Annotated in this window: 55 protein-coding genes and 1 pseudogene (2 of these 56 cut by a window edge); 36 read left to right on the plus strand and 20 right to left on the minus strand. The window is 66.0% G+C overall.

Annotated elements, in window-relative coordinates:
* From E2481_RS03485 to E2481_RS03500, 4 genes are all read left to right on the plus strand, one after another.
* Nucleotides 1-1283, plus strand: partial view of a HEAT repeat domain-containing protein gene (locus E2481_RS03485; RefSeq protein ID WP_136715726.1) — the 3' portion only. Its footprint begins 388 nt before the window's first position; only the last 1283 of its 1671 coding nucleotides appear in the window; the start codon falls outside the window, past its left edge; the stop codon is at nt 1281-1283.
* Nucleotides 1284-1330: 47 nt separating this feature from the next.
* Nucleotides 1331-4369 carry an FAD-binding and (Fe-S)-binding domain-containing protein gene (locus E2481_RS03490; RefSeq protein ID WP_136715727.1) on the plus strand — a complete coding sequence of 1013 codons (3039 nt, stop codon included), beginning with the start codon at nt 1331-1333 and terminating at the stop codon, nt 4367-4369.
* A gap of 94 nt (nt 4370-4463) precedes the next feature.
* Complete coding sequence (locus E2481_RS03495; protein ID WP_136715728.1) at nt 4464-5507, plus strand: hypothetical protein; 1044 nt, start codon at nt 4464-4466, stop codon at nt 5505-5507.
* 63 nt (nt 5508-5570) lie between these two features.
* A complete protein-coding gene (locus tag E2481_RS03500) occupies nt 5571-7253 on the plus strand; it encodes a phospholipase D-like domain-containing protein (protein WP_250137711.1) in 1683 nt (560 codons plus the stop codon).
* A 490-nt stretch (nt 7254-7743) separates the two neighbouring features.
* Here E2481_RS03500 and E2481_RS03505 read toward each other — a convergent pair whose 3' ends face one another.
* Nucleotides 7744-9654, minus strand: coding sequence for a DHH family phosphoesterase (locus E2481_RS03505; RefSeq protein ID WP_136715730.1), 1911 nt, complete (start codon nt 9652-9654; stop codon nt 7744-7746).
* A 116-nt stretch (nt 9655-9770) separates the two neighbouring features.
* Between E2481_RS03505 and E2481_RS03510 the strand changes: the two genes are divergently transcribed.
* The 3 genes from E2481_RS03510 (at nt 9771) to E2481_RS03520 (ending at nt 11593) form a co-directional block, all read left to right on the plus strand.
* Complete coding sequence (locus E2481_RS03510; protein WP_136715731.1) at nt 9771-10259, plus strand: Mov34/MPN/PAD-1 family protein; 489 nt, start codon at nt 9771-9773, stop codon at nt 10257-10259.
* Complete coding sequence (locus E2481_RS03515) at nt 10256-10708, plus strand: adenylyltransferase/cytidyltransferase family protein (RefSeq protein ID WP_136715732.1); 453 nt, start codon at nt 10256-10258, stop codon at nt 10706-10708. Before E2481_RS03510 ends, E2481_RS03515 begins: the two co-directional genes overlap by 4 nt.
* 162 nt (nt 10709-10870) lie before the next feature.
* Nucleotides 10871-11593 carry a DUF3784 domain-containing protein gene (locus tag E2481_RS03520; protein ID WP_136715733.1) on the plus strand — a complete coding sequence of 241 codons (723 nt, stop codon included), beginning with the start codon at nt 10871-10873 and terminating at the stop codon, nt 11591-11593.
* Here the strand turns inward: E2481_RS03520 and E2481_RS03525 are convergent.
* From E2481_RS03525 to ribH, 4 genes are all read right to left on the minus strand, one after another.
* Nucleotides 11541-12965, minus strand: a complete 1425-nt coding sequence (locus E2481_RS03525) for a DUF389 domain-containing protein (protein ID WP_136715734.1) — start codon at nt 12963-12965, stop codon at nt 11541-11543. The two genes, E2481_RS03520 and E2481_RS03525, sit on opposite strands and share 53 nt — an antisense overlap.
* 109 nt (nt 12966-13074) lie before the next feature.
* Nucleotides 13075-13572, minus strand: a complete 498-nt coding sequence (locus E2481_RS03530) for a hypothetical protein (protein ID WP_136715735.1) — start codon at nt 13570-13572, stop codon at nt 13075-13077.
* 57 nt (nt 13573-13629) lie between these two features.
* Nucleotides 13630-14781, minus strand: coding sequence for a pyridoxal phosphate-dependent aminotransferase (locus E2481_RS03535; RefSeq protein WP_136715736.1), 1152 nt, complete (start codon nt 14779-14781; stop codon nt 13630-13632).
* The gene (gene ribH, locus E2481_RS03540) at nt 14778-15179 is read right to left on the minus strand and encodes a 6,7-dimethyl-8-ribityllumazine synthase (RefSeq protein WP_136715737.1); all 402 of its coding nucleotides are present in this window, start codon (nt 15177-15179) and stop codon (nt 14778-14780) included. The genes E2481_RS03535 and ribH overlap by 4 nt, the downstream gene beginning before the upstream one ends.
* A 117-nt stretch (nt 15180-15296) precedes the next feature.
* Between ribH and E2481_RS03545 the strand changes: the two genes are divergently transcribed.
* The 17 genes and pseudogenes from E2481_RS03545 (at nt 15297) to E2481_RS03625 (ending at nt 32581) form a co-directional block, all read left to right on the plus strand.
* Nucleotides 15297-17054 (plus strand): flippase activity-associated protein Agl23, encoded by a 1758-nt coding sequence (locus E2481_RS03545; RefSeq protein WP_136715738.1) that lies wholly within the window; start codon nt 15297-15299, stop codon nt 17052-17054.
* Nucleotides 17055-17136: 82 nt separating this feature from the next.
* On the plus strand, nt 17137-18291 hold the full coding sequence (locus E2481_RS03550) for a 5-(carboxyamino)imidazole ribonucleotide synthase (RefSeq protein WP_136715739.1): 1155 nt from the start codon (nt 17137-17139) through the stop codon (nt 18289-18291).
* Nucleotides 18288-18935 (plus strand): AIR carboxylase family protein, encoded by a 648-nt coding sequence (locus tag E2481_RS03555; protein WP_136715740.1) that lies wholly within the window; start codon nt 18288-18290, stop codon nt 18933-18935. Before E2481_RS03550 ends, E2481_RS03555 begins: the two co-directional genes overlap by 4 nt.
* A gap of 220 nt (nt 18936-19155) precedes the next feature.
* Nucleotides 19156-19827, plus strand: a complete 672-nt coding sequence (locus tag E2481_RS03560; RefSeq protein ID WP_136715741.1) for a hypothetical protein — start codon at nt 19156-19158, stop codon at nt 19825-19827.
* Nucleotides 19828-20023: 196 nt separating this feature from the next.
* On the plus strand, nt 20024-20437 hold the full coding sequence (locus E2481_RS03565; protein WP_136715742.1) for an NADH-quinone oxidoreductase subunit A: 414 nt from the start codon (nt 20024-20026) through the stop codon (nt 20435-20437).
* Nucleotides 20434-21120: an NADH-quinone oxidoreductase subunit B gene (locus tag E2481_RS03570; RefSeq protein WP_136715743.1), complete on the plus strand. Its 687-nt coding sequence runs from the start codon at nt 20434-20436 to the stop codon at nt 21118-21120. Before E2481_RS03565 ends, E2481_RS03570 begins: the two co-directional genes overlap by 4 nt.
* Entirely contained in the window at nt 21117-22790 is a 1674-nt protein-coding gene (locus E2481_RS03575; RefSeq protein WP_136715744.1) for an NADH-quinone oxidoreductase subunit D, read from the plus strand. Before E2481_RS03570 ends, E2481_RS03575 begins: the two co-directional genes overlap by 4 nt.
* A complete protein-coding gene (locus E2481_RS03580) occupies nt 22787-23848 on the plus strand; it encodes a complex I subunit 1/NuoH family protein (RefSeq protein WP_136715745.1) in 1062 nt (353 codons plus the stop codon). The genes E2481_RS03575 and E2481_RS03580 overlap by 4 nt, the downstream gene beginning before the upstream one ends.
* 37 nt (nt 23849-23885) lie before the next feature.
* Complete coding sequence (locus E2481_RS03585) at nt 23886-24347, plus strand: NuoI/complex I 23 kDa subunit family protein (protein ID WP_136715746.1); 462 nt, start codon at nt 23886-23888, stop codon at nt 24345-24347.
* A gap of 107 nt (nt 24348-24454) precedes the next feature.
* Nucleotides 24455-24538: pseudogene (locus E2481_RS03590) on the plus strand (NuoI/complex I 23 kDa subunit family protein); the annotation flags it as partial.
* A 693-nt stretch (nt 24539-25231) separates the two neighbouring features.
* Nucleotides 25232-25507 carry an NADH-quinone oxidoreductase subunit J gene (locus E2481_RS03595; RefSeq protein WP_136715747.1) on the plus strand — a complete coding sequence of 92 codons (276 nt, stop codon included), beginning with the start codon at nt 25232-25234 and terminating at the stop codon, nt 25505-25507.
* A complete protein-coding gene (locus tag E2481_RS03600) occupies nt 25504-25869 on the plus strand; it encodes a hypothetical protein (RefSeq protein WP_136715748.1) in 366 nt (121 codons plus the stop codon). Before E2481_RS03595 ends, E2481_RS03600 begins: the two co-directional genes overlap by 4 nt.
* Nucleotide 25870: 1 nt before the next feature.
* Nucleotides 25871-26176: an NADH-quinone oxidoreductase subunit NuoK gene (gene nuoK / locus E2481_RS03605; RefSeq protein ID WP_136715749.1), complete on the plus strand. Its 306-nt coding sequence runs from the start codon at nt 25871-25873 to the stop codon at nt 26174-26176.
* Between the two features lies 1 nt (nt 26177).
* Entirely contained in the window at nt 26178-28283 is a 2106-nt protein-coding gene (nuoL, locus tag E2481_RS03610) for an NADH-quinone oxidoreductase subunit L (RefSeq protein ID WP_136715750.1), read from the plus strand.
* On the plus strand, nt 28283-29824 hold the full coding sequence (locus E2481_RS03615; protein ID WP_136715751.1) for a complex I subunit 4 family protein: 1542 nt from the start codon (nt 28283-28285) through the stop codon (nt 29822-29824). The genes nuoL and E2481_RS03615 overlap by 1 nt, the downstream gene beginning before the upstream one ends.
* Complete coding sequence (locus tag E2481_RS03620) at nt 29825-31342, plus strand: NADH-quinone oxidoreductase subunit N (protein ID WP_136715752.1); 1518 nt, start codon at nt 29825-29827, stop codon at nt 31340-31342.
* Nucleotides 31343-31486: 144 nt separating this feature from the next.
* Nucleotides 31487-32581: a nitrous oxide reductase accessory protein NosL gene (locus E2481_RS03625; protein ID WP_136715753.1), complete on the plus strand. Its 1095-nt coding sequence runs from the start codon at nt 31487-31489 to the stop codon at nt 32579-32581.
* 53 nt (nt 32582-32634) lie between these two features.
* Here E2481_RS03625 and E2481_RS03630 read toward each other — a convergent pair whose 3' ends face one another.
* The 4 genes from E2481_RS03630 to E2481_RS03645 are packed head-to-tail and all read right to left on the minus strand — an operon-like array spanning nt 32635 to nt 36847.
* The gene (locus tag E2481_RS03630) at nt 32635-33315 is read right to left on the minus strand and encodes an SCO family protein (protein WP_136715754.1); all 681 of its coding nucleotides are present in this window, start codon (nt 33313-33315) and stop codon (nt 32635-32637) included.
* Between the two features lie 60 nt (nt 33316-33375).
* The gene (locus tag E2481_RS03635) at nt 33376-34197 is read right to left on the minus strand and encodes an ABC transporter permease (RefSeq protein ID WP_136715755.1); all 822 of its coding nucleotides are present in this window, start codon (nt 34195-34197) and stop codon (nt 33376-33378) included.
* 5 nt (nt 34198-34202) lie between these two features.
* Nucleotides 34203-34961 (minus strand): ABC transporter ATP-binding protein, encoded by a 759-nt coding sequence (locus tag E2481_RS03640; RefSeq protein ID WP_136715756.1) that lies wholly within the window; start codon nt 34959-34961, stop codon nt 34203-34205.
* Nucleotides 34958-36847, minus strand: a complete 1890-nt coding sequence (locus E2481_RS03645; RefSeq protein ID WP_169302361.1) for a NosD domain-containing protein — start codon at nt 36845-36847, stop codon at nt 34958-34960. The genes E2481_RS03640 and E2481_RS03645 overlap by 4 nt, the downstream gene beginning before the upstream one ends.
* Before the next feature lie 226 nt (nt 36848-37073).
* Here E2481_RS03645 and E2481_RS03650 point away from each other — a divergent pair, with 226 nt between their 5' ends.
* Entirely contained in the window at nt 37074-37706 is a 633-nt protein-coding gene (locus tag E2481_RS03650; RefSeq protein WP_136715758.1) for a nitrous oxide reductase accessory protein NosL, read from the plus strand.
* 43 nt (nt 37707-37749) lie between these two features.
* Here the strand turns inward: E2481_RS03650 and E2481_RS03655 are convergent, their stop codons facing one another.
* Nucleotides 37750-37971 carry a hypothetical protein gene (locus E2481_RS03655; protein ID WP_136715759.1) on the minus strand — a complete coding sequence of 74 codons (222 nt, stop codon included), beginning with the start codon at nt 37969-37971 and terminating at the stop codon, nt 37750-37752.
* A 150-nt stretch (nt 37972-38121) separates the two neighbouring features.
* The gene (locus tag E2481_RS03660) at nt 38122-40332 is read right to left on the minus strand and encodes an aryl-sulfate sulfotransferase (RefSeq protein WP_136715760.1); all 2211 of its coding nucleotides are present in this window, start codon (nt 40330-40332) and stop codon (nt 38122-38124) included.
* 98 nt (nt 40333-40430) lie between these two features.
* Here E2481_RS03660 and mvaD point away from each other — a divergent pair, with 98 nt between their 5' ends.
* Both mvaD and E2481_RS03670 read left to right on the plus strand, forming a co-directional pair.
* Entirely contained in the window at nt 40431-41402 is a 972-nt protein-coding gene (gene mvaD, locus E2481_RS03665) for a phosphomevalonate decarboxylase MvaD (protein WP_136715761.1), read from the plus strand.
* 42 nt (nt 41403-41444) lie between these two features.
* Nucleotides 41445-42629: an NAD(P)/FAD-dependent oxidoreductase gene (locus tag E2481_RS03670; RefSeq protein WP_136715762.1), complete on the plus strand. Its 1185-nt coding sequence runs from the start codon at nt 41445-41447 to the stop codon at nt 42627-42629.
* 1 nt (nt 42630) lies between these two features.
* Here the strand turns inward: E2481_RS03670 and E2481_RS03675 are convergent, their stop codons facing one another.
* From E2481_RS03675 to E2481_RS03695, 5 genes are all read right to left on the minus strand, one after another.
* Nucleotides 42631-43071, minus strand: a complete 441-nt coding sequence (locus tag E2481_RS03675; RefSeq protein ID WP_136715763.1) for a universal stress protein — start codon at nt 43069-43071, stop codon at nt 42631-42633.
* Between the two features lie 71 nt (nt 43072-43142).
* Nucleotides 43143-44243 carry a chemotaxis protein CheW gene (locus tag E2481_RS03680; protein ID WP_136715764.1) on the minus strand — a complete coding sequence of 367 codons (1101 nt, stop codon included), beginning with the start codon at nt 44241-44243 and terminating at the stop codon, nt 43143-43145.
* A complete protein-coding gene (locus tag E2481_RS03685) occupies nt 44240-45145 on the minus strand; it encodes a ParA family protein (protein ID WP_136715765.1) in 906 nt (301 codons plus the stop codon). Before E2481_RS03685 ends, E2481_RS03680 begins: the two co-directional genes overlap by 4 nt.
* Before the next feature lie 81 nt (nt 45146-45226).
* Nucleotides 45227-46708, minus strand: a complete 1482-nt coding sequence (gene cysS, locus E2481_RS03690; protein WP_136715766.1) for a cysteine--tRNA ligase — start codon at nt 46706-46708, stop codon at nt 45227-45229.
* Nucleotides 46709-46758: 50 nt separating this feature from the next.
* Nucleotides 46759-47259 carry a DUF7523 family protein gene (locus E2481_RS03695; protein ID WP_136715767.1) on the minus strand — a complete coding sequence of 167 codons (501 nt, stop codon included), beginning with the start codon at nt 47257-47259 and terminating at the stop codon, nt 46759-46761.
* Nucleotides 47260-47426: 167 nt separating this feature from the next.
* Between E2481_RS03695 and E2481_RS18905 the strand changes: the two genes are divergently transcribed.
* From E2481_RS18905 to E2481_RS03710, 4 genes are all read left to right on the plus strand, one after another.
* On the plus strand, nt 47427-47552 hold the full coding sequence (locus tag E2481_RS18905; protein WP_256867880.1) for a hypothetical protein: 126 nt from the start codon (nt 47427-47429) through the stop codon (nt 47550-47552).
* A 51-nt stretch (nt 47553-47603) separates the two neighbouring features.
* A complete protein-coding gene (locus E2481_RS03700; RefSeq protein WP_136715768.1) occupies nt 47604-48485 on the plus strand; it encodes a CbiX/SirB N-terminal domain-containing protein in 882 nt (293 codons plus the stop codon).
* A gap of 98 nt (nt 48486-48583) precedes the next feature.
* Nucleotides 48584-48949 (plus strand): ArsR/SmtB family transcription factor, encoded by a 366-nt coding sequence (locus E2481_RS03705; protein ID WP_136715769.1) that lies wholly within the window; start codon nt 48584-48586, stop codon nt 48947-48949.
* Between the two features lie 2 nt (nt 48950-48951).
* Entirely contained in the window at nt 48952-49263 is a 312-nt protein-coding gene (locus E2481_RS03710; protein WP_136715770.1) for a DUF7521 family protein, read from the plus strand.
* 23 nt (nt 49264-49286) lie between these two features.
* Here the strand turns inward: E2481_RS03710 and E2481_RS03715 are convergent, their stop codons facing one another.
* Together E2481_RS03715 and E2481_RS03720 are read right to left on the minus strand one after the other, a co-directional pair.
* Nucleotides 49287-50507, minus strand: a complete 1221-nt coding sequence (locus E2481_RS03715) for a LolA family protein (protein WP_136715771.1) — start codon at nt 50505-50507, stop codon at nt 49287-49289.
* A gap of 262 nt (nt 50508-50769) precedes the next feature.
* On the minus strand, nt 50770-51933 hold the full coding sequence (locus E2481_RS03720; RefSeq protein WP_169302362.1) for an outer membrane lipoprotein-sorting protein: 1164 nt from the start codon (nt 51931-51933) through the stop codon (nt 50770-50772).
* 154 nt (nt 51934-52087) lie between these two features.
* On the opposite strand from E2481_RS03720, the gene E2481_RS03725 reads away from it, so the two are divergent.
* Nucleotides 52088-53197 carry a DR2241 family protein gene (locus tag E2481_RS03725; RefSeq protein ID WP_136715924.1) on the plus strand — a complete coding sequence of 370 codons (1110 nt, stop codon included), beginning with the start codon at nt 52088-52090 and terminating at the stop codon, nt 53195-53197.
* Nucleotides 53198-53293: 96 nt separating this feature from the next.
* Here the strand turns inward: E2481_RS03725 and E2481_RS03730 are convergent, their stop codons facing one another.
* Nucleotides 53294-53854, minus strand: coding sequence for a DUF7524 family protein (locus tag E2481_RS03730; RefSeq protein ID WP_136715773.1), 561 nt, complete (start codon nt 53852-53854; stop codon nt 53294-53296).
* Between the two features lie 38 nt (nt 53855-53892).
* On the minus strand, nt 53893-54090 hold the full coding sequence (locus E2481_RS03735) for a methytransferase partner Trm112 (protein WP_136715774.1): 198 nt from the start codon (nt 54088-54090) through the stop codon (nt 53893-53895).
* A gap of 105 nt (nt 54091-54195) precedes the next feature.
* Here E2481_RS03735 and E2481_RS03740 point away from each other — a divergent pair, with 105 nt between their 5' ends.
* The 4 genes from E2481_RS03740 to trpA form a co-directional block, all read left to right on the plus strand.
* Nucleotides 54196-54576, plus strand: a complete 381-nt coding sequence (locus E2481_RS03740) for a group I truncated hemoglobin (RefSeq protein ID WP_136715775.1) — start codon at nt 54196-54198, stop codon at nt 54574-54576.
* A 251-nt stretch (nt 54577-54827) separates the two neighbouring features.
* Nucleotides 54828-55604, plus strand: coding sequence for an indole-3-glycerol phosphate synthase (trpC, locus tag E2481_RS03745; protein WP_136715776.1), 777 nt, complete (start codon nt 54828-54830; stop codon nt 55602-55604).
* A complete protein-coding gene (gene trpB / locus E2481_RS03750; protein WP_136715777.1) occupies nt 55601-56896 on the plus strand; it encodes a tryptophan synthase subunit beta in 1296 nt (431 codons plus the stop codon). Before trpC ends, trpB begins: the two co-directional genes overlap by 4 nt.
* Nucleotides 56897-57310: the 5' end (the start) of a tryptophan synthase subunit alpha gene (trpA, locus tag E2481_RS03755; RefSeq protein ID WP_136715778.1), read on the plus strand. The gene runs 435 nt beyond the window's last position; 414 of the gene's 849 nt are visible here — the first part of the coding sequence; its start codon is at nt 56897-56899; its stop codon lies off the right edge, out of view.

Raw genomic sequence — 57310 nt, forward strand, 5'->3', positions numbered from 1 at the left:
ACGCCGACGAGTACGCGACGCTCGAATCCCGCATCAGCGACCTGGAAGGCGAAGTTCCCGAGGAGTACCACCCCACAGTCTGGGACTACGAGGCCGAACTCGACGAGATCGAAGCCGAACTCGACGAGGCGACGCTGGAATCCGAACTCGACGACATCGAGGCCGAACTCGACGACGTCGAGAGCGACATCGAGGCCTCTGAGGTGCCCGAGGACGCCGAGGCTCACGAGGAGTTGCTCGGTCGGATCGAGGACCTCCGCGGCGAGGTCGAAGGAAGGCGCGGTCCGTACGCCGAGGACGTCGCCGAGGAGATCGAAACCGCCGAGGGGACGCTGACCGACGGCGACTGGACGCCCACGGGTACCGATGACGTCGCGATCGCCGTCGAGGAGTTCCTCGACGTGGCGGGCAGCGAGTTCGTCGAGACCTTCGAGGCGGACAGCGACAGTCCGGCGGACCTGGCGGCGGCGCTCGAAGACGTACGAGGGATCGTCGAGGAAACCGATCTGGACGCCGACGAGGACGACGACACCATCGAGACGCTCCTCGCGGCAGCCGAGACGCTCACCGAGGAACTCGACGCCGCCGAGGAGTGGACCGACCTCTCGGTACGGGACCAACTCGACCGGAAGGGGTTCTACGAACCCCTGGAGTCGGAGAACCGCAAGGACTTCCCGGCCGAGTGGAACGCCATCAAGCTCCACGAGAAGGCCTACCGGGCGGGCGACAGCGAGGCCATCGAGATGATCCTGCTCGGCCTGGAGACGTTCGATTCGGACTTCATGGAGGAGAACGTCCTCGACTCGCTGCGGCGGATCGCCCCGCCGGAGGCCTACGAGGACCTGGAGCCGCTGGCGAACAAACGCAACCAGGACGCCATCGAAATCCTGGGCAAGATCGGCGACGAACGCATCTTAGAGACGATCACCGAGTTCGTCGAGGGCGGCGACGTGGCGCTCCGGAAGACGACGCTCCGGGCCATCGGTGCCATCGGCAGCGAGGAGTCGACCCAGACCGTCGCCGACCAGCTCGTCGACGACAACCCCGAGGTCCGCAGCACGGCCGCCCGGGCGCTGGGTCTCATCGGCGACACGCGCGCCATCGAGCCGCTGGCCGACGTCCTCGAGGGCGACGACAGGGACGAAGTGCGTGCCAGCGCCGCGTGGGCGCTCAACACGATCGGAACGGAACGGGCCCGCGAGGTCGTCACGGAGTACACCGACGACGCGGCCTACATCGTGCAGGTCGAAGCCGAGAAGGCGGCGACCGAGCCAGCAGCCTGATCGGGTGACGGCCACGTTTTTCTGCCCCGGCCGCTGATGCACTGAGTATGACAACCGAGCCCGGAGCCGACCCCGCCGTCGACCGGCGTGCGGCGTACGATTACGGCGGCGGCGACGTCTCCCGGTCGGGCATGGTCGACGACCTGGACCAGCTCGTCGCGGGGGAGGTGCGCTTCGACGAGTACTCCCGGGAACTGTACGCGACCGACGCCAGCATCTACGAACAGACGCCGATCGGCGTCGTGTTCCCGGCATCGACGGCCGACGTGGCAGCCGTCGTCGAATACTGCGCGCTGCGGAAGATCCCGGTCCTGCCACGGGGCGGCGGGACGAGCCTGGCCGGCCAGACCGTCAACCGGGCGGTCGTCCTCGACACGAGCCGGCACATGAACGACCTCCTCGAGTTCGATGCCGAGGAGCGACGGGTGCGCGCACAACCCGGGATCACGCTTGGCCACCTCAACGCCGCACTGGCCGACGATGGGCTGAAGTTCGCGCCGGACCCGGCCTGGGGCGACAAGAGCGTCCTCGGCGGCGCGATCGGGAACAACTCGACGGGCGCACACTCGCTGAAGTACGGCAAGACCGACGCCTACGTCGAGGAGGTGGAGGTCGTCCTCGCCGACGGGACGGTGGCGCGGTTCGGGCAACTGCCCTTCGACGAACTCGACGAGCGCGCCGACACCGAGGGCGACCTCGAAGCGCGCATCTACGCCGAAGTCCGGCGGATCATCGAGGAGGACGGCGACACCATCGAGAGCGCGTACCCCGACCTCAAGCGCAACGTCTCGGGGTACAACCTGGATTGGCTTGTTGAGCGCGCACGCGAGGACGGCGTCGTCGACATGCCCGGCCTGATCGCAGGCAGCGAGGGGACCCTGGCCTTCGTCACCGAGGCGACGGTATCGCTGGAGCCGATCCCCGAGACGAAGGCGATGGGACTCCTGCGGTACGACACCGTTCTCGACGCGATGGAAGACGTGGGGGCGATCCTCGACCACGACCCCGCGGCGGTCGAAGTGCTCGACGACGTACTATTGGATCTGGCGCGTGACACCGAGGAGTTCGGGACCCTGGTCACCGAGATGGTCCCCGGCGGAACCGGGGCTGTGTTGCTCGTGGAGTTCTACGCCGACGACGACGAGCAGGGACGCCGCAAGGTGGCGGACCTCCTGGCCGATCGCGCGCCCGGAAGCGACACCGAAGCAGCGCCAACCGACGGCGGCGTGACGACCGGCGAACCGACGCGTGCGACCTCGGCCGACGAGGCCCACGACGCGAGCGAGCGCGAGCAGTTCTGGAAACTCCGCAAATCCGGACTGCCGATCCTGCTGGGACGGACCACCGACGCGAAACACGTCGCGTTCGTCGAGGACACCGCCATCCCGCCAGAACACCTCCCGGCGTTCGTCGAAGACTTCCAGAAACTGCTCGAGGACCACGACACGTACGCGAGTTTCTACGCCCACGCCGGTCCCGGGGTCTTACACATCCGACCGCTCGTCGACACCAAGACCGAACCCGGCGTCGAGCAGATGGAGGCCATCGCGGACGCGGTGACGGACCTCGTCGTCGAGTACGACGGCAGCGTCTCGGGCGAACACGGCGACGGTCGCGCGCGGACGCAGTGGAATCATAAACTGTACGGCGACGACGTGTGGGAGACGTTCAAAGACCTGAAGACGGCGTTCGATCCGGACTGGCTGCTCAACCCCGGCCAGGTCGTCTTCCGTGAGGACGAGCCGACGGACATGACCGAGAACCTGCGGTTTTCCCCGGAGTACGAGTTCGAGGCCGGGTTCGAGCCGACGCTGTCCTGGGAGAACGACAACGGCTTCCAGGGGATGGCGGAACTCTGTCACGGCTGCGGCGGCTGTCGCGGCCATCAGGACACCACCGGCGGCGTCATGTGTCCGACCTTCCGGGCGTCGAACGAGGAGTCGCTCTCGACGCGCGGTCGGGCGAACATGCTCCGGCAGGCCATGTCGGGTGACCTCCCCGACGACGAACCGTTTTCCGACGAGTTCGTCACGGAGGTCCTCGACCTCTGTATCGGCTGTAAGGGCTGTTCGAAAGACTGCCCGAGCGAGGTCGACATGGCGAAGTTGAAAGCCGAGCTTACTCACGAGTACCACCAGCGAGAAGGGACGAACCGTCGGGAGCGACTGTTCGCGAACGTCGACCGGCTCTCGGCGCTCGGGAGTCGGCTGGCCCCGCTCTCGAATTGGCTCCCGAAGGTACCCGGCGTTCGAGGGTTCATGGAGAAGACGCTCGGCATCGCGCGCGAGCGGTCGCTGCCGACGTTCCGACGGTCGACGTTCGTCGACTGGTTCGAGGAACACGACCCCGCGATACCGGCGTCCGACGCCGACCATCGCGTCCTGTTGGTCCCCGACACGTACACCAACTACAGTCGGCCGGAGGCCGGGAAGGCAGCCGTCGCGGTGCTCGAAGCCGCGGGCGTCCACGTCGACGTACCGTCGTCGCTTTCGGACAGCGGCCGAGCGGCCTTCTCGAAGGGGTTCCTCGACCGGGCGCGCGAGACGGCCGCGGCGAACGTCGAGACGCTCGCGCCGAAAGTCCGGGACGGCTGGGACGTCGTCGTCGTCGAACCGTCCGACGCCGTGATGTACCAGTCGGACTACCTCGACTTGCTCGACGGCGACGACGCCGAACACGTCGCCGCGAACAGCTACGGCGTGCTCGAGTACGTCGACACGAAGCGCCTCGACGACGCCGTCGCCTTCGACGCGCCCGACGCCCACCTGACCTACCACGGCCACTGTCATCAGAAAGCGGTCACGAAAGACCACCACGCCGTGGGGGTGCTCCGCCGTGCGGGCTACGCCGTCGACCCGCTGGATTCGGGGTGTTGCGGCATGGCCGGCTCCTTCGGCTACGAAACCGAACACTACTCGATGAGTCAGGCGATCGGGGACGTCCTGTTCGATCAGGTCGATGCGAGTCCGGGCGCGGAAGTCGTCGCACCCGGGGCGTCGTGTCGGACGCAACTCGGCGACAGGCCCGACGCCGAGGGGAAGCCACCGCATCCAATCGAGAAGGTCGCCGAAGCGCTGGCTGCGTGAGCGTCCGTCGGTGACGGTCGTTCGTTCCAGTTGCTCAGGCTTAGTTCACGCTACGGGACGTATAACGAAGCGCTGCGGAATAGAGCGGTAACGCATGGCTAACCGAGACGTCGACGAACTCGAATCGGAACTACCGAAGAAACAACGACTCATCAACGCCTGGATCGCCGTCGGCCCCGAGGGGAAGACGACTGACGTGAGCGAGTTGACTGACTCCTCGCGCGGGTACGCCTCCGACCTCCGACGCGGGCTCGAAGGCGAGGACGAGGAGGAGATCGAACACGACGAGATCGAAGACGCCTACCACCCGGAACTCGTCGAGAAGTACCGGTCGGAACTGGACGAAGACGCGATCGAAGGTGAATGGGAGTTCCTCGAACAACTCGAAGGACAACCGACACCCGAAGCGGAGTCGGAGGCTCCGAGCGAAACCGAACAGTCACCGACGGAGGGCCGCCGGACACCACCGCAACCGGAACCGCGAGAAACCGGTGAGGCTCCCGAACGCGAACGCCGACCGACGGGACCGAACCAGCCGCCGGCACAGGCTTCGCAACCGGGGGGACAACCACGTGAGGGCACGCAACCGGGACGACACCCAGGAGGGACGCCCCAGTCGGGACGGCAGCCGGGTCAGACCCCCCAACAGGGCCGCCAACCCCAGCAGCCGGGGTCTGCGGCACCGACACAGCAGCCGACACGGACGGGACCGCCGGCACAACAGCCCACGCAAACCGGGCCGCCAGCCCAGCCACCGACATCCAGCCCGCATGGCGGTCAACAGGGAGGCGGTTCCGGGTCGTCTACCGGACAGCCGACACGACAGGCCGGCCAGGGGCCGACAGCGGGCGGGCAGCGAACGGGTCAAGCACCTGGCGGGCAGCCAGCGGAGCCAACAGCGGGCGGGCAGCCGACTGGGACACGACAGTCTACACAGGTGAACCAGCAACAGCTCGCCAGTCAACTGCGCGAACTGGACAACTCGCTCACCTACCGGCAACAGCAGGCACAGTCCGAGATCAACTCCGTCCCGCCGCAGTCCGCGGTACAGTCGATGGCGGTCTCGAAGTACAACCTCATCGTGGAGATGCGCCAGTCGGTCCAGCAGTTGCTGAGCACGGTGACGCCCGGTCGATAACGGCCGACCGTATTCGATATCGCGTGCAAGGGTTTATCCAAAAAGGCGGGGCCACCCTCCCGTGTGCTGCCGAAAGCCGCCGCGGTAACGGCGCTCGCCCTCGTTGCGGTCGTCGCAGGCGTGGGTGTCACCCCTGCCAGCGCACAGTCCCCTGCCAGCGCACAGTCGGTGCCCGACAACCGCTCGGTCAATATCACTGCGGTCTATCCGAACCCGGTCGCGCACGGCGACGCCGGGGAGTTCGTCGTCGTCCGCTCGAACCGGGAGGTGTCACTGGCGAACTGGTCGCTCGCCGACGACGACCAGCGGGTCGGCCTCCCGAACGTCACCGTCGGGGGTCGCCTCGTTCTCTCGACAGCCCCGAACCGGACGCGGAACCTGACAACCGGACCGGTGGGGCGACTCCCCGACGGGCTGGCGCTCGCCAACAGCGGCGAACGCCTCGAACTCGCGCGGAACGGGACTGCCGTCGATTCACTGTCCTACACCGACGCGCCCGAGGGGGAGATCGGGCGACCGAACGGGAAGCGTGTCGCATGGCGATCGGTGGGTGCCACGGCGTTCCCCATAGTCGCGGGAACGGACGTTCCGGGTCGTGCGTTCGTTCTCCCCGACGGCGGCGGCGTGCCGAAGGAGATTCTCGGCGCGGCCGACGACCGAATCCTGCTGGCCGGGTACACGCTGACCTCCGAACGCGTCGTCGAACTGCTCTCGAAGGCCGCCCGGCGCGGCGTCGACGTCCGGGTACTCGTCGACGACAGCCCGGTCGGCGGGCTGACCCGACGAGAAGCCGCGGCGCTCGACCGACTCGCCAACAGCGACGTCACCGTCACCGTCGTCGGCGGCGACCGGGCGCGGTACGAGTTCCACCACGCGAAGTACGCCGTCGTCGACGACCGAGCGCTCGTGACGACGGAGAACTGGAAACCGGCCGGAACCGGCGGGCACGGCAGTCGGGGCTGGGGCGTCATCGTCTCCGAGCGGACCGTCGTCAGGGCGTTGGTCGAGACCTTCCGGGCCGACGCCGGATGGCGAGACACCACGGCCTGGTCGAGGTTTCGGGAGAGCAAATCCTTCGAGCCGGCAGAGTCGCCGCCGGCGAACGAGACGTATCCGAGCCGTTTCGAGCCGCGGAGGTTTCGCGCGGAGCGGGTCGAACTCCTCCGCGCGCCCGACAACGCCGAGCGGCGGGTGGTCGCACTCGTCAACAACGCGACCGAATCCGTCCGCGTCGAGCAGGTCTCCGTCGGAAGCCGGCAACAGCCGTTCCTGCAGGCGAGCCTGCGGGCAGCCAGACGGGGGGTCGACGTGCGAATCCTGCTCAGCGGTGCCTGGTACGTCGAGGAGGACAACCGCGAGCTGGCCAGGTGGCTCAACGAGCGAGCGGCCCGTGAGGACCTGCCGCTGGAGGCGAGACTGGCGAATCCCCGGGGCCGCTTCGAGAAGATCCACGCGAAGGGCGTCGTCGTCGACGGGGACCAGGTACTCGTCGGGTCGTTGAACTGGAACAACCATTCGGCGCGCGAGAACCGGGAGGTCGCACTGCTGGTGGAAGGCGAGGAAGTGGGAGCGTACTACGCGCGCGTGTTCCGGTCCGACTGGCGAGGCGGCCAGTGGAAACTGACGGTTGGACTGGCACTCGTAGTGGCACTCGGTGGCCTCCTGGCAGGCCTGATCGGACGGCGGATCGAGTTCGAGGGGAATGGCGCTGACCCAGAGCCCGCAGTGGGTCGAAAGCGGCCGTAATCGGTCGACTCAGTGCTCGACCGTCCGTCGATAAACCGCCTAACGCGATAGCAAATCGGGGAACGAACCGAACGGGCGGCGGGCGACACGTTCGGGAGACGGCTTGTTTGACCGGTACACCGAGCGTCCGACATGGCAGTCTCGCTCGACCGCGAGCGGATCACCGAAATGTCCCGTATCGCCGGCGTCGGTGGCAGGGTCGGCCCCCTGGTCGACACCGCGACGCGACGGCCGATCAGGAGGCCGTCGTGAATCGACGGCTGTCCGCTCGAATGCGCCAGGACCTGTCTGGACAACACGACGTGAACCCACTCAGCACGACGCCCTCTCGACGGAAGGCATCGCCAAGGAGTATCACACCGAGTACGACGACGAGGAGGCCGGGGAAATTCGCGAGCGGATACGCGAGGACGTCGACGGACTGACTGCGGCGTAGGATAGAATCAGAGACGGATCAAACAGCGACGATTGGAGAGTGTTTCAGGAGTGTTCAGTCGTCGGTCTGGAACGTCGCTGCGAGTTCCTCGTCGAGTTCCGCGTCGGCCATCTTCTCGACGAGGGCGTCGATGACTTCCTCGCGCATGCCCTTGACGAACTTGATGGAGCCGACGACGAGGTGGCCGCCGCCGGAGACGCCGCCGCCGTCGATCTCGTCGACAAGCTCCGCGACCATGTTCGGAATGTCCAGTCGGACGCCGTCGGAGCGCAGGACGGCGAAGTCCGGGCCGTACCCGATCGTGATGACGGGGTCGCCCGTCTCCTTGACCTTCCGGTCGTGGATCTCGCCGGTGGTCTTGCCGGGCGCGGGATACGTGAACCGATGTGCGTAGTTCTCGACGTCGATGCGGTAGAGGTGGGCGTCGTTGTCCAGTTCCTCGTGTTCGACGTGGTCCATCGCGGCGTCGAGTTGCTTCTCCACGTCGCGTTCGGCCCGGGAGGCGAGGAACTCGACCAGCTGTTCGTGGCGGTCGCGGTCGTCACAGTTGACGTTCAGCGCGTCGTTGATGAGCTGGCGCCCGTCGTTGTATCGGAGCCAGTGGGTCGCGTAGTCAAGCGCCTCGCCGATGTCGCGGAGGTCCGCCTCGTCGTACCCTTTCTCCTCGGCGAGGTCGATGAAATCGTCCATGGCCTCGGCCTGCGAGCGGTCTGAGAGACCGGCGACGGCCGGGACGTGGGTGAGTTCGTCCGTGAGGGAGGGATCGATCATCCGCGCGAGTTCGACCGAGAGCATCCCGGTCGTGATGCGGTAGTCCTCGTCGTGCAGGTAGGGGTTGACGTGTTCGGTGACCAGGGGGCCGACCGCCTCGGGGTCGGGGTGGTGGTGGTCGACGACGACGATGGGCACGTCGTAGTGTGCGAGGTTGCGGTAGGCCGGCGTGTCCTCCTCGGTCGACCCGTTGTCGAGCATCAACAGCATCGGGAGCTTCTGCCCGTGGCGCTTGCGGTTCTCCAGGGCGAAGTTGAGGTCCCGGGTCACGTCCTCCATCTCGTAGAAGGGGGCTTTGCTGGGCAGTCGCTTGAGGAGGTGTCGCGGGGCCTCGGGGTCGTGGTGGTGTTTTTCGAGGAACCGTTCCAGGGCCAACTGGAGCGGCACGGAGGCACAGAGCCCGTCGCCGTCGGCGTGGTGGCGCATGCGAATCGGGCGGCCGTCCAGGGCGGCGGCCCGGAGCCGCTTCGCGACGCGTTCGAGGTCGGGCCGGAGTTTCTCGAAGGCCGGCCACTCGACGAGGGGCTCGACCTCGTTGGGTTCGGCCTGGTCGTCGAGCGCGTCGTCGAGTCGCTCGCGGATGGGTTTGGCGTCCATCGGGTCGAACCGCTGGATCTCGTCGACCTCGATCTGGACCGCTTCGTCGCGCCGTTCGACCCGTCCGGTCAGCCGGACGACGTCGTCCAGTTCGACCTCGGGGTAGGCACGGACGCCCGCTTCCTCGAAGGCCGCACAGGGGACGACGCCGGACTCCCCGCGCAGGTGGAAGATGGTGGGGCCGCCGGTCTGTTTGATCTGAACGACGATGCCGTCGAGCGTGACGGTGTCACCGACGGCGTCGGTCAGGTCCGTGACGGGAACCTGATCGCCGGCGTCGACGCGTTCGGTCACGGAGTCAGCGAGTTCGACTTCGGTGAAACTGATGTCGCCGTCCTCGCGGATCTCGGTGAGTTCGACGACGAACTCGTCACCGACATCGTAGTCGCCGAGGAGGTTCGATTCGTGGACGAGTCCGGAGACCGAGGCCGAGAGGTCGACGAAAACGCCGTAAGCGACGACGCCGTTGACCGTGGCGTGGTATCGGTCGCCTTCGGACACGTCGTCGAGTGTACAGCCGTCGGCGAGGTCGTAAACGACAGGCTTCCCGTCGGCGGATACGTCCGCCCCGTCGTCGGGAGTCGGCGATGGAGTCATGTGGCCGTGCTTCGTCACTCGCCGGTTTCAAGCTTTGGAAACGGTCGTCTGCGTGGAACGATCCCGACTCGCCAGGGTTCCGGAACGCTTAGAAGGCAACCACCCCGATTTGAGGTATGCGGCTGTTCCGGTCGAGCGAGATCCTCGGCATCGCCGAGGACGCGCTCGATTTCGCCCTCGAAGCTTCGGAGGACGCCCACCCCGACGAGTACATGGGACTGCTCCGCGGCGAAGACGCCCGGAAACTCGGCCTCGACCGAGACGGGACCGTCATCACGGACGTACTGGTCATCCCGGGCACGGAATCGAACCCCGTCAGCGCGACTGTCAAGACGAACATGATTCCGAACGACATGCGCGCCGCCGGATCCATCCACTCACACCCCAACGGCGTCCTCAGACCGAGCAATGCGGACCTCCAGACGTTCCACAAGGGCAAGGTCCACATCATCATCGGCGCGCCATACGGGCCGACCGACTGGCAGGCGTTCGATCAGGAGGGCAATCCCCGGGATGTCGACGTGATCGACGTCGATCTCCCCGAGGACGAGTTCTTCGATTTCACGCAGGCCGACATCGACGAGGAACTACGAGACGACTTATGACGACACCCCCAACGGAGTCACCGACGACGGTCGTCGCACAGGGCACCTTCGACCTCCTGCATCCGGGCCACGTCCACTACCTCTCGGACGCGGCCGCGATGGGCACCGAACTGCACGTCATCATCGCCCGCCGTGAGAACGTCACCCACAAGGACCCGCCGATCCTCTCGAACGAGCAGCGCCGCGACATGGTCGCTGCCCTCGAAGTGGTCGACGAGGCGCGAATCGGCCACCCCGAGGACATCTTCGTCCCCATCCGGGACATCGAACCGGACGTCATCGCGCTGGGGTACGACCAGCATCACAAAGAGGAGTCGATCGCGAGCGCACTCGACGAGCAGGGCATCGACTGCGACGTTCGGCGGGCGTCGGGTCGGGAACCCAACCACGACGACGAGTTACTGTCGACCGGCGACATCATCGACCGGATCTGCGACAAACGGTGTTGAGCGGCTCCACCGTCGCATCGGTTGTTCGTTCGCCCGAGTGGTAGAGATGATCTCATATCGACACTTCTGAAACCGCCAGTACAGAGTGGTAGGATAATTTACGAGATTGTGTCGGTGAAACATTACATTTATGTGACAGTCGAGGGAAAAAGATGTGTCGAAATGGCAGGGTTCTCATATCTAAGACAAGACTTGCGGCGAGGGTCGAATTTCGTCGAATTCGATTACGAACGCATCGATCCACGGACACACCTGCGCAGGATACAGCGGGAGATCCAGGAGGTCCGAACCGAGACCGGATTCAAATACGCGACGGAGGAACCGGCCGGCCAGAATCCGGTCGTGACCTCGGAGAACGTCGGTACGGAGACCGGTCGAGTCGAAGGTCGACTGATCGCCCACACGAACTGGGAGAAGTTCGCCGGCGACGAAACCGAAGAGGAGAGTTCACCGATTCTCCCGCTCATCGCCGGTCTCCTGGGCGTCGTTATCCTCATCGCCGGGCTGACGGCACAGGGTAACGACCAGGCGACCATTCTGGGAGTCGGGATTCTGCTGTTGATCGTCGCAGGACTCATCTACTACTTCCAGGATCCGGCGGTCAACCGGAACGAGTACTACTTCCGGAAACGGGTACGGATACTCATGGAAGGCGAAGTCGCAGAACACGGGACAGGAAGTTCCCCGTCCGATCTCGTCGCCAGCGATCTCTCCGTGATTTACAGCGAGAATCTCGAAATCGAGCGTCGGACCGGCAGTGGGAGCCAGACGCTGATGCGAAACGACCTGCCCGAACGGCTGCAAAACCAGTTGGCCACACAGCAGACCCCGGTTACGACGGAGATCGAAGTCGAGACGGCCGATGCAGTAGCGTGTTCCCGATGAGGGTCTGAGTCGTCGCTCCCGGTTCCAGAGCGACGCTCGAATCCCACGGGTTCGCCCCCGCGGGGTTCGGAGCCGGGGCTGTCCGTGACGACATCGACCGGTTGTACTCGACGTACTGGACTCGAACGATCACGTCGCGGCCGGTCCGCTCGGTGATCGGCTCGTCGAGTCCGTTCGGGAGGCCCGGATACTCGGCAGTCGAGTTCCTGGTGAGTGTGACGGTCACGGTGGGCTGGCTGTCGACAGTCCACGGGGAGACGTACTGGGCGGAGATGGTGACCACGTCGAGGCCGCGGTACGGGTCCTCGCCGATCGTTTCAGTCACCGCGGCAGTCGTCTCCCGCTCGAAACTCGCCTGGTAGAGAAATCCCAGCGTAACGGCGGCGATCACCAGCACCGTCAGGGCCAGCGTGGCCACGACGACGCTCGCTTCGCGGGCGGAGCCGAAGTCGAGGATCCCCCGGTCGACGGCGTCCGGACGATAGCCGAGATACACCAGCGAGAGCAACACGCCGAGGTTCACTGCGAGGGTACTGAGGACGAGCAAGACGAGCGCTCCGGCCGCGACCACGGCGTTGCCCCAGGCAACTCCAATGCCGACGACGGCCGCGGTCGGGATCAACGCGGCGGCGATCATGACGCCGACCAGACTGACCTGGCCCTTCGTCGCCAGCCCGAACGCCCCCGCCGCGCCAGCCGCCAACCCGACGGCGACCGAGAGGATGCTCGGTGCCAGACGGACGCCGATCAGTTCGATAGCCGCGACGTCGAGGGTGGCCGGTGTCGCTCCGATCCACTTGAGACCGTAGCCGAACACTACCGCACCAATAATGGCTGCCCCGAGGCCGAACCCCTGCATCTGGAGGCTCCTGACGAGCATGTCCTGGTCGTTCCTGACTGCACCGATGCCGGCAGTGAGCATCGGCCCGACGACGGGGGCGATGACCATCGACCCGACCACGACCGCAGGCGAGTCCATGAGGAGCCCCGACGTTGCAACGACCGTGCTCAGAAGCATCATCCAGAGGTACGCCCGCGTGTTCGGTCGCATGCTCTTTGCCTTCGAGCGCAGCGACTGCGGGGCGATCCGGTTGGGGGAGTTTTGCCACTGGTTCTGGACCGAGTCGATGCCCTCGAAGTTCGCGAAGTCCGCGTTCAGCGACACCGTGAACTGACTCTCGTCGACCCCCTCGTCGCGGAGGTCGTCGAGGACGGGTCCGACGGCATCGGCAGGCACCAGAAAGCCGACGAGCGACCGGTCGTCCTGTTCGCCCGCGCCCGCGGTGACGGTGTATCCCAGGTCGTACTCCTCGAGCACGTCGACGACGTCGTCTCGCTCGTCGTCGGAGACGGAGAGCTGGACCAGCCGCATGGATTCGGTACGCCGGACTGTCGGAAAAGAATTGGTCCGCCCGCTTGCGGTTTCGGCGTCAGCTACCGACGACGACCGCCGGGTTACTGGCCCGATGCCCACCGGTCAGTTATCCCTCAGCGCGCGTGCGTCGGACGGTGTCGTCGTCGACGTAGTAGACGAACGTCTGGGTGAACCAGTCGGCGTGGATCTCGGTCACTGTCTCGGTCCCACTCGGCTCGCCGCGCGTGTTGGAGTAGCCGGTACAGCTCACGACCCCCCTGTAGCCGTCACCGGCCGATTCCACCGACTCGACGGAACAGTCCAGGGAGACGTTCGTGTACTCGCCGTACCACAGCGAGTTGTACACGTAGCGGTACTCGTGTGTCCGGAGGTACGATCGGACGCTCTCGGTCGTGAGGTCGTCGGGTCGCTCGGGTTGGGCCTTCGGGCCGTCGGGCCACTCGACGGCGGCGTCCGCGCCGGGCGTCTCGAACTCAGTCGTCGGCGCATCGGTCGACGTCGGCGGACTCGAATCCGTGTCGGTCGGTGATCCGCCAGGGCCGCTCACACAGCCGGCAGTCAGGACGATCGCGAGCAACAGGATTGGTATCGTGCGCCGAATCATGTACCCGAACGCTGTGCTGCCGGGAATAAACGTCTTGTAGAGACTGAAAGACGCGTTTCAGTCTAGGTAGCCGTGCTCGGCCAGGCGTTCGACGCCTTCCTGGAGGCGCTCCTTGCTCGCGGCGTAGGAGAGTCGGGCGTAGCCGGGCGTGCCGAAGGCGCTGCCGGGCACCGTCGCGACGTGGGCGTCCTCGATGGCCCCCTCACACCAGGCCTGGTCGTCGTCGTCCACCGGGAGCATCATGTAGAACGCGCCGTCGCCGACGGGCACGTCGACGCCGTGGTCGGCGAACAGATCGGCGAGCATGTCGCGGCGTTCCTCGAAGGCGTCGCGCATCTCGACGACCGACTCGTCGGTGTTCTCGAGGGCTTCGACGCCCGCGTGCTGGACGAAGTTCACGGCACAGGAGACCGAGTGGCTGTGGAGTTTGCCGGCCTGGTCGACCAGTTCCTCGGGGCCGGCAAAGTAGCCCAGCCGCCAGCCGGTCATGGCGTAGGCCTTCGAGAAGCCGTTGAGCGTCAGCGTGCGGTCGGCCATCCCGTCGAGGGTGCCCAGGCTCGTGTGCTCGACGCCGTAGGTGATCTCCTTGTAGATCTCGTCGGAGATCACGGTGATGTCGTGCTCGACGGCCAGATCGCGGACGCCTTCGAGCGCGTCGTCGGAGTAGACCGCGCCGGTGGGGTTCGACGGGGAGTTGACGACGAGCAGTTCGGTGTCGTCCGAGACGGCCTCGGCCAGATCGTCCAGCGCGGGTTCGAGCTGGAAGTCGTAGGGCGAGAGGTCGACGCGCGAGAGCGTGCCGCCAGCCATCTTGACCATCGCCTCGTAGGAGACCCACGCGGGGTCGAGCAGGCAGACCTCGTCGCCGTCGTCGATGAGCGACATGAAGATCTCGAAGAGGGCCTGCTTGCCGCCGGGCGTGACGATGACGTTCTCGGGACCGTAGTCCAGGCCGTCGTCCTGGAGTTTGGTCGCGATGGCCTCACGGAGTTCGGGGATGCCGTTCGAGGTAGTGTAGCCGGTGTGACCGGCCTCCATCGCGTCGATGCCGGCTTGCTTGACGTTCTCGGGGGTGTCGAAGTCCGGTTCGCCGACCGAGAGGTCGACGACGTCGACGCCGTCGGCTTCGAGTTCGGCCGCGAGGTTGCTGATCGCCAGGGTTGCGCTCGGTTCCACTCGTTGTACGCGTGATGCGAAGTCCATAGTCATAGTTCCTCCACGAGGTCGACGGCTCCTTCCAGTGCGCTCGCGCCGTAGCCGGTGCGAGCGTGGGCCTCGTCCATGCTCATGCCGGGGCCGGTGACCCCCAGCGTGACGGGGGTGTCGCGGTCGAGGCTCACCTCGGTCAGGCCCTGTGCCATCGCATTGCCGATGACCTCGTCGTGGTCGGTGTCGCCCGACTTGATCGCGCCGACGACCGTGACCGCGTCGACGTCGTCGCGGCGCGCCAGGCGGTCGGCCGCCAGCGGCGCGTCGTACGCGCCGGGGACGTGGGTCGTCTCGACGACCTCCGCACCCAACTCGTCGGCGGCCTCCAGGGCCTTCCGTTCCATTTCCTCGGTGACGTCGCGGTTGAACTCCGCGACCACCAGTCCGAGCCGTACCATATGCCACGGGTAGCAACGGGGACCTAAAGAAATACCGTTCGGGAACGGGCCGGGCCACGGGGCAAGCGTCGGTCCCAACCAGAAGAATCCTAAACCCCGGGAGCATGACCTCGGGCAATGGCAACGGTCGAGGACGATTCGCCCTCCGATACAGACGCCGCCGCCGGGTCCGAGACCGACCTGCTCGCCCGCTACGGCATCGAGCGCATCACGCTCGTCGTCGTCGGCATCGCCGCGTTCGCACTGGCTCTGCGCTTTTTCGCCCTCGGCGAGCGGATCGCACACTGGGACGAGGCCCGCGTCGGCTGGTGGATTCTCGATTACATGAAGACCGGCGACATGCGCTACCGGCCCATCATCCACGGCCCCTTCTACCACATCGTCAATAAGTTCGTGTTCGACGTGTTCGGCGTCACGGACGCGAACATGCGCCTGGTCACGGCGCTGCTGGGCGGCCTGACGCCGCTGGCGGCGCTCGGTCTCCGCGAGCGACTGGACGACATCGAAGTCGGCGCGCTGGCGCTGTTTTTGGCCGTCAATCCGCTCTTGCTCTACTACTCGCGGTTCATGCGCGGCGATCCCATCGTCGCCTTCTTCATGCTGTTTGCCTTCGTGCTGTTCGTCCGGCTGATCGACACAGGCCAGCGCCGATACCTCTTCGCGGGAATGGCCTGCGTCGCGCTCGCCTTCACCGCGAAGGAGAACGTACTGATCTATCTGGTCACCTGGGTCGGCGCGACGGTCCTGTTGCTAGACCACCGGCTGTTCCTCGCCCGGGAACGCGATCAGGAGTGGACGACGCTGGCGTGGGACTACGTGAAGCGAACGGCGTACGGGGCCTGGGCCTGGCTCCCCTGGCTGCTGTTCGCCATCGTCGAGTTCGTGGTCATCACGGTGTACTTCTACGCGCCCCGCGGGGACGCAGTCGAGGGAACGCCGTCGCTCGGGGAGGCCTTTAGCGACCCGACGCTGTTCCCGGCGGTCGTCAACGAGGCGGTCATCGGGTCCTGGAAGGAGTTCTACGGACTGTGGGTCAACGGCGGCCACCAGGACCACTCGTACATCCCGTATCTCGTCGACCTGCTCGAAACGCTGGGCTACGGTGCCCTGGTGCTGTGTGTGCTCGCAGTCGTCGGGTTCGTCGTCGATCGGTACTCCGGAGACGGGCCCCGCGACGTGGTGGCCTTTTCGTTCTACGCCGGATTCGTCTCGATACTCGGGTACCCGATCATCACGGACATCCAGGCCCCGTGGGCGGCGATGCACGCCGTGGTACCGCTCGCGATCCCCGCCGCGGTCGGCCTGGCGCTGATCGTCCGCTGGGGCCGGTCGGCACTCGCCCGCGACGACGCGCTGACCGTCGGCCTCAGTGCCGTCCTGTTGCTCGTCCTCGTCGGCGTCGTCGCCTTTTCGGCGCTGTCGTGGGTGTACCTGCAGCCACAGTCGAACGACAACAAACTCGTCCAGTACGCACAGCCGGGGGGTGACATCCAGCCCTCGCTGGACCGAATGGCGGCCGCGTCGGCCCGGAACGACAACGGGACCGACGTGCTGTTGTACGGGTCCTTTTTCGTCGACGGCGCGGAAAACGCGACGCGGTCGCCGGCGTGTGCGAAGTGGTTCAACTCCTTACCACTGCCATGGTATTTCGAGATGCACAACTCCACGGTCGACTGTGCACAGAACTCAGTCCAGCTAGACGAGTTCGAGTCCGATCCGCCGCCGGTCATCATCAGCCGGAAATCCGAGCAGGCGACCGTCCGCCAGCGGTTCCCCGACTACTGGATGGCGACCTACGAACTCCGAACCTTCGGCACCGAGACGGTGTTTTTCTTCCACCCGGACTACGCGCGGGAACCGGACGCGACGGGGTAACGACCGCCGTCACGTCGGACCGCCGACCGTTCTCGACCCGGTGTGACAACGCTTAAGCGGGTCGCTCGGGAAGCGCCGGTCGATGACACTCACCTCGCCAGGACCGACGCTCGGCGTCGTCGGCGGCGGCCAACTCGGCCGGATGCTCGGCGAAGCCGCCGGCCCGCTCGGCGTCGAACTCGTCGTCTCGGACCCCACACCGGACGCGCCGGCCGCGCCGGTCGTCCGGGACCAGGTCGTCGGCGACTTCGACGACCCGGAGACGCTCCGAGAACTGGCCGACAGATCCGACTACCTCACCTACGAGATCGAACTGGCCGACCCTGACCTGCTCGAAGCGATCAGCGAGGACACCGGCGTCCCGGTCCACCCGTCACCCGAGACACTCCGGCTCATCGAGGACAAACTCGTCCAGAAGGAGCGACTCCAGGCGGCGGGGATTCCCGTCCCCGAGTTCCGTCAGGTCGACTCCGAGGGGGAACTCCGCGAGGCCCTCGACGAGTTGGGCTATCCCGCAATGTTGAAAGCCAGAACCGGCGGGTACGACGGCCGCGGGAACGTCCTCGTCGAGACGCCCGACGACGTCGAGCAGGCCTTCGAGGACATCGCCGGCCCGGCGATGGTCGAGGCCTTCGTCGACTACGAGCGGGAACTGGCCGTCATGGGCTGTCAGGGGGTCGACGAAACCGCGACCTTCCCCGTGACCGAGACGATCCACCGGGAAGAGATCCTCCGAGAGACAGTTTCGCCCGCGCGTGCGAGCGAAGCGGTTCGGGAGGACGCACAGCGCGTCGCCGAAGACGTCCTCGACGTGATGGACGGACGCGGCGTCTTCGGCATCGAGTTGTTCGACACCGGCGAGGAGATCCTCCTGAACGAGATCGCGCCGCGACCGCACAACTCGGGGCACTGGACCATCGAGGGGTGTCACACCTCCCAGTTCGAACAGCACGTCCGGGCAGTCACCGGTCGTCCGCTCGGGTCGACCGAGCGTCGGGCACCGACCGTCTCCGCCAACATCCTGGGCGACGTCACTGAGCGACAGGAGGCCATCCTCTCCGGCGAGGAGAGCGTGTTCGAGACGCCCCAGGCTCACCTCCACTGGTACGGAAAAAGAGAGGTGTACGAACTGCGGAAGACGGGCCACGTCACCCTGACCGGTGAGCACGGGGCGGACCAGACGGCACTGCTCGAATCGGTACGCGAACTACGCGACGAACTCACTTTCCAGTCATGACCGACTCAGCAAACGTCCAGTCACTCGTCGACGAGTTGGAAGCACAGGCAACACAGGAGAAAGCAGACGCCGAGACGCCCGAAATCGGGATCATCATGGGGTCGGATTCGGACCTCGACGTGATGGCCGGGTCCGAGACCGGTCGGCCCGGAGCCTACGACGTGCTGACCGAGGAGTTGGGCTTCGAGGAGCAGACGGATTACGACGATCCGCCCGAGTCCCGCTTTACCTTCGAGACGTTCGTTGTCTCGGCCCACCGGACGCCCGGCCTGATGTACACGTACGCGGAGACGGCCGCCGACCGCGGTCTCGACGTCATCATCGCCGGCGCGGGCGGAAAATCGGCGGATCTGCCGAACATGACCGCCTCCATCGCGTACCCGCTCCCGGTCATCGGCGTCCCCGTCCAGGAGAAGTCGCTCCCGTCGGTCATCGGGATGCCACAGGGTGCACCCATCGTGGCCGTCGACGCGGGCAAGTCCTTCAACGCGGCGCTGTCGGCGGTCCAGATCCTGGCCCGCCAGCACGACGACCTGCGCGAGCGCCTGGTCGACTATCACGAGGGACTGCAGGACGACGTGGGCACCGTCTCGCGTGACCTCCACGAACTGGGGACGCCCGGTTTCAGATCCCAACAGGACTAACGGACCGATTCACGGCGATCCGTCTTTTGTATCGTCGGTTCCCACGGCTCGACGGGCGGAAACGTCCGACGTTGTATTGTGTGACGAGACTCGGCGGAGCGGAGTCCCCGTCGACGATCGGCAGTGGTAGTCGTTGACACACGACAAACTTTAATAACAGATAGAATGACTGTTCAGTATGTATCGACTTGCAAATCGACGAGTAGCTGGTGTCGTGTTGATGAGCTTGTTGCTCGTGTTGGCCGGCTGTAACGGTGGCGGCCAGACAACCGAAACGACGGCGGAGACGACTGGAACGGCGGCGGAGACGACAGACGGTGAAATGGAGACGGCGGACGGGGACGAGGGTGACGTCCAGGAGCCAGAACTCGGTTCGTACGAGTTCACGGAGGGCGAGTCGTACACGTACACCGAGACGCTTCTGGGGACACCGGTCCAGAAGACGTGGTCCGTCGTTTCGGTGGACGGTGACAACGTGACCGTGACCGTCACCTCGAGCGGGCCGACCGAGAACGCGACGGTTACCGCGAGTCAGGACTCCATCGTCGATCGAATGTCGCAGGAATCGATCGGCGAGAATTTCGGGGCGGCTCGGCTTCCGCTCGCGATCGTCAGCATGGGCGATACGTCCAGCGAGGATTTCACTATCGAAAGCGATGCGCTCGGGGCGAGCGGGTCCCAACTCGAGTGGGAGACTGCTACGGTATCGCCACAGGGAGGCGATAGCGTCGCCGGGGTCGAGTGTTCCGCCTTCGAAGTCGATGCGGACGACACGGACGAGCGATACGACTTCTGTATCGCAGAGGACTACCCGTTTGCAGTGTCGTTTAGCTACGAGCAGGGCGGACAAACGGCACTAGCGATGGAACTCACGAACGCGACCCGGCCCTGACCGTTGCAGGCGAGCGATTAGCGCATTTTTCTCACACCACTGCCGATAGATTCTCGCGTCGGGCAGTCGTCGTCCGCTCACTGTAAGACGAGGGGGAGCCGACACCTGACAGATCGGGGGAATGATAGCTGAAATCCACAAGAATGAACCCTTATATGGCCCCGTTCCTAACCCGCAAAACGATAGGTGCACACGGATGAGCAATCCATGGATAGCCATCGGGGCGCTGGCGCTGGTCGGTATTCTCATCCCCCTGGGGATGATGTCGGTATCGAAACTGCTCCGGCCACGCGTGCCCGAGCAAGGTAAAACATCCACGTACGAGAGCGGTGAGATTCCCACCGGTGACACGCGGATCCGGTTCAACATCCAGTACTACATGGTCGCACTCCTGTTCGTCGTCTTCGACATCGAGACCGTCCTCATCTTCCCCTGGACGGTCATCTACCGGAGCGCGCTGGAGAACGGAGTCTCACTGATGGAGATACTGGCTCCGATGCTGGTGTTCATCGGCGTTCTCGTCGTCGGACTCGGATGGGCATGGCGCAACGGTGCAGTCAAATGGGTCCGCTCCCCGCGGGCCGCGAGTGAACGGAGAACCAAACAATGAGCAGCAACGACAAGACGACCGATACGTTATCGACACAGGACGCCCGGATGGGGCAGGGGGCCGACGATCGCTTCAACTCCCCGCTTCGCGAGGCCTTCGGCTCCACACCCTTCATATTGACCAAGTTCGACAAGTTCATGAACTGGGTCCGGGGGTCCTCGATGTTCATGCTGCAGTTCGGGATCGCCTGTTGCAGCATCGAAATGATCCACACGTACGCGATCAAACACGACCTGGACCGGTTCGGCGCGGGCGTGCCGCGCTCCTCGCCCCGGCAGGCCGACGTGATGATCGTTCCGGGGACCATCGTCTCGAAGTTCGCGCCCCGGATGAAGCGCGTCTACGACCAGATGCCCGAACCGAAGTTCGTCGTCGGCATGGGCTCGTGTACGATTTCGGGCGGCCCGTTCCAGGAAGGGTACAACGTCATCAAGGGCGCAGAGGAGGTCATCCCGGTCGACATCCACGTCCCCGGGTGTCCGCCCCGGCCGGAAGCGCTCATCTACGGCGTCGCCAAACTCCAAGAGCGCGTCGCCAACGGTGAATCCGCGCCCGTGACGGTCAAGCCCTACGAGATGGAGCAGTTCGGTGACCTAGAACAGGACGAGATCGTCCAGAAGTTGGCCGACCAGATCGACGAGGACGACCTCGTCATGCGGTACAACTGGACTGATTCGCCATGAGTTTGGAAGAACCACGCGACGCCAAACCGGAGATCGGCGTCACCGACGACGGCCTCGACTACGACGCCCTGGCGGCCCTGCTGGGCGATACCCTCCTCGATCGCGAGGACCACGTCACGACCGAGGGGTTCGTCGTCCGCCCCGACGACGTACAGGACGCCCTCAGAACTCTGAAACAGGAGGCCGGATTCGACCACTGCTCCTGTGTGACCGCCCAGGAGTACCAGGACCGATACGAGTCGATCTACCACCTCAAGAAGTACGACGACCCGACCCACGAACTGTCGGTCGTCGTCCCTACCAGCAGAGACGACCCGGTCAGCCAGAGCGCGAACGACGTGTATCGGACCGCCGACTGGCACGAACGGGAAGCCTACGACCTCGTCGGTATCGAGTACGAGGACCACCCGGACATGCGGCGGATCCTCCTGCCCGAAACCTGGCAGGGCCATCCCCTCGGACGGGATTACGACCAGACACAGCCCCAGGTCGTCACGCTGCGCGAGCACGCGAACCCGCTGCAGGAAGACCACATGGCGGACGACACGGACACGATGTTCATCAACGTGGGGCCGCACCACCCCGCGACGCACGGCGTGCTCCACCTGAAGACCGTGCTCGACGGCGAGCAGGTGGCCGACGTCGAACCCGACATCGGCTACCTCCACCGCTGTGAGGAGCAACTCTGCCAGCAGTGTACCTACCGCCACCAGATCATGCCGTATCCGGACCGGTGGGACTACACGGCGAACCTCATCAACGAGTGGTCCTACGCCCGTGCAGCAGAGACGCTGGCGGACATCGACGTCCCCGAGTACGCACAGGTCCTGCGGACGATGTCGGCGGAACTGTCGCGGATGGCCGGTCACTTCCTCGCGCTGGGGACGTTCGCGCTGGACGTCTACGGCGAGTTCACGGCCATCTTCCAGTACGCCTTCCGGGATCGGGAGATCGCACAGGACATCCTCGAGGACCTCACCGGTCAGCGGATGATGCACAACTACTTCCGGCTCGGCGGGGTCGTGTGGGACCTTCCGAACCCCCGCGAGGAGTTCTTCGAGAAGACGCGTGACTTCCTCGACGACCTCCCCGCGAAACTGGACGAGTACCACGACATGATCACGAGCAACGAGATCTTCCAGGTCCGGTGTGTCAACACCGGCGTGCTCGAACCGGACGTGGCCAAGGAGTACGGCGCGACGGGACCGGTCGCCCGCGGATCGGGCATCGACTACGACCTGCGCCGCGACGACCCGTACGGCTACTACCCCGAACTCGACTGGGACGTCGTGACCGAGGACGGTTGCGACAACTACGCGCGCGTCCTCGTCCGGATGCAGGAAGTCGAGGAATCGGCGAAGATCGTCGAGCAGTGTCTCGACCTGCTCGAAGACTGGCCCGAAGACGAACGCACGCTCCAGTCGAACGTCCCCCGGACGATCAAGCCCGAACCGGACACCGAGATCTACAGCGCGATCGAGAACGCGAAGGGCGAACTGGGCATCTACATCCGCTCGGACGGGACCGACAAGCCGGCGCGGTTCAAGATCCGGAGTCCGAGCTTCAGCAACCTGCAGGCCCTGCCCGAGATGTCCAACGGCGAGTACGTGGCTGACCTGATCGCGACGCTTGGCAGCCTCGACATCATCCTCGGCGAGGTGGATCGATGACGGGGCCGCTCCAGGCGACGACGCTCCCGGAGACGCTTTCGGGGCTGCTCGGCCTGAACACGAACGATCCGCTCCAGTGGTTCCTCGCGGCGCTGATCGCGTCGGCGCTCGTGGGGACGCTGATGCTGACGAACACGGCGCTGGTCATCTGGGCCAAGCGGAAGATCACCGCCGCCTTCACGGACCGCATCGCGATCAACCGGGTCGGTCCGTTCGGCCTGCTCATCATCGTGGCCGACGCGGTCCGCCTGCTCTCGAAGGAACTCATCGTTCCCGACGAGGTCGACCGGCCCGCGTACGACCTGGCACCGCTGGTGCTGGCCAGTTCCGCGCTGCTCGGCTTCGCGGTGATCCCGATGGGGAACGGCATTCAGATCGCCGACCCCGAGACCGGGCTCGCGTACGTCTTCGCGGTCGCGTCGCTGGCGTCGCTCGGCCTCGTGATGGCGGGCTACGCGTCGAACAACAAGTACTCGTTCCTCGGCAGTCTGCGCGCGGTCGCCCAGAACCTCGCCTACGAGATCCCGCTCGTACTGACCGGTGTGTCCGTCGTCATCTTCGCGGGCACGCTCCGGCTGAGCGAGATCGTCGCGGCCCAAAGCGAGACGCTGTTCACGCTCGGCGGGCTCGCGATCCCGTCGTGGTACGCGTTCGTCAACCCGTTCGCGTTCGTGCTGTTCATGGCCGCGAACCTCGCGGAGGTCGGACGGAACCCGTTCGACATCCCGGAAGCGCCGAACGAGATCGTCGCCGGGTACATGACCGAGTACTCGTCGGTGTACTTCGTCCTGCTGTACCTGGGCGAGTTCATCCACGTGTTCCTCGGCGCGGCGATCGTCACGACGCTGTTCCTCGGTGGTCCGGCCGGGCCGGTCCTGCCGGGGATCGTCTGGTTCCTGATCAAGATCTGGGCGGTGTTCCTGTTCACCCAGTGGACGCGGTCGGCAGTTCCCCGGGTGCGCATCGACCAGCTCATCGAAATCGGCTGGAAGGGCATGCTCGTGCTCTCCATCGCGAACCTGGTCCTGACGGCCGTCATCGTGGGGGTGCTCGTCTGATGCCCACGATTCGCTGCACGACCGGAGGTAGCTACCAATGATCGGAATTCTCAAAGGCATGGCGACGACGATGAAGCACGCGCTGGACGGTGAGACGTTCACTGTCGAGTATCCCGATACCGCACCCGACGTGAGCCCGCGCTTCCGCGGCGTTCACAAGTTCAGCCAGGAGCGGTGTATCTGGTGCCGGCAGTGTGAGAACGTCTGCCCGAACGACACCATCCAGATCGTCACGGACGAACAGCGCAACGGCGAGCAGTACAACCTCCACATCGGCCAGTGTATCTACTGCCGGCTCTGCGAGGAGGTCTGTCCCGTCGACGCCATCCTGCTGACCCAGAACTTCGAGTTCACCGCGGACACCAAAGACGAACTCGCCTACAACAAAGAACAGCTGAAGAACGTTCCCTGGTACAAGGACATCGACCCGCTGGAGTCGCGTGAGCCCGATCGCGGCGCGTGGATCGGCGAAGGCGAAGGCGAAATCGACTATCAATAGCCTGATTTTCCGAACCGAGCGAAGCGAGGTTCGGCTTTTTCGTCCAGCTTTTTCGACGAGTGGTGACGAGCACTGCGAGTCACCCGAGGAGAAAAAGGTGGGGTCGCGAGGACATCGACCCGCTGGAGTCGCGTGAGCCCGATCGCGGCGCGTGGATCGGCGAAGGCGAAGGCGAAATCGACTATCAATAGAGAAGCCGTTTGACCGAAGCCGAGCGAAGCGAGGCTTCGGCCTTTTTCGCCCACGTTTTTGCGACGAGTGGTGACGAGCGTAGCGAGTCACCCGAGGAGGAAAAAGGTGGGATTGCGGCGCGTGGATCGGCGAAGTCGAAGGCGAAATCGACTATCAATAGAGAAGCCGTTTGACCGAAGCCGAGCGAAGCGAGGTTCCGTTTTTGTCCGCTATCAGTAAGACGCGACTCGTACTCACACGTTTTTGCGGGGCTGACGTCTCACTCGAACCGTGAGCCGGTAGCGATAGACTGGCGGATACCCGTGGCCGGCGTCGGCGTGAGCGTGGGGTTCGGCATCTGCTGGGTCGAAACCGGGACAGTCGGCGGCGCCGTCGCCGCCACCGTGTCGTTTCGGGGGCCTTCGTCGTGCGGTGGCTGATCGACAAGCACCTCTACGGCCTCTAGCTCCCACGGCAACTAGTCTCGGCACATCGGGACGAGGGGGCAGGTAGCTTGCGGTCAGCGAAATCGGCCGGCCGGGTGTGTAGATTGGGGCCACTCGGAACCGACCCGGAAGGGTTGCCGCAGGTATTTCACACCCGACCCACAAAACAACCGGGGGTTAGTCGGGGATTACGGTGGGGTCACAGCGCACGCGCGCGAATCCGATAAAGAAATCTTCAAAGGCCCACCGAAAGGAGACTCATGTAAGATGGCACTGTACGAAACCATAGCGTTCGGGCTGTTCGCGTTCGTGACCCTCGCGAGCGCCCTGGGCGTCGTCCTGCTACGGGACGTGTGGCACTCCGCGCTCATGCTCGGTGTCTCGCTTTTGAGCGTGGCAGTTCACTACGTGATGCTCCGAGCGGAGTTCGTCGCCGTAATGCAAATCCTGGTGTACGTGGGCGGCGTGCTCATCCTCATCACCTTCGCCGTGATGCTCACGCGGCGGGAGGACATGGACCAACCCAGCGAGGTGACGACATGACCACCCGTCCGAGACTGTCGTCGGAGGTGAACTGGGTGGCGGGCCTCGCCGCAGTCGCGCTGTTCGGCGTCTTCGCAGCGGTGTTCCTCACCGCGAACTTCGCCAATCCCGCGGGGTTCCCGACCGACCAGAGCATCGTCGCGAACATCGGATACGCGATGTTCGACCTCGACTCGCAACTGGGAATCCCCTCCGAAGGGTTCCTGGTCTCCTTTATCGTGATCGCGATCGTGCTCGACGCCGCGCTGGACAGCTCGATCATGCTCGCCGAACGCGACCAGGAGGAGTCCGGAGCTGTGACCGACGGCGGTCAGCGGCTCGGAACGAACGGGACCGACGAAGAACTCGGAGGTGACGAGTAACATGGCGGTCCCGGCCGAGTACTACCTCGTCCTGTCGGCGGGGCTGTTCTGTGTCGGCCTGTTCGGTATCCTGACCCGACGGAACGCGCTGATCTTCCTGATGTCCGTCGAGTTGATGCTGAACGCAGCGAACATCAATCTCGTCGCGTTCTCGTTCCAGTGGGGCAACCTCACGGGACAGGTCTTTTCCCTGTTCACGATGGCGCTGGCGGCCGCCGAGGTGGCGGTCGGTATCGGCATCATTCTGGTGCTCTACCGGAACTTCGAGGACCTCGACGTAACCAAAGCGACGACGATGAGGTGGTAAGATGGCAGGAGAAACATTCACAGCTTACGCGTTGGTACCCGCGATCGCGGCGCTCCCGTTCGCCGCCTTCCTGGTCTCGCTGCTGTTCGGGCGCTACATGCCCAAGGGCGGCGCACTGGCCGGCATCTTCGCGATGGGCGGCTCGCTCGCGATCTCGATCGCAACGTTGTTGACCGTCGCCGGGATCCTCCCCGGCGATCCCGCGTATCACGAGACGATCTGGCAGTTCGCGACCGGCATCGACACGTTCGACCTGCATCTGGGCGTGTACATCGATCCGCTGTCGGCCCTGATGCTCGTCATCGTCTCGCTGATATCCTTCCTCGTGTTCGTGTTCTCGCTTGGGTACATGAACGACGAAGGCGAGACGGGCCTGGCCCGGTACTACGCCTCGCTGTCGCTGTTTAGCTTCAGCATGCTCGCGTTCGTCTTCGCGGACAACATCCTGATGGCGTTCATGTTCTTCGAGCTGGTGGGCCTGTGTTCGTTCCTGCTCATCGGCTTCTGGTTCCGCGAGGACGCGCCGCCAAGCGCCGCGAAGAAGGCGTTCCTGGTCACCCGCTTCGGTGACTTCTTCTTCCTCATCGGCGTCGTCGGCATCTTCGCGACCTTCGGCACGGGCCTGTTCGCCAACGTCACGCGGGACGGCTCGACGGTCCAGAGTTTCCCGGCCCTCGCCGAACAGATGATGAACGGCCAGACGCCGGCGATGGCGAGCGACATGCTCGACATCGTCGGGATGAGCCCGCAGGCCTGGATCACGGTCCTCGGGCTGCTCGTGCTGGGCGGCGTGGTCGGCAAGTCCGCGCAGTTCCCGCTGCACACCTGGCTGCCCGACGCGATGGAGGGTCCGACGCCCGTCTCCGCGCTCATTCACGCGGCGACGATGGTCGCGGCCGGGGTCTACCTCGTCGCGCGCATGTACGGGTTCTACGCGCTCTCCCCGACGGCACTCGCGATCATCGCGCTGACGGGTGGGTTCACCGCCCTCTTCGCGGCGTCGATGGGCGTCGTCAAACAGGAGATCAAGCAGGTGCTGGCGTACTCGACCATCTCCCAGTACGGGTACATCATGCTCGCACTGGGGTCGGGCGGCTACGTCGCCGGCGTCTTCCACCTGACGACCCACGCCGTGTTCAAGGCGCTCCTGTTCCTGGGCGCGGGGTCGGTCATCATCGCGATGCACCACAACGAGAACATGTGGGACATGGGCGGTCTCAAGGACAAGATGCCCGTGACCTACTACGCGTTCCTCTCGGGGTCGCTCGCGCTCGCGGGCATCGTCCCGTTCTCGGGCTTCTGGTCGAAGGACGAAGTGCTGTTCGAGGCGCTCATCCACGGCGCGGGCGGGAACCCGCTGTTCCTGGTCGCGTGGGCGATGGGCCTGCTGGCCGTGTTCTTCACGGGCTTCTACACCTTCCGGATGGTGCTGCTCACGTTCCACGGTGAGCCACGGACCGAGACCGCAGAAGACCCACACGGCGTCCGCTGGAACGTCAAGTTCCCGCTCGCGGTGCTCGGGATCCTGGCAGCGACGGTCGGCTTCATCAACATGGCGCCGATCGCGAAACTCACGAACCTGCACATCGACTTCCTGCACACGTGGCTGGGCGGCTCGGAACTCGTCGCCGAGGAGTTCGGCACGGGACTGCACCACTACGAGGTCCTGCTCGAAGAGGTCGCAGGAGTCTCGGCCGCCTACCCGATCGGCGGGGAGGTCACGACGATGCTGGCCTCGGCGGCGGTGTCGCTCGGACTGGCGCTGGCCGGCGCGGGGCTGGCCTGGTCGCTGTACAGCGGCCCGGAGCCGGTCGAGCATACGAACAAGCTGGGCGGTGTCAAGACGCTACTCATGCACAACTACTACCAGGACGAGTACCAGGTCTGGCTGGCACGTGACGTGACGCTACCCCTGTCGCGCGCGGCCGACCGGTTCGACCAGGGCATCATCGACGGCATCGTCAACGGCGTCAGCAGCGTGAGCCTGCTCTCGGGCGACCGCGTGCGCCGCATCCAGACCGGTGTCGTCAGCAACTACGCCGCGCTCCTGACGCTGGGACTGACCATCCTCTTGGTCGTCTTCGGCCTCGTCGGGGGGTGGTTCTGATGCTCGTCGAACTCCTCATCGTCACCGCGCTGCTCTCTTCGGTCCTCGTCATGCTGGCGCCCGACGAGTACGCCGGGCAGTTCGCGGCCGCGCTGAGCCTCGTGCCCGTCGCTGCGAGCCTCTGGATGTACAGCGTCTTCGACGGCTCGGGCAACGCGTTGCTCGCGGGCAGCCAACCTGCCTTCGAGACCGTCGCCGAGTGGATCACGCTCGGGGCCTACACCATCAACTGGCACGTCGGTCTCGACGGCGTGAGCATGCCGCTGATCGTGCTGACGACGGTGCTGACCACGCTCGCGATCATCAGCGCGTGGACGCCCATCGACGAGCGCCAGTCCCAGTTCTACGGACTGGTCCTGTTCATGGAAGCGGCTCTCATCGGCGTCTTCGCCGCGCTGGACTTCTTCCTCTGGTTCGTCTTCTGGGAGGCCGTGCTGGTCCCGATGTATCTGCTCATCGGCGTCTGGGGCGGGCCGCGCCGGAAGTACGCCGCCATCAAGTTCTTCGTCTACACGAACGTGGCGAGCCTGGTGATGTTCGTCGGCTTCTTCGCACTGGTCTTCGGACTGGGCGACTCCATCTCGTCGCTCGGCCTGCCGGCCATCGCACAGGCGCTCAACGCGGGTGAACTCGGCTCGCTGGCCGGCATCGACCCGCCGATGTTGAAACTGCTCGCCTTCATCGCCATGTTCGGCGGGTTCGCGGTGAAGGTTCCAGTCGTCCCCTTCCACACCTGGCTGCCCGACGCACACGTCGAGGCACCGACCCCAGTGTCGGTGCTCCTGGCGGGCGTCCTGCTGAAGATGGGGACCTACGCACTGCTGCGATTCAACTTCACGATGCTCGCGGACGTGGCGCGGGCGAACGCCGAGATCATCGCCATCTTCGCGGTCGTGAGCATCATCTACGGGGCGCTGCTGGCGCTGGCCCAGCAGGACCTCAAACGGATCGTCGCGTATTCGTCCATCTCCTCGATGGGCTACGTCATCCTCGGCCTGGTCGCCTTCACGCCGCACGGTCTCGGCGGGGCGACCTTCCAGATGATCAGCCACGGGCTGATCTCGGGGCTGATGTTCATGGCGGTCGGCGTCATCTACAACGAGACGCACACGCGCATGATCGGCGACATGTCGGGCATGGCAGACCGGATGCCCGTCACCGCGGGCGTGTTCGTCGCCGCGGCCTTCGGCTACATGGGACTGCCGCTCATGTCAGGGTTCGCCGCAGAGGTGCTCGTCTTCCTCGGCTCGTTCCAGTCCGAGGTCATCCAGGCCGCGCCGCTGTTCACGTCCATCGCGATGTTCGGGATCGTCATCGTCGCCGGCTACCTGCTGCGGGCGATGCAGAAGACGCTGTTCGGTCCCTTCCGGCTCGAAACCGACTACGAGATCGGGCGCGCGCCGTTCCAGGACATCGCGCCGCTGATCGTCCTGTTGCTGCTGGTCATCGCGCTCGGCGTCGCGCCGGACCTGTTCTACAAGATGATCCAGGACTCGATCGCGCCGATGGTCGAACTCGGCGAACTGGGAGGTGGTGCATAGATGATCCCGCTGCAATCCGCTGACGTGCTCCCGCAGTGGACGGCGCTCGCGCCGGCGCTCGCGCTGGCGACGACCGCGCTCGTCCTGTTCGTCATCGACTCGATCGATCCAGATTCCATGGACTCGGGGCTGCTGGCGGGCGTCTCGACGATCGGCGCGCTGGCGTCGGCCGGGATCAGCGGCTGGTTCCTCGTCGCCGGGACCGGGATGAGCCGGACCGGCGGCGCGATCGAACTGTTCGGCGGCCAGCTCGTCGTCGACGGGATGGCCCTGTTCTTCATGTTCGTGTTCGCGAGCGTGCTCGCGCTCGTGACCGTCGCGAGCTACGACTACCTGGAGGGCCAGCCCCACCAGGCCGAGTACTACTCGCTGATGTTGCTGGCGACGACCGGCATGGCGCTGATGGCCTCGGCCAACAGCCTGGCGACGGCGTTCGTGAGCCTCGAACTCGCGAGCCTGCCGTCCTTTGCCCTCGTCGCGTTCCTGAAGAACAACCGGGGCAGCGTCGAGGCGGGCCTGAAGTACTTCCTCATCGGCGCGCTGTCCTCGTCGGTGTTCGTCTACGGGATCAGCCTGGTGTACGCCGCAACCGGACGACTCCAGCTGGCTGCCATCGCTGACGTCATCGCGAGCGGCGAAGCGCTCGACCCCGGCGTGCTGGGCGTCGGGATCCTGATGATCGTGGGCGGGGTCGCCTACAAGACCGCCTCCGTCCCGTTCCACTTCTGGGCACCGGAGGCCTACGAGGGCGCGCCCGCGCCCGTCTCCGGGTTCCTCTCGTCGGCCTCGAAGGCCGCCGGGTTCGTGCTGGCGTTCCGCATCTTCACCGTCGCGTTCCCGCTGGACGTGATCACCGGCGTCGCCGTCGACTGGGGCGTCGCCTTCACGGCGCTGGCAGTCCTGACCATGACGCTCGGGAACTTCGCGGCTGCGACCCAGGACACGGTCAAGCGGATGCTGGCGTACTCCTCGATCGGACACGCCGGCTACGCACTGATCGGGCTGGCCGTCCTCTCGGGGGCGGCCGACCAGAGCTTCGCGCTCGGGGCGAGCATGATGCACCTGCTCGTCTACGGCTTCATGAACACCGGCGCGTTCCTGTTCGTCGCGCTCGCGGAGTACTGGGGCGTTGGGCGCACCTTCGAGGACTACAACGGCCTCGCGACCCAGGCACCGATCGCCTGTACCGCGATGACCGTCTTCCTCTTTAGCCTCGCGGGGCTGCCGATCGGTGGCGGCTTCTGGTCGAAGTACTTCCTGCTGGTCGCGGCCACGGGCGCGAGTGCGTGGCTGCTGGCGGCCGCGCTCATCGTCAACAGTGCGCTGTCGCTGTTCTACTACTCGCGGGTCGTCAAGGCGATGTGGATCGAAGAGCCCGACGGGAGCTTCGAGGTCTCCTCGTACCCTACGGGGCTGTACGCGGCAGTCATCACCGCCGGCGTGATGACGTTCCTGCTGCTGGTCGGGTTCGGTCCGGTCTCCGCGACGGCGACCGACGCCGCCGCGATGCTGTTCTGACACGCCGGAGTTCGTTTTCCCGCGGTACCCACTGCGAGTCACGACCACTGTCATCGCCACGGCGTGCGCGTCTCGCGGACCGGCGTCTCGCTTTCAAGAATCGTACTACGGGATATTTGTCGCCGAGGGAACGCCTATCTACATATGAGCGACCGAAAACCAGTCGCAGATGGTATCGTCACGCGGCGTCGACTGCTGCGTGCAAGCGCGGCCGCGACCGTCCTCGGCGTCGCCGGCTGTTCACAGCAGGGCGAGACCACGTCGACACCCAGTACGGATACGACCGAGCCAGCGACCGATACGGCAGACCAGACCACACAGGAACCGGCGGCCGATCTCTCCGAGCCGGTCGAGCCGGTGCCCGAGGAATCACGGTGTGCCGTATGTAACATGTACGCTGCCGACTACGCCGAGTGGAACGCACAGGCGACCCACGAGAACGGCGATCGCAAGTACTTCTGCTCGCCCGGCTGTCTCACGGCGTACCACGCGACCCCGGGCCACTTCGACGACGCTCACGAGGGGGCAAAGCCGGCTTACGCGTGGGCCCGGGACTACGACAGCCGCGAGTACGTCGACGCAACGAGCGCCGCGTTCGTCCTGGAAGAGACGGCAGCACACATCGACGCTCCGATGGGTGAGAACCCGGTGCCGTTCGAGTCGGAGCAGGCGGCACAGGGCTACGTCGACCAGTACGAGTCGTTGACCAGGGAAGACGTGGTGGGCCTTTCGGCGTTCGACGTGGCCCTGGCGCGTCGCTTCCGTGCGGATTCCCTCCCCGAAACCGATCAAAAAGACGTTCTCCAGCCGGTATCGGTTCCGTCGGACGCGGAGTGTACGGTCTGTAACATGCTGCCCGCGAACTCTCCCGCGTGGAACGCACAGGCCAGCCACGAGGACGGCGAGCGGGCACACTTCTGTTCGCCCGGCTGTCTGGTGGCCTACTACGCCGACCCCGGACACTTCATCGACGGTCGCGAACAATCCGACATCGTCGGCGTGTGGACCCACGGTCCCGAGCGCGAGGAGTTGCTGGACGCCACGATGGCGTCGTTCGTCCTCGATACGAACGCCGAGCGGACGGGCGGCCCGATGATGGGGAACCCACTGGCCTACGCCGACGAGACCGATGCAGCGTCGTACGTCGATGAGTACGACGATCTCGGTTCCGAGGACGTCGTCCGGTTACAGGAGATCACTCGCGAAGACGCGGCCTCGTACCGCGGTAGTTTCCTCTAACTGCACGGCTGCGCTTCTCGCCGTCCCGTTTGGACTGTCGTCACCGAGTCCCGTCAGGCCGCGTTCCGAATCTCCTCTAGATCCCCAAGCAACGCTTTCGACTTCGGGTCGTCGCCGGAGTACGCGCGCTCGACGACGCCGTGCCGGTTCGCCAACAGTACAAGCCCGAGGTGGTTGAACATGTACTCGCTCTCTCCGGTCGCTTTCGTCCGCTCGAAGGTGACGCCGAACGTATCCTGAACCACGTCCGTGGCCCGATCACGGCCCTCGGGGCGGAGGAAATACCAGTTGTCAGCGTCCGTCTCGACGCGCATCGTGTCGGCGTACTCTCGGAGCCGCTGGGCGTCGTCGCGCTGTGGATCGAACGTGACCGCCAGGAACACGACGTCGTCGGCGTATCCGTCCTGGCTGGCGGTCGCCTGGACGCGCTTGAGCGAGGAGACGAGCACCGGACAGACCGTGTTACAGTGGCTATAGAAAAACGTCATGATCACGTTCCGGTTCCCGAACTCGGTCGTCGTGACCTGGCGGTCGGCCAGTGGCGCGTCGAGCGTCGCTTCGGGGAGGTCCTGCCCGTACGCCGGGTACGGGAGGTCGGCACTCTCGACCTGTCGGCCCTCCGGCTCGTCCAGATAAGTCCGGCCGTCGTCGTCGCCGAGAACCGAGTCGATACAGCCGGCGGTGCCGACGAGGCCTGCCGTCGCGGCCGTACTGAGATAGGTGCGTCGGTGCATTCGAAGTCGGGTAAGGGCCTGCGCACCGAAAACCCCGTAGTACGCTTCTCGAAAACCGACTTACCCGCGCCAGATCGAGCGGGTGGCGACGGCGAATCCGGCGATCAGCCAGCCGAGCAACCCGACGACGCTCGCGAGCGGCGCGGCGGCCCGAATCGACCCCGCCGTGGCGACGTCGACGACGGTCTGTAACACCAGCCCGCGATACGCACCGCTGGGAGAGATGGCGAGCACCGTCAACACGCCGTCCGCGCCGAGATAGCCGGCACCGAGTGCTTCGATCAGACCGAGATCGACGGCCGCGGTGAGCACCAGCCAGAGCCCGACAAGCGTCGCCGCGGCACTGCGAGCCCCGCTCGCGACAGCCGAGACGGCGACGGCGACAGACAGTGCCGCCAGGCCGAACAGCGTCGTCGCCGACAGCAGACGGGCGAACAGCACAATCGAGTCGGCACCGTCGTGGGTGGCGACGAGCTGTGTCGTCGGGCCGCCAAGTGCCCACACGAGCGCCATCGTGGGGAACATGGCGACGGCGACGCCGAGGGCCAGGGCGAGCCCACGGCCGACGAGCACGCTCGCGACGACGGTGGCCCGCGACACCGGAAACGTCGAGAGAACAGCGAGTTCACCGCGCAGGCGGGCGTCGAGCAGCGCGCGGTAGCCCACGGTGAAGGCGAGCAGTGGCACGAGCAGTTCGAGCGCGGGCAGGAGGTCGACGGCCGCCGGGACGTACCCGCTCGCGGCAGCACCGCTGCCCCAGACCAGGCCGGCAAGCAGGACGGCCAGCGCGGCGACGAAGAGCCCGAACGCACGGGTGGTGAGGACCGTCGTCGTCTCGCGCCGGGCGAGCACGCTCACTCGCGCCAGCGGGTGTCGGGACACGGCACTCACACCCCGTGACGGACGGTCGCGCCCGTCTCGTCGGCCACAGCCGTCTCGAACGCGTCGGACAACGACCGCACCTCCAGATCGGCCAGGATGGTCTCGGCCGGCCCGCGAGCCTGCACGCTGCCGCGGTCCAGTAAGACGACCCTGTCGGCCCCGGTGCCGACGGCGTCGAGGTCGTGCGAGGCGACGAGCACGCCCCGGCCGTCGGCCGCGAGGTCGGACAACACGTCGAACACCCGGGCGGTCATCGCCGGGTCGAGACCGCTCGTCGGTTCGTCCAGAACGAGCACCGGCGGATCGCCGACGAGGGCGATAGCGACGCCGAGCAGCCGGCGCATCCCGCCGGAGAGCGTCTCGACTCGCTCGTCGGCCACCACGTCGAGCCCGACCGTCGACAGGACCTCGTCGGGGTCGGTCCCGCCGTCGACGAGTGCGGCGTACGTTTCGACGGTCCCGTGAACGGAGAACCCGTCCCGTGGGCGAAGTGACTGGGGGAGGTAGCCGACGGTTCTGGGGGCGTCGAGGTCGGTCACCGTCACTTTCCCGGCCTGTGTCGCCCGGACGCCGGCGACCAGCCCCAGCAGCGTCGACTTGCCGCTGCCGTTCGGGCCGACCAGTGCCGTCACCGCCTCGCAGGGGACAGACAGCGAGATGTCGTCGAGGACGCACATCCCGTCGTAGCCGTACGTGAGGTCGGAGACTGTCACTACGGGCGTCGATTCCGCTGGGCTGGATCGAGAGTCGTCGGTCGTAGTCATGCGTGTGAATCGTCCTGTATCGCGTCGGTGTAGCCCGCCTGCGCGAGGCGCGCCGTGTTCAGCGGCTCCGGTTCCGGGTGTCGGTCGACGATGCCCCGCGTTCGCATCCCGGGAACGAGTTGCCCGAGCACGCGGCGTGCGACCTGGATCGGCGAGTGAGAGAGCGCGAGCCGCCCCGGCGCGCGCAGGGTCGCGTCGACGGGGTCGAGCGGGGCGTAGGGTGGCATCGAGCCGTCCGAGCCGACGGAGACCGTCTCGTCCCAGTAGTTCCCTCGTCGCGGCGTCGACCAGACGCGGGCCATCCCCGCGGTCGCCTCCGCCGGCCGGTCGTTGTCGAGGAAGTCGTTACCGACGACGCGGTTGGAGGCGACGTAGTTCTCGGCTCGGATGCCCACGTCGTTGCGGGCGACGACGTTGCTTACGTATCGAGTCGTCCGGGTCCCGATGGTCAACCCGACGCCGTTGTCGACGAGGACGTTGTCGGCGACGTAGGACCGTGCACCCGCCGTGACGATGCCGTGGCGACTGTCACGGACGTCGTTGCCGACGAGGGCGTTCCGCGTCGGCCGCGTCATCACGACGAGGCCCGTCTGGGTCTGTCGGGCCGTGTTGTGGGCCAGCAACGCGTCCGACGTGAACATGAGGTGGACGCCGAAGCGACTCTGGGCCATCGTCGAGTTGCGAACGACGATCCCGTCCGCGCGATGAGCGTACACGCCGTCGAGGCCGCCGCGAAACGTCGAGTCCTCGACGACGACCGGACTCCCCATCGCCATCACGCCCATGTACCCCTGGTTCGGCTCGGGGTCGCCCCGGACGGTGACATCGTCGACGACCGCCCGGGAGCTGTTGCGGTAGAGCAGGCCGTTCGACGGCGTCTCGACCGTCACAGAGCGGACGAGCGTTCGATCGCCGCCGACCACGGCGACGGCGGCATCACCGCGGCCGTACGTCTGTTCGACCTTGCTGTCCCAGTCGCGGGTACGGTCGTCGTCATCGCTCAGATTGATGCGCGTCGTCCCGACACCCGAGACGTGGAGGTCGGTGATAGCCACGTCCGAGGCTGCCACGGTGACGACGGTCCCGTTTCCACCGCCTTCGAGGCGCGACGCCGACCCGGCCCCGCTGAGCGAGAGCGGTTTGGAGATTCGTACCCGTTCCTCGTACGTGCCGGGTGGCACGTGGACGGTCGTGTTCGGCGGGGCCTGCCGGACCGCCGCCTGTATCGTCGGGGCGTCTTCCCCGACCACGGTCGATACCGGTCGGTCGACCAGCGGGGAGACGGCGGCGACCGTGTCGTTCGCACGGTCCCCACGTCGGGTCGGCCACTCGGGGCGGGTGTCAGAGCGTCGCTCGTCGAACCGGTCACGGACCGTCTGCCACGAGCGGACCCGGCCGTCGTAGCGGTCGGCGAACGACCGTGCCGTCTCGGTGTCGGTAAAGGGGACGATTGCCGTTCGGGTCGCGGTCGGGACGACCGCGTAGTGGGCGGTGTCGGCGCGAACCCACGCCGGGCGCGTCCCGACGGACGCGTTCACGAACCCGTCGGGCGACACCCGCGGGATCGCGTCGGTGAACGCGGTCACGTAGATGGCGACCGGCGGGCCGAACCGGCGGGCGCGCCCGTCACGCGTGGCCGACCGTGCGAACGACTGCACGCCGTAGTAGCCGACGACGAACTCGGACTGGGCGTAGAACACCTGGACTTTCGGGATGGTGTGGCCGTTGGCCTGTGCGGTCCGCACCGTCTCACTCGACAGTCCCGTCTGGATGGTCTCGCCGAACCGAACCGGCTCGGGCGTCGTCCCGCCGGGGCCGACCACGAACGGAACCAGATACAGTCCCAGGAGGACGACGCCGGCGACGACGAGGGTTCGACTGCGCACGTCACCACCTCCGGGGACTGCCGGTGACAGCCAGACGATGATTGCGGACGACGCCACGGCGCGGGCAAATTCCGGTCACGGTTCGGTTCGTCGTTCGTGACTCGGGCACTGGGTCACCTTCAGTCCTGTAGTACGATGGTCGAACGTGAGAACTGGACGCCGGCTCCGTTGCTCGATTCGAGCAACGTACTACCCATTTCATACGTGGAGACGCCCCAGCGACGATATGGACGAAACGGAGTGTGGGTGTCCGGGCTGTCCAGCACACGGCGGGTCCGACTACCACCTCACGCGACGGCGACTCGTTGCCGGCGCGGCGGCCGGCGTGGGCGCGGTGGCTGGCTGTACCGAGCTATCCTCGGAGTCGACGCCGAGCGAACCGCTGCCGGACCCGGTCACGATGACGACCGACGACGCCTGTGAGGCGTGTGGCATGATCATCCCGAACCATCCCGGGCCGACTACCGAGGTGTTCTACCCCGAGCACACCCCGTCAGGACACGCCAATCCGGCGCGCTTTTGTAGTACCTGGGAGGCGTTCCACTACGACTTCCAGCGCCAGGACCGGGGCTGGGACCGGTCGGTCATGTACGTCACCGATTACTCGGCCGTCGACTACCGGCTCATGTCCGAGCGCGGCGAGACGCTCATCTCGACACACGTTGACGCCGAGGCGTTCGTCGACGCTCGCGAGGTCGTCTTCCTCGCCGGGTCTGCCATCAAGGGCGCGATGGGGCGGGACCTGCTCGCGTTCTCCGACCGGGCCGACGCAGACGACCTCGAATCCGAGTACGGCGGCGAACTCGTCGAACTCGACGAAGTGACACCGCAACTCATCTCACAACTAAGCAACCAGTAACTGACGCGGGGGTTCGACCGGGAACACGTTGCGACCGCCGGCGTCAGGTTTCCGCCGCCCGCTGTTGCTCGACGGACAGCTTCAGGATCTGTGGCGTGACGATCACGTCGAGCAGTGCCATCCCGTACACGAGCAGTTGCATCGTTCCCTCGAGGAAGAAGTAGCCGACGAGGACGAGGACCAGGGCACCGCTGAACCCGAGGCCGTGACGAACGGCCGGGTTCGCGAGCGGGTTCCGTTCAGGGGCGTCGTTCGTCTGGGCCATTGCACGTCAGTATCGAAAGGACGGCCCGATAAAATTCACGCAGCGAAACAGGAACCGGTCGATGGTGGCAGACGGACTGTCGCAAGTCGGTTCGGTGTCGGCCACCCGCCGTCGAGCAGTCGAACCGGCAGCCAATTACACCGATCCGTCTCAGTCGGTCGAGGACGCCGATTCGGCGCGCAGACGCGCCGGAATACCAGCACCGAGTCGAGAGACGACGACCAGAACGACGCCGAGCGTCACCGTGTTGAACAGGTGGATGTCGGCGACGATGTTGGCCATCGCACCAGCACCGAGCGTCTTGGCCACGAGCGCGGCTGCGACGGCGAGCCAGACGGGTCGGAACGAGTACCGCAGGACGGCGAGCACCCGCCCGAGCGACGGTCGAACGACGGTCTCGGTTCGGGCCAGGATCCGGTCGCCGTCGAGCAGGAAGACGAAGCTCAACACGACCGACGAGAGCGGGAAGACGGCAGTCTGGAGGCCCTGTCCGAGGACGAACAGGCTGGTGGCGACGACGCCGAGGCCGGCGGCGTAACGGGCCGGTGCCCATGCGGCGATTGGGTCGAGCGCGTTGGACAGTCGGTCCCCGCGAGGCACCGTCGAGTACTGGACGAAAGATAGCAATCCGAACACCGCGACGCTCCCGAACGCCAGCAGCGTGCCGGCGTTCGACAGCGCGAGCAGGTCGGCCGACGAGAGGACGCCGAACGCCGCCAGGACGATCCCGAGAACGGCAGTCAGGGCGGCCAGGGCGGAGTAGAGCCGCGAGCACGTCTCGGTCCACCGGCCGTCGGGGCCGCTCGCGACGAGCAACCGCCGCATCCCCTCCAGGGACAGAAGCAGGATCACGGCGAAGTGGGGCGGGACCCAGTTCCACCAGAAGTCGCTGCTGATCGGCCCGGCACCCGGGACCAGTCGAAGGAGGATCCCGAGGGGGACGACGAAGACGCCCACCGTCAGCAGCGCGAGTCCCGAGTGGAATCGGCGGGGGACCGACGTGGGGGCGACCCCGGCGGACCAGCGACGACGCCAGGGTGACGTGACACGCCGAGCAGTCCGAGATACGGTGGTCGAAACCCTGCCGGCTATCGCACGCTCGATCTCGACGTTGAGCCAGGCGAGGGTCAGGATCAGCGCCGGAACCAACAGCACGAACCCCAGGGGGCCGAGCCACCACGGGAGCACCCAGTAGACGGTGTTGTAGACGGCCGCGGCAGCGTCTTCGAGTTCGGCGGCCGGACCGCCCACGACCCGGTCGCGGTCGTCGTCGGCCGACGCGAACGAGTCGCTTCGGGTCGCCATCGACGGCCCGCCCGGTTCGTCGCCAAGGGCGATCCGTTCGATGTCGTAGAGGTATCGAGGGATCGAGGACTCCCAGACGATTTCGCGGTCGGGCGTCACCTCGATGGCGCGGTAGCTGTCGACGATCAGCGTGTTCCCGTTCGGGAGCCGATCCGCGTCACGCGGCCAGGCCAGCGACCCCTCGTACTCCCAGACCATCGTCCAGTCGCCGTCCTCGCGGCGGTACTCGACGACGCGGTCGTTCTCGCTGTCGGCGACCAGCACGGTCGGCGGGTCCGTCGAGACCAGCGAGGGGTTGTGTTGCTGGTTGAGGATCGTGTAGTTGTCCTCCTCGCCGAGGGTCCACTCGACCGCCTTGGTCTCCCGGTCGACCAGCATCACGCGGTCGAAGTTCCGGGGACTCAGCAGGAACTTCGAGCCGTTGTCGACGGGGACGACGTCGTTCAAGTGCGTGTAGTCGCCGCTGTAATCGGACTCGGGACCGTTGCCGGCCGAGGGTGGGTAGTGCTCCCGGAAGTCGTACGTCCAGACGACTTCCTGGCGCGTGTGGTTGTAGACGACGGCCGTGTCGTTCCCCCCGTCGAGGTACGCGTACTCGCCGTCGCCCAGGTAGTCGACGTCGTGGCTGTCGAAGGGCAGTCGGAAGAGTCGCTCTTCCTCGCCGGACTGCCAGTCGTGTTCGACTGCATAGGTCCCTCCGTCGGCCGAAATCGCAGCGTAGAGCAGTGTCGAGTTGTCCAGCGGGTCCACGTCGTAGTACGTCTCGTAGTCGTTTGCCTCCCAGACGGCCTCCCCGGTCGAGGGGTCGAAGACGAGGACCCGGGAATCGTCGTCGGAGCCGAGTTCACCACCCTGGGCGGTCACCACCGTCAGGTTCGAATCCGACGACGGCGTGGCGTTCGTGTCCGGTCCGTCGGTCGCGGACATCGGAACCGCCCCCGACAGCGCACCGCTCGCGAGCGCTGGCAGTGCCAGCAGGACGACACAGACGAACACGGCCACGCGAGTCCGTCCCGTTACCAGCGACCGGGCCGATACACCATCCCTTCCAGTCACGGGAACCGTTTATCTCTCCTCCGTGAAATACGCATCCATCGACACGACGCTCCGGGTGGATGGAAACTGCCAAGTCAGGAGTGGCCCCATCGAGAGGTATGAAAGCGACCGCGAAGGCCCATCCGATCCAGGGGTTGGTCAAGTATCACGGGATGCGCGACGAGGAGTTGCGACTCCCCTACCACGATTCCATCAGCGTCTGTACCGCACCGAGCCACTCGCTGACGACCGTCGAGTTCGACTCCGCGCTCGACGACGACCGGTACGTCATCGACGGGGAGGAAGTCACGGGCCGGGGGAAAGAGCGTATCCGCGCGGTCGTCGATCACGTCCGGGACCTCGCGGGGATCGACCACCGCGTTCGCTTCGAGTCCGAGAACAACTTCCCGACGAACATCGGGTTCGGGTCGTCGTCGTCGGGGTTCGCCGCCGCCGCCCGCGCCCTCGTCGAGGCGGCGGGCCTCGACATGACCAAACCGGAGATCTCCGCGGTCGCCCGACGGGGTTCCTCCTCGGCCGCCCGGGCGGTCACGGGCGCGTTCTCCCATCTCCGAACGGGACTGAACGACGAGGACTGTCGCTCCGAGCGCATCGAGACGGACCTCGAAGACGACCTCCGGATCGTCGGCGCGGAGGTGCCGGCCTACAAGGAAACGGAGGAAGCCCACAAGGAGGCGGCCGACAGCCACATGTTCGAGGCGCGGATGGCCCACATCCACGGCCAGATCGCCGAGATGCGCGACGCACTCCGGGCCGGCGACTTCGACCGGACCTTCGAGCTGGCCGAACACGACTCGCTGTCGCTGGCCGCGACGACGATGACCGGGCCGGCCGGGTGGGTCTACTGGCGACCCCGAACCCTCGAAATCTTCGACGCGGTGCGTGACCTCCGCGAGGAGGACGTGCCGGTCTACTTCTCGGTCGACACCGGCGCGAGCGTCTACGTCAACACGACGGCCGACCACGTCGACCGCGTCGAGGACGCCGTCGCCGACTGCGGCGTCGACACCCGCGTCTGGGAGGTCGGCGGCCCCTCGCGGATTCTCGACGACCGGAAAGCGCTGTTCTGATCGGCGGCGGGCTTTACACGCCGGCGGCTCCAATAGTTCGGTATGCGAGTCGCCGTCTTCGGAGCCGGCTACGCCGGCCTCGCCCTCGCGCGTCGCCTTGAAGCGGAGCTTCCACCCGACGTGGAGTTGGTCGTCGTCGACGAGGACGACCACCACCTCGTCCAACACGAGATCCATCGGGCGGTGCGCCGACCCCGGATCGCAGACGACCTGCGGATCCCCCTCGATACGGTGCTGGACCGCGCCGAGGTTCGCCAGTCGCGGGTCGTCGACGTCGAACCCGCGGCCGGCGTCGCGACCCTGGAGCGCGGCGACGAAATCACCTACGACGTGGGCGCGGTCTGTCTCGGTGCCGAAACCGCCTTTTACGGCCTACCCGGACTGGAGACACACGCGACACCGCTGAAACGGCTCGAACACGCAGCGCGGATCCGGCGAGTGTTTTTCGAGACCATCGAGACGACCGAGCAAGCGCGAGTCGTTGTCGGCGGCGCGGGGCTGTCGGGCATCCAGGTCGCCGGCGAACTGGCCGCGCTCGCCCGCGAGGAAGGAGTCTCAGACGCCGTGGAGATCGAACTGCTCGAACAGGAACGGTCCGTCGCACCGACCTTCCCCGAGCGGTTCCAGTCGGCAGTGTGCGAGGCGCTGCTCGCCCGTGGTGTCGCGGTTCACACGGACGCGACCGTCACGGGGGCCACGGAGACGAGCGTGGCACTAGCGGACGAGCCGGCCGTCGACTACGACCAGTTGATCTGGACGGGGGGCATTCGTGGACCGACGGCGCTGGACGGCGAGCGCCCGGTCGTTCGCAGCGGGCTCCGGTTCGAGGGCGACACCCTCCTCGTCGGGGACACGGCCAGGGTGGTCGACAGTGACGGGGAGGCGGTCCCGGCGAGCGCCCAGTCGGCGGTCCGCGAGGCACGCGTCGCGGCCGAGAACATTACCCGATTAATCGAGTACAGACGGAGCGAACAGGCCGGATTCGAGCCGCGGCTGTCGCGGTTCGAGTTCGACTCGCCGGGGTGGCTGGTCTCGGTCGGGGACGGCGCGGTCGCGCAGGTCGGATCGGCCGTCCTCACTGGTCGCGCGGCGGTGGCGCTGAAGACGACCGTCGGCGCGGGCTATCTCTCGTCGGTCGGGTCCGTCCAGCAGACAGTCGACCTGGTGCGCGAGGAGTTGGATCTGACCGACGACGCCACAGACGGGTCGAACGAGCCGCCGGCGTGAGTCAGGAATCGGCGTGCCGGACGATAACGACGTCGTAGGACGTATCCGCAGCCACGCTGCTGCCGACGCTGGACAGCGAGTTGACCAGGTGTCCCGCGTTGTCGCTGCCGACGAACACCATCGTCGCGTCGAGTCGCCTCGCGGCCCGTCGGAGTTCGTTGGCCACCTTGCCGCCGGGAGCGTACTTCCCGACGATTTTGTACCGGAACTCGGCCTCGGGCGCGATACGGTGAACTTGCGATTCGAGCCGTGACGCGACCGTCTCGGGGTCGGGCACCCCCTCGAAGTCGAGCCCGGCACGTTCCGCGGCGAACTCGTAGTTGTGCTTGGGGATGACGCTCACGGCGACGACCGGCCTGTCGAACGCCGCCCGGAACTCCCCGGCGCGTGCGAGTGCTGCTGCCGCGAGGTCCGAGCCGTCGAACGGGACGACGAAGGTCATACGTAAACGTAGGCGCCGTGGAAACACAAAACCCACAGAGAGTTCCCGGGGGCCGAGAACGGGGGAGGAAGCTACGACGAGTTCAACGCGAGTTCGGGCGTCGTCCAGACGACGAAGTCGTCCTCGTCCTCGCGGTTGATGATGCCGTTGATGTACTCGGCGTCCTCGTCGGGGGAGTCGTTGACCTCCTCGTCGGCGACCGGCGTGACCTGTCGGACCTCGTCGACGACCCAACCGAGGTGGCCCTGGTCGCCGACCGCCTCGGAGTCGAAGACGATGATGAGTTCGCCGCTGGTCTCCTGATCGACTTCGAGCGCGTCCTTCGGGTTGATGATCGTCGTCACCTGTCCGCGAAGGTCGACGACGCCCTGGACGTACGACGGGGAGTTGGGGACGCGAGTCACGTTCTCCAGTTCGACGATCTCCTCGATGTAGTCGATGTCCAGACAGAACCGCTCGTCGCCGAGTTCGAACTCCAGCACGCGCGTTCGCGACCCGGCGTGAGAGGAGCCCCGAGACGCCGCCGCACGGGCGGCTGCGACGCTCTGTTCGGCGCTGTCGAGCGTCGTCTCGGCGTCTTCGGCCACCGTCGTCGCCTGATCGGGGATGGCGAACGTGCTCCCCGAGTTCAGGTTCCCGATCGCCGAGGACGCGTCGGTCGAACTCACCGTCTCGGCGACGCCCGACTGTGGCTCCGCCGACGCCACGTCGTCCTCACCGGCCGCGTCGACGGCCTTCTTTTCCGCTTTCTCGTCGTGGGCGGTCGTCTTCTCGCTCGAATCGTCGAACTCGAAGCCGCTCTCCTCGACGGCCTCGTCCTCGTCCCCGTTCCCCGCTCCGGTCGACGGCGACTCGACACCAGTCTCCCGGTCGTCGGCTGCCGGGGGTTCCGGCGTGTTCGACCCGCTGTCAGTGTCGGAGTCGGCAGGGCCGTCGCCGTCCGAAGTCGTCGGTTCGTCGGCCTCACTGTCCGAATCGGTCGTCGACGGGCCCTCGTCCTCGGCGGAATCGGTCGCGGACGACTCCCCGTCGGCCGTGGACTCGTCGTCGGCCTCGGAAGTGTCGTTGTCGTCGGAGTCGCCGCGGCCCTGACGCCGGCCTTCCCGCATCTCTCGCAGTCGGTCGGCCCTGTTCATCCGGTCGTTGTCGTCGTCTGTGTCCTCCTCTGTCATGCTGTCACCTCCTCGACGAAGCCGAACTGCTCGTCGAGATCTGCCGCAATCGCCAGGAACACGTCCGCCATGTCGACGCTCCCGTCGTAGGCGAACACGGACGTCCCCTGGGAGAACGCCCGTTGCAGCGCGACCCGTTTCCGGACCTGCCAGACCGGCACGTCCGAGAACACCGCCTCGAACCACTCCAGCATCTCCTCGTCCTCGTTGGTCGATTCGACCCGGTTGGCGACGACGCCCACCTCGTTGACGGTGATCCCCGTCCGGTCTTCGAGGGCCGCCACCTGGTCGAACAGCAACTCGATGGCTCGCTCGGAGGTCGCTTCGGTCAGTGCCGGGATGAGCACGTTCCGCGTCGAGTAGATGGCGGTGTCGGTCAACTGGCCGTAGAAGGGCGGCGAGTCGACGATGACGTAGTCGTAGTCGTCGGCCACCACATCCAGCGCCTGGTCGAGCAGTTTCATCGGCTCCGAGTCCGGGATGGTCTCCGGCGTGACGACGTTCGTCAGCGCCGACAGCGCCGACGGGTCCACGTCGATGTCGGGGTCGGCCTCGATGGTCGCCATCGCGTTGGCCATCGTCAGTTCGTGTTCGGCTTCGAGCAACTCGAAGTGGCTCGGGAGCACGTCCATCTCCTCGTGGGACACGATGAGGTCCCGGATCACGTCGCGCTGGCCGGCGTCGGTCAGCAGGTCGAACACGGTCGGCGGGTCCGTGTCGTAGGCGTCGACCAGCCCGAGGCCCTCGGTCGCGTTCCCCTGCGGGTCCAGGTCCACGAACAACACGTCGCGACCGCGCTCGTTCAGTGCACCCGCGATGTTGATGGCGATCGTCGTCTTCCCCGTCCCACCCTTCGCGTTCGTCACGCAGATCGACGCAGGACGGTCTTGCTCCCGGCTCATCGATAGCTACCGGTGCTCGGTCCCGCCAGCTTATAAAAATAGGTTCCCGATTCTCAATTGTTGTAGCAGCGGCGAGCGGGGTCAGAACCGCGCGACGGGGCCGTCGTCGGTGTCCTCGACAGTGACGCCCAGCGCGTCGAGTTCGTCCCGGAGTTCGTCCGCCCGGTCGTAGTTGCCGGCCTCACGTTCGGCCTCCCTGACCGAGAGCACGAGGTTCGCCAGTTCCTCGGCGACGCGGACCTCGCCCTCGGTGTCGCCGCCGAAGGAGAGGCCGAGGACGCCCACGCCGAGGTCCTCGAACGTCTCGATGACCCGACGGAGCGCGACGTAATCGTACTCCTCGTTGTCGTCGACGTGGCGGTTGACAGCCGTCGCGAGGTCCGACAGCGCGGTCAGCGCCTCGCGCGTGTTGAAGTCGTCGTTCATCGCCGCCTCGAACTCGGTTCGAGTGCGCTCGACGGCGTCCCGGAGGGCCTCGTCGGTGACTTTCGCGTAGGCGTCGGTGCTGTCGGCGGCCTCGACGGCCCGCTGGTGACCCCGTTCGAGCCCCTCCCAGCGTTCGATAGCCTCTTCCACCGTCTCCTCGCTGTAGACGGCGCTGTTGGCGTAGGCCGTCGACAGCAGGAACGTGCGGGCGACGTTCGCGCCGTGTTCGGCGACAAAGTCCGAGACGGTGAAGAAGTTGCCTAGCGAGGAAGACATCTTCTCGCCTTTCGTCTCCAGTAAGCGGACGTGGAGCCAGTAGCGCGCGAACGTCTCGCCGGTCGCGGCCTCGCTCTGGGCGATCTCGTTTTCGTGATGCGGGAAGACGAGATCCTGGCCGCCGACGTGGATGTCGATGGTGTCGTCTAAGTGAGTCATGCTCATCGCCGAGCACTCGATGTGCCAGCCCGGTCGGCCCTCGCCCCACGGCGAGTCCCAGGTTTGCGCCGTCTCGCAGGCCTCCTCGGGGGGAGCCGCCGCCTCGTGCTGGTGGTCGGCGATGTCGGCCTCGCCCACGCCGCCGGCCTTCCAGAGCGCGAAGTCGGCGGCGTTTCGTTTCTCGGATCGCTCGTCGGGGTCGCCCTGCGCGTCGAGTTCTTCGGGGTCCTGGTTCGAGAGTTTGCCGTAGTCCTCGAAGGACGTCACGTCGAAGTAGACCGAGCCGTCGACCTCGTAGGCGTAGCCCTTCTCGATCAGCGTCTCGACGATGTCGATGATCTCGGGGACGTGCTCGGAGACGCGGGGGTAGACCTCCGTCCGGCGGAGGTTGAGCGAGCGCATGTCCCGGATGGTCTGGGCGATGTAGTGGTCGGCCACGTCGGCCTCGCTCTCGCCGTCCTCCCCGACGCGGGCGACGATCTTCTCGTTGACGTCGGTGAAGTTCTCGACGTGGCGCACGTCGTAGCCCACGTGTTCGAGCCAGCGGTGCATCACGTCGACGTGGACCCACCCGCGGGCGTGGCCGAGATGCGCCGGATCGGAGGTCGTGAGGCCACAGTAGTACAGAAGGACGGAGTCGGGGTCCTGTGGCTCGAACGGCTCGCGCTCGCCGGTGAGCGTGTTCGTCACACGAAGGGTCATTACGACGTACCACACGACGCCGGCGTTTCAACGCTACGATGACGGGGAATCTACGTCCGGGACGGAGCGGTCTCGACTGCTCGCTCGACCGCCCGCACTGCGTCCGGCCCCGCTCGGCGAGAGACGGCGACGGTCAGCGACTCGCCGGCAGTCCCGGCTGCCTCCACGTCGATGTCCTCGGCGATGAGGTTGCTCAGGACGTGTCCGAGCGTCGACGCGTCCACGTCGCCGGTTACGAGAACAGCCGTCAGCGACCCGCCGCCAGAGACGAGCGCCGTGTCGCCGACCGTCAGCAACGCCCTGTCGGGGTCGGCCTCGTCGGCCCGACCGACGCCGCTTTCCATGTTCACTCTCGCGTCCCGCCCGGGACCCTCGTAGTCGGGGAGGTCCTCGGCGTAGCGACGGAGCGCGGCGACGACGGCCTCGCGATCGTCGACGCCCAGGTCGAGAAAGCGGGCGGCGGCGGTGTAGTTGACGACGCCCGCCCGGAGAGCCTCGTAGAGGAACGGGTTCGCCCGGACGGCCTCGCGTGTGCGTTCTGCCAGCGACATACCCGAGTCCGGGGGAGCCGGCGGTAAAAACGCGCCGGGTCGTGGAAAAAAGACCGCAGTATTCGTGCAGTTCTGCAATGTGTGATACTCTCAAACACACTCGTGTGTCAGCGGGACGGCCGGGTGGGGAGACCCGCCAGCAGGTTCGACCCCGACACCAGATAGCCATGACAACGAACGAGTCCTGTACGAACTGTGCCGCCTGTGGCGGCTGTGAACCGAGCGACGAAGACACCGAACCCGAGAACCGAGCCGAATCCGTAATCGACGACGCTGGACCACCCGAACGGTGAGAACAGTCACCAGACGAAGTCCCTAAGAGTAGCCTCTCCCTAGACAGCGGTATGCAAGCACTGGTCATCGCGGCACACGGCTCACACCTCAACGCCGGGTCCGCCTCGCCGACGTTCGACCACGCGGACACCATCCGAGAGTCGGGCGCGTTCGACGAGGTCCGGGAGTGTTTCTGGAAGGAGGAACCGTCCTTCCGGGAAGTGCTCCGGACCGTCGAGAGCGAGGAGGTGTACGTCGTTCCCCTGTTCATCAGCGAGGGCTACTTCACCGAGGAGGTCATTCCCCGGGAGCTGCGCCTGGAGGAGTGGGACGTCGAGCAGTGGGATTCGGACGGGACGTCGGCGACCCACACGACGCTGTCGGCGGCCGACACCGACCAGACGGTCCACTACTGCGGGCCGGTCGGCACCCACGACGCGATGAGCGATGTCATCGTCCAGCGCGCCGACAGCGTCACCGGGTCTCGGAGCGTCGACGACGGGGACTTCGGGCTGGCGGTCGTCGGCCACGGCACCGAGCGCAACGAGAACAGCGCCAAGGCCATCGAGTACCACGCCGACCGCATCCGCGAGCAGGGCCGCTTCGCCCAGGTCGAGGCGCTGTTCATGGACGAGGACCCCGAGGTCGACGACGTGGCCGAGTTCTTCGAGACCGACGACATCGTGGTCGTGCCGCTGTTCATCGCGGACGGCTATCACACCCAGGAGGACATCCCCGAGGACATGGGCCTGACCGACGACTACCGGAACGGCTGGGACACCCCGACCGAGGTCGACGGCCATCGAATCTGGTACTCCGGGGCCGTCGGGACCGAACCGCTGATGGCAGACGTGGTGCTGGAGCGGGCCGCCGACGCCGGCGCGGACGTCTCCGAGGCCATCGAACGGGTCCGCGAGCGGACGCGGGACCCGCGTCCCGCAGCAGGGGACTGAAACCGGCGAACACGGGGCGAGTGTCGGCACGCGTCGGGTTTTTCAGAGTCGGAAAAGGACGCTTGGTTTTTAAACCGCGACCGTTCGTTGGGTGCGGTGTGAGTGAGGATTGGGCCCTGGACGAGGTACTCGATCTGCTTAGCGACGAGTACGCTCGCTCGATCCTCGCGGCAACGAGCGTCGAACCCATGTCTGCCAACGAGCTCAGCGAGCAATGCGATGCGTCCCTCCCGACGGTGTACCGGCGCATCGAGTGGCTCCAGGAGTACGACCTCATCGAAGCACAGACCAGAGTGGAGTTAAGCGGAAACCACCACAAGGTGTACTCGGCGACGCTCGCCGAGTTCTCGATGGAACTGGACGACGGCTCCTACGAGGGCACCATCGAGCGCACCTCCCGCGCCGACTTCCTCGAGGAAGAAGACACGGCCGACCGCCTCACCAGGATGTGGGAGAACCTCTGACCATGGCACTGGGATACTCGGTCCTCGACTGGGCCAACGTCGCCTTCGCCTTCGGGTCGACGGTCCTTGGGACCTATATCGCCTACCAGGCCTACCGCGGGTTCCGCCGCAATCAGAGCCGGTCGATGCAGTACCTCTCGATCGGCCTCCTGTTGCTGACGGGCGTCGCCTTCGGGACGGCGTTCGTCGGCTCCGTGCTGCTCCGGCAGGGAATCATCCCCGTACGATACCAGCAACCGCTGACGCTCCTGACCCGCGTCGTCCAGTTCCTCGGCGTCGCCTTCATCGCCTACTCGCTGCACAGACGGCCCTGACCTCGACGCTCATCCGACCTTCCTCACTCACACTCGACGGATTCGCCGATCTGTACCAGCAGCGCCTTGCTGACGCCGCTGCCCGAGACGGAATAGCGGTACTCGCCGCAGTCCCAGGAAACGATTCCGTTCGTCCCGATCGACTGGTAGGTCGCCTCTCGGTCCCCGACGCGGACGGTCGTGGCGTCGTCTCTCCCGTCGAAGTGCATGTCGTTTTTCGAGACGGTGACCTGCGAGGTCGCGTTCGCGTACCTGAGAGAAACCGAATGCCACTCACCGGTGGCGCGGGTCGCCCCGGTCAACTCGAAGGAGTCGGGGAGGTCGGGGTCAGGAACGGACATGCTCGCGTCCGCTCGCAGGGCGTCTGCGGAGTCGTACCTGTCTACCTCCGGCAGCGCCGGTTCCGAGACGGTCGCGTTTGCCGGCGGGGAAAACTGGAACGTCGAGTCGTCGAGTCCGGGATCGAAGCGCACGTCCCGGTAGGTCATCGTCGTCTCGACTGGCTCGCCGTCCATCGTCCACTCGGTCTCGAATTTCAGCGGGAAGAAATACTCCGTGTCGACGTAGATGGTCTGCGTGTAGTCGCTAAAGTCACCGGATGCGTTCGATTCGTCGGGTGCGATGTGGAGGACGTACACCGACCGGCCGTCGACGGTATCCGTCCCGTTGTAGCGCACTCCGAACCGGTTCTCGTCCGAATCCCCCGGCACTACTGATGTCGTCGGCCCGCTACCGGCCGGGACGGACGGCAACGGCTCGACGCCCGGCGTCGGCTCCGCGTCCGTCGACGCCGCGTCGGCGCGGGTGATGTCGAGTCGGTTGAACAGTCGTTCGATGTGTTCGCCCTGTGCGTTCGACCGACCACCGAAAGCGGCCGTGTCGATCCTCGTCACGTTGTTCTCGTCCTCGTCGTAGAGCCACGTCACCGACCCGTTCGAGACGGTCAGTTCCGAGCCCACAACGGAGTCGGAGACGGCTCGCGACCACATCATGCCGGTCCCGGGTCGCATCTTCACCCGACGGACCGAGCGATTGGTCTCGGTCCCGCGCCGGATCGTCATCTCCACGGTCGCCGAGACGCCGTCGAGGGAAGCGAGACGCTCCGAGGCGTTGTGACCGATGTGCGACTCGGGACTCGACGGTGCCTCGGAGGGGAGGAATCCGAATACCGCGACGGTCGCGACCGCACCCACGAGGACACACGCGAACGTCGCGCGCTGGAGGGAACTGTCAGCGGGCGGCATCGTTCGTCCCAACTATCCTTGAACAATCGGATAACCGTTTCGGGACAACCTACGTACAGGTCTGGCAACATCGAAGACAGACGTATCAGAGACGGCAACCGGACGGTAAAAACGTTCAAACGAGAGGGGCCGCACGTGCGGAAGGCGTCAGCGGGCACCGACAGGGGAGGGCAGCGTCAGCGGGGACCGGCGTCGGCGGAAGGGTGCGTCAGCGGAGACCGCCGTCAGCGGGATGAGCAGGCAGAGTGACGGCCTGAAGTCGTCAGGCGCACTCGATGGAGGCGGCGATGTCGGTCAGTTGCGTACGCGAGACGGCACCGGAGACCGAGTATCGGTACCCATCGCAGGACCAGACCACGATCCCAGTGGAACCGAACTCGTCGTACTGGCCCGTCCGATCACCGATCTGCACCGACTCGGTCCCGTTGTGGTTCGACCCGTTGGCCATCGAACGATTGGTCTTCGTCACCGAGATCCGAGCCGACTCGTTGGCGTACTGCAGCGAGACGGACCGGAACTCGCCGCCCGTGCGACGACCCTGCTCCAGCGAGAACCCCTCAGGAACGTCCGGCTCCGGGACGGACATGGTGGCGTCCTCCCGGAGTGCGTCGACGGAGTCGTACGTCTCGGAGTCCGGGAGGGACACGTCCGAGGTGTTGGCGTCAGCGGGGGCGTCCAGGGTGAACCGCTCGTCGGGAATCGTCGGGTTCAGTTCGACGTCCTCGTACTGGACGACCGATCTGAAGTCTCTCTCTCCCGAGTCGGAGGTCGTCTCGACTCGCACCGGGAAGTAGGTCTCGGCGTCGAGCCAGGCGGTCACGTTCATGTCGCCGCTGGCCGCCCCGGAATCCGGTTCCAAGCGGACGCGATGGGTCCGTTCACCGTCGATGCGTTCGGTTCCGAGTTCCTCGATGGTCATCGAGTTGGCGACCGAATCGATCATCGTCATCCCGGTACCCCCAGCCCGTTCCTGCTCGACGTTCGAGCGATTGATCCGGGTGATCTCGTTCGAGTCGGGGTTGTAGGTCACGATCGTGCTCTCGTTCGAGATCGTGACTGTCCCCTCGTTGTACGGTGAGGCGACGACTTCACGACGAACCTCGTCGGTCGTCAGCCGCGCCCAGATCTTCGTCGTCGTGTTCGTCTCGTTCTCGCCGAACGACGTCCGCATCGACATCCTGGCACTGTAGCTGTCGAGATCCGACATGCGCGCTTCGAAGGCCTCGGCCACGTCGTCGGTCGATGCACTCGTTTCGCTGTCCGTCTCCGGCGAGACAGCGGTTTGCTCGTCGGGCGAAGTCGTCGTCTCTTCGGGCGGCGAGGTCGTCGTGTTCGTCCCGGCGTCGTTGCCGACACAGCCACTCAAGGCAACCATCCCGCCCACCAGCATGATCAGAGCGACAGACCGAAATTTGCCTGAGACCATACACGTCCCCGTACGACTGGCCCCCGCATAAGCCGCCACTCGGTGTTTCCGATCCGGAAAACCAGCCCAAAATATAAATATTAGATTTGCAGGCGGCGGGAATCCGCGGCGAAAGGCCGACTTTATTCCGCTGGCGTCCCTCGATCCCAGCATGATGGAGACGGCGGTCGACCACCTCATCGAAGCGGCAGACGAGGGCACCGGTGTCGAGTTCGACGGACTCCGGGCCCGGGGCACCGACGGGGAGTACACGTTCGCGACCCCGCAGACCGAGCGGACGGGGCTCTCGACCGAAGCGTTCCGCGAGACCGCCACCGACCACAGTCAGCACGTCACGAACTGGTACTTCTTCACCCGCATCGCGCCCGAAGAGCCGTCCCGACGCGCGTTCCTCCGGTGGGCCGAACACGCGGACGAACACGACGTGCCGGACCGATACGACGCGCTCGCCGACGTTCTGACCCGGAAGTGGGGCCAGCTCCGGATCACCGTCGAGCGCGACGGGAGCGGGGACCGACGGTACGAGATCCGCCACGAGGACGACGCGGACGCGTCGAGCGACGAGCTGACCGCCCACGAGGAGCCGCTGGACGCGCGGGAACTGGTCAGGCACGACGAGCGGGGCCGATACCGGCCACTGAAGACCGCGCCGACGCTCCGGAGCGGATGGGTGTTCGCCGACCTCTCGGCGTCGGATCTGGTCGAAACGGTCGATTTCGTCTACCCGGCGACGGTCGCCAACTGGTATCGCGAGCGCGAGGGGGAACTCGACGTGACCCACTGGCACGAGACCGTCGAACGCCAGACCGGTATCTACGGCGTCGTCGAGACCTGGGACCGCCAGGAGGGCCACGACCACGTCGACTGGGTCGCCGAGGCCTGCTGTGCCGACTCCCAGTGTCTGAAACGCCGCGAGTGGGAGTACGACGAGGACACCGACCTGGACGTCGACGGCGGCGATGGCGAGTTCCCCTGTCGGGAACCCTGCTCGATGGTCATCTCGGCCGCGCGCCGATGGACGAAACTCGAAGGCGAGCAGTCTCAAACCTACGAGTTCGAACTCACGCCGAGCGAGAAAGAACAGATCGAGGAGATCATCGACGCCGTCGCGGAGGGTCGCACCGACGAGATCCGCGAGGCGGACCTCGGTGACGGGGCGAACCGCTATCGGGCGCGATTCCTGCGCGCGAAACGGTTCGACGACGACGGGAACCTCGGCGGCGTCCCGACCGATGGTGACGACGGGGACGACGGCGACCACTGATACGGAATGCTGTAGAGCGTTCCGCATCGACCGCCCGAATGCGAGCGGTCGTAGCGGTAAACAGCTACATCAAACCGTATGACGCCGAACCGCGAGCTATTCGAAGAGGAGATAGCCCGCACCGATGACAGCACCGAACACGAGGAGGGCACCGAGGGCGACGAGCGCGCTGTCGAACGCCATGGCCGAACCGACGGCGACGAGGAGGGCGAGGAGTCCCAGCCCGGCGACCGGGACGAGCGGTCGCTCTGCGAACGGTGACGCGGTACTCTCCGTCTCCGTGTCGTCGCGCGGCTGCGGTTTCGCCAGGTCCTCGTCGACCTCGACCCCTTCGTCCTCGTCGGGTTCGGTGACTTCGACGTCGATCCAGCGCGTCACGGCCCCGTACCCGGAGACGACTTTGATCTTTCCGAACACGTGGTCGGTCCCGTGGACGCTGACGGGGATCTCAGTGACCCCGTTTGCCTGGACGTAGAAGTTGGTGTCCTCGATGGACGCGATTTCGGGAAGGCCGTCGTCGAGATGGATGTGGATGCGACCCGCTTCCCCGTGGTTTCGGACCGCGATGACGAACGAGTCCGCGGTCTCGAACGACGGCGGGACCTCCAGGGAGTGTCGCTCCTGTCGGTTGAAATGCACGGGTAGCGTGTCGGGCACGACCGACCCTGCGCGCGGCGACGGGAAAAAGGTTCAGTTTACGCGGGGGACTCCTCGCGCATGTCCGGCGGCAGCAGGTTCGGAATGCCCTCCTCGATGGGGTACTCCTCGCTGCACTCGGTACACACCAGTCGTCCCTCGATGACTTCGTCGTCCTCGTCGCGCTGAATGACCTCCAGTTCCAGGTCCTGCTTGTCCAGCGGACAGCAGATGATGTCCATCAGGTCCTCCTTCATGCTCCCACGTGTGTCCGGGGCGCTCAAAAGCGTGCCGAACCGGCGCGTTCTCATCATCTGGGTACATGGGTGGCAGTTAAACTGTCGGCGACAGTATGTCCGATCATGACGGACGACGAGACGTTGTACGATCGGCTGGGCGGGCGCGAGGCGATCCGCGCCGTCGTGGACGACTTCTACGATCGACTCCTCGACGACGACGAACTCGGCCCCTTCTTCGAGAACACGGACATGGAGTCGCTGAAAGAACACCAGACCGACCACCTCTGTGAGGCCGCCGGCGGCCCGGCCGAGTACACCGGGCCACCGATTCGCGAGGCGCACCTCCACGTCCCGTTCACGCTCGACCTCATCCAGCGGTCGGTCGAACACCTCGAAGCGAGCCTCGACGCGTTCGACGTGACCGGCGAGGACAGAGAGGCCGTCGTCGCGGCAGTCGCCCAGTACGAGGACGACCTGCTCGCGACGGCTGACGACTCGGAGTAAGCGGTCGGTTCGGGGAGAGTCTTCTGGGAGCGCCTGTTCGAGACATCCGGCGATCGTCACAGTCGCGAGCGCCAGCCAACCCGTGGCACCGTCCGTCGCCGTCGGGGACGAGAAACGACGTGAGACCGGTCTCTTCCCAGTAGTTCAGCGTCCGAACCGCCCGGACAGCGGAACCGTCGCCCCCCTCACACCGGTATCTGACGACTCGTGACGCAAGCCTTATGTGCAAATCAGTGCGTCAATGTACAGTAATGGACGCTAGTGAGGAAATCGCACCAGCAGTACAGTCGATCCTGGAGGCGGCGCGGGACCGCGGTGGCGGCAGCGAGCGTCTCTCCGTCGAGGCCGAGTCGCTGCCAGCGGCGTTTACGGCCGCCGAATCGGACGGGCGCGTCCCGGTCATCGCCGAGGTGAAACCGACGAGTCCGACGACCGACGGGGAACGGACGGACGATCCGGTCGCGCTCGCGGAGCAAATGGTCGCGGGCGGGGCCGCGGCGCTGTCGGTGTTGACCGAACCCGAACACTTCGGGGGGTCGCCCGAGAACCTGCGGAAGATCCGCGAGGCCGTCGACGTGCCGGTCCTCCGGAAGGACTTCGTCCTCGACGAGGCGCAACTCGACACCGTCGAGGCGGACGTGATCTTGCTCATCGCGCGTTTCGTCGGCGACGACCTGGCGGACCTGCTCGCTGCGGCCCGCGAGCGCGGGTTCCAGGTGCTCGTCGAGGTCCACGACCGCGAGGAGTTGACCCGGGCCATCGAGGCCGGTGCGGACATCGTGGGCGTGAACAACCGCGACCTCGCGGAACTGGAGGTCGACCTGGGGACCTTCGAGGAGGTCGCGCCGCACGCGCCCGAGGACGTGACGCTGATCGCCGAGAGCGGCGTGTCGACGCCCGAGGACGTGGTGCGGATGCGCGAGGCCGGGGCCGACGGGTTGCTCGTCGGGAGCGCCATCATGGACGGGTCGGTCCGGGAGAACACGGAAAGCCTGACACGCGCGGAGTCCGAGGAGGGAGATACATGAGTGACACGCACGCGGGGAAGTTCGGGCCGTACGGCGGCCAGTACGTGCCCGAGGCGCTGATGCCGGCCATCGAGGAGTTGACCGACGCCTACGAGCGGTACGTCCTGAACAACGAGGACGGGTTCATGGACGAATTCCAGGACCGCCTCCGGGATTTCGGGGGGCGTCCGATTCCGCTCCAGTACGCCGAGCAGCTGTCGGAACGATACGACACCGACGTCTATCTCAAGCGGGAGGACCTGCTCCACGGCGGCGCACACAAACTAAACAACGCGCTCGGGCAGGTCCTGCTGGCCAAATATATGGGCAAAGAGCGCATCATCGCCGAAACCGGCGCGGGCCAGCACGGCACCGCGACGGCGATGGCGGCCGCCCACCTGGACATGCCGTGTGAGATCTACATGGGCAAGACCGACATCAACCGCCAGCGGCCCAACGTCTTCCGGATGCGGCTCAACGGGGCGGAAGTAAACCCCGTTACCGTCGGTCGGGGCACGCTCAAGGAGGCCATCAGCGAGACGATGCGCGACTGGGCGACGACGGTCGAGAACACCCACTACGTCATCGGCTCGGTCGTGGGTCCGGCGCCGTTTCCCCAGATGGTGCGTGATTTCCAGAGCGTGATCTCCGAGGAGGCCCGCCACCAGATCGAAGAGCAGGCCGGCCGCTTGCCGGACTCGGTCGTCGCCTGTGCGGGCGGCGGTTCGAACACGATGGGAGCGTTCGCGAACTTCGTCGAAGACGATGGCGCGGAACGAAGTTCCGCGGAAAAGTCGAGCGGCGACGAGCCGCGAGACAGAGTGGACCTCATCGCCGTCGAGGCCGGCGGGTCGTCGCTCGCCGTGGACGAGGAGTCGGGCGTCGCCCCCAACTCCGCGACGCTCTCGACCGGCCACGAGGGCGTCCTCCACGGCGCGCGCACGAAACTCCTGCAGGACTCGGACGGACAGATCATGGAATCGCACTCGGTGTCGGCGGGACTGGACTACGCCGGCGTCGGGCCGGAACTGGCCCACCTCGTCGACGAAGGGCGAGTCACCCCGGCGAACGTCGACGACGACGCGGCCCTGGAAGCGTTCCACCGCCTCTCCCAGGAGGAGGGCATCATCCCCGCACTGGAGACGGCCCACGCCTTCGCCTACCTCCACGAGAACCCCGACGCGGTCGGCGATGTGACTATCGTCAACGTCTCCGGCCGCGGCGACAAGGACCTCGAAACCGTCATCGAGGAGACCGAGAAACGAGACCTGGACGTAGACGTTGATATGAGTATATTCGAGGGGGCGATGTAGATGGCCGAAAACGAACGCCTCCAGGCGGTCTTCGAGCGCGACGAACCCGCGTTCATTCCCTATCTCGCTGCGGGCGATCCAGATTACGAGGCCTCGAAGGCGTACGTCGAGGCGCTGGCCCGCGGCGGTGCGGACGTCATCGAACTCGGCTTGCCCTTCTCGGAGCCGATCGCGGAGGGGCCGACCATCCAGAACGCCATCGTCCGCGCCCTCGAAAGCGGGATGACGCCCGACAGGTTCTTCGAGTTCGTCGAGGAACTGGACGTGGACGTGCCGCTCGTCTGTATGACCTACTACAACCTGATCTACCAGTATGGGTCCGAAGACGGACCGCGGCCGTTCGTCGAGAAAGCAGCGGACGTCGGGCTGACGGGGCTGGTCGTCCCGGACCTGCCGGCCGAAGAAGCGGGGCCG

Source organism: Halorientalis salina, assembly GCF_005049285.1.
Classification (GTDB): domain Archaea; phylum Halobacteriota; class Halobacteria; order Halobacteriales; family Haloarculaceae; genus Halorientalis; species Halorientalis salina.

Coding starts and splice junctions, on each gene's coding strand:
- E2481_RS03510 (WP_136715731.1), top strand. CDS start 9,771: ATGCGGCTGTTCCGGTCGAGCGAGATCCTCGGCATCGCCGAGGACGCG.
- E2481_RS03520 (WP_136715733.1), top strand. CDS start 10,871: ATGGCAGGGTTCTCATATCTAAGACAAGACTTGCGGCGAGGGTCGAAT.
- E2481_RS18905 (WP_256867880.1), top strand. CDS start 47,427: ATGACAACGAACGAGTCCTGTACGAACTGTGCCGCCTGTGGCGGCTGT.
- E2481_RS03535 (WP_136715736.1), bottom strand. CDS start 14,781: ATGACTATGGACTTCGCATCACGCGTACAACGAGTGGAACCGAGCGCA.
- E2481_RS03680 (WP_136715764.1), bottom strand. CDS start 44,243: ATGACAGAGGAGGACACAGACGACGACAACGACCGGATGAACAGGGCC.
- mvaD (WP_136715761.1), top strand. CDS start 40,431: ATGAAAGCGACCGCGAAGGCCCATCCGATCCAGGGGTTGGTCAAGTAT.
- cysS (WP_136715766.1), bottom strand. CDS start 46,708: ATGACCCTTCGTGTGACGAACACGCTCACCGGCGAGCGCGAGCCGTTC.
- E2481_RS03620 (WP_136715752.1), top strand. CDS start 29,825: ATGATCCCGCTGCAATCCGCTGACGTGCTCCCGCAGTGGACGGCGCTC.
- E2481_RS03720 (WP_169302362.1), bottom strand. CDS start 51,933: ATGGTCTCAGGCAAATTTCGGTCTGTCGCTCTGATCATGCTGGTGGGC.
- trpB (WP_136715777.1), top strand. CDS start 55,601: ATGAGTGACACGCACGCGGGGAAGTTCGGGCCGTACGGCGGCCAGTAC.
- E2481_RS03685 (WP_136715765.1), bottom strand. CDS start 45,145: ATGAGCCGGGAGCAAGACCGTCCTGCGTCGATCTGCGTGACGAACGCG.
- E2481_RS03700 (WP_136715768.1), top strand. CDS start 47,604: ATGCAAGCACTGGTCATCGCGGCACACGGCTCACACCTCAACGCCGGG.
- E2481_RS03505 (WP_136715730.1), bottom strand. CDS start 9,654: ATGACTCCATCGCCGACTCCCGACGACGGGGCGGACGTATCCGCCGAC.
- nuoK (WP_136715749.1), top strand. CDS start 25,871: ATGGCGGTCCCGGCCGAGTACTACCTCGTCCTGTCGGCGGGGCTGTTC.
- E2481_RS03625 (WP_136715753.1), top strand. CDS start 31,487: ATGAGCGACCGAAAACCAGTCGCAGATGGTATCGTCACGCGGCGTCGA.
- E2481_RS03490 (WP_136715727.1), top strand. CDS start 1,331: ATGACAACCGAGCCCGGAGCCGACCCCGCCGTCGACCGGCGTGCGGCG.
- E2481_RS03740 (WP_136715775.1), top strand. CDS start 54,196: ATGACGGACGACGAGACGTTGTACGATCGGCTGGGCGGGCGCGAGGCG.
- E2481_RS03630 (WP_136715754.1), bottom strand. CDS start 33,315: ATGCACCGACGCACCTATCTCAGTACGGCCGCGACGGCAGGCCTCGTC.
- E2481_RS03615 (WP_136715751.1), top strand. CDS start 28,283: ATGCTCGTCGAACTCCTCATCGTCACCGCGCTGCTCTCTTCGGTCCTC.
- E2481_RS03555 (WP_136715740.1), top strand. CDS start 18,288: ATGACCGACTCAGCAAACGTCCAGTCACTCGTCGACGAGTTGGAAGCA.
- E2481_RS03560 (WP_136715741.1), top strand. CDS start 19,156: ATGAGCTTGTTGCTCGTGTTGGCCGGCTGTAACGGTGGCGGCCAGACA.
- E2481_RS03695 (WP_136715767.1), bottom strand. CDS start 47,259: ATGTCGCTGGCAGAACGCACACGCGAGGCCGTCCGGGCGAACCCGTTC.
- E2481_RS03525 (WP_136715734.1), bottom strand. CDS start 12,965: ATGCGGCTGGTCCAGCTCTCCGTCTCCGACGACGAGCGAGACGACGTC.
- E2481_RS03550 (WP_136715739.1), top strand. CDS start 17,137: ATGACACTCACCTCGCCAGGACCGACGCTCGGCGTCGTCGGCGGCGGC.
- E2481_RS03580 (WP_136715745.1), top strand. CDS start 22,787: ATGACGGGGCCGCTCCAGGCGACGACGCTCCCGGAGACGCTTTCGGGG.
- E2481_RS03640 (WP_136715756.1), bottom strand. CDS start 34,961: ATGACTACGACCGACGACTCTCGATCCAGCCCAGCGGAATCGACGCCC.
- E2481_RS03675 (WP_136715763.1), bottom strand. CDS start 43,071: ATGACCTTCGTCGTCCCGTTCGACGGCTCGGACCTCGCGGCAGCAGCA.
- E2481_RS03670 (WP_136715762.1), top strand. CDS start 41,445: ATGCGAGTCGCCGTCTTCGGAGCCGGCTACGCCGGCCTCGCCCTCGCG.
- E2481_RS03715 (WP_136715771.1), bottom strand. CDS start 50,507: ATGCCGCCCGCTGACAGTTCCCTCCAGCGCGCGACGTTCGCGTGTGTC.
- E2481_RS03515 (WP_136715732.1), top strand. CDS start 10,256: ATGACGACACCCCCAACGGAGTCACCGACGACGGTCGTCGCACAGGGC.
- E2481_RS03530 (WP_136715735.1), bottom strand. CDS start 13,572: ATGATTCGGCGCACGATACCAATCCTGTTGCTCGCGATCGTCCTGACT.
- E2481_RS03585 (WP_136715746.1), top strand. CDS start 23,886: ATGATCGGAATTCTCAAAGGCATGGCGACGACGATGAAGCACGCGCTG.
- nuoL (WP_136715750.1), top strand. CDS start 26,178: ATGGCAGGAGAAACATTCACAGCTTACGCGTTGGTACCCGCGATCGCG.
- E2481_RS03570 (WP_136715743.1), top strand. CDS start 20,434: ATGAGCAGCAACGACAAGACGACCGATACGTTATCGACACAGGACGCC.
- E2481_RS03650 (WP_136715758.1), top strand. CDS start 37,074: ATGGACGAAACGGAGTGTGGGTGTCCGGGCTGTCCAGCACACGGCGGG.
- E2481_RS03725 (WP_136715924.1), top strand. CDS start 52,088: ATGGAGACGGCGGTCGACCACCTCATCGAAGCGGCAGACGAGGGCACC.
- E2481_RS03495 (WP_136715728.1), top strand. CDS start 4,464: ATGGCTAACCGAGACGTCGACGAACTCGAATCGGAACTACCGAAGAAA.
- E2481_RS03655 (WP_136715759.1), bottom strand. CDS start 37,971: ATGGCCCAGACGAACGACGCCCCTGAACGGAACCCGCTCGCGAACCCG.
- E2481_RS03565 (WP_136715742.1), top strand. CDS start 20,024: ATGAGCAATCCATGGATAGCCATCGGGGCGCTGGCGCTGGTCGGTATT.
- trpC (WP_136715776.1), top strand. CDS start 54,828: ATGGACGCTAGTGAGGAAATCGCACCAGCAGTACAGTCGATCCTGGAG.
- E2481_RS03595 (WP_136715747.1), top strand. CDS start 25,232: ATGGCACTGTACGAAACCATAGCGTTCGGGCTGTTCGCGTTCGTGACC.
- E2481_RS03545 (WP_136715738.1), top strand. CDS start 15,297: ATGGCAACGGTCGAGGACGATTCGCCCTCCGATACAGACGCCGCCGCC.
- E2481_RS03710 (WP_136715770.1), top strand. CDS start 48,952: ATGGCACTGGGATACTCGGTCCTCGACTGGGCCAACGTCGCCTTCGCC.
- E2481_RS03735 (WP_136715774.1), bottom strand. CDS start 54,090: ATGAAGGAGGACCTGATGGACATCATCTGCTGTCCGCTGGACAAGCAG.
- E2481_RS03600 (WP_136715748.1), top strand. CDS start 25,504: ATGACCACCCGTCCGAGACTGTCGTCGGAGGTGAACTGGGTGGCGGGC.
- ribH (WP_136715737.1), bottom strand. CDS start 15,179: ATGGTACGGCTCGGACTGGTGGTCGCGGAGTTCAACCGCGACGTCACC.
- E2481_RS03575 (WP_136715744.1), top strand. CDS start 21,117: ATGAGTTTGGAAGAACCACGCGACGCCAAACCGGAGATCGGCGTCACC.